The 57,671-nt window shown below is 55.8% G+C and carries 47 protein-coding genes (1 of these 47 running past the window's edge); 25 read left to right on the top strand and 22 right to left on the bottom strand.

The window, feature by feature from the left end:
• The 4 genes from VFU50_09620 to VFU50_09605 form a co-directional block, all read right to left on the bottom strand.
• A protein-coding gene (locus VFU50_09620) for a glycosyltransferase family 2 protein (GenBank protein HEU5233107.1) crosses the window boundary here: on the bottom strand, positions 1 to 1,033 show its 5' portion. 29 nt of this gene lie to the left of the window's left edge; 1,033 of the gene's 1,062 nt are visible here — the first part of the coding sequence; it begins with the start codon at positions 1,031 to 1,033; its stop codon lies beyond the left edge, outside the window.
• A 258-nt stretch (positions 1,034 to 1,291) separates the two neighbouring features.
• The gene (locus VFU50_09615) at positions 1,292 to 1,618 is read right to left on the bottom strand and encodes a hypothetical protein (protein ID HEU5233106.1); all 327 of its coding nucleotides are present in this window, start codon (positions 1,616 to 1,618) and stop codon (positions 1,292 to 1,294) included.
• Between the two features lie 182 nt (positions 1,619 to 1,800).
• Entirely contained in the window at positions 1,801 to 2,667 is an 867-nt protein-coding gene (locus tag VFU50_09610; protein ID HEU5233105.1) for a hypothetical protein, read from the bottom strand.
• On the bottom strand, positions 2,664 to 5,570 hold the full coding sequence (locus tag VFU50_09605) for a hypothetical protein (GenBank protein ID HEU5233104.1): 2,907 nt from the start codon (positions 5,568 to 5,570) through the stop codon (positions 2,664 to 2,666). Before VFU50_09605 ends, VFU50_09610 begins: the two co-directional genes overlap by 4 nt.
• 277 nt (positions 5,571 to 5,847) lie before the next feature.
• Between VFU50_09605 and VFU50_09600 the strand changes: the two genes are divergently transcribed.
• Both VFU50_09600 and VFU50_09595 read left to right on the top strand, forming a co-directional pair.
• Entirely contained in the window at positions 5,848 to 10,032 is a 4,185-nt protein-coding gene (locus tag VFU50_09600; protein HEU5233103.1) for a tetratricopeptide repeat protein, read from the top strand.
• A 50-nt stretch (positions 10,033 to 10,082) separates the two neighbouring features.
• Positions 10,083 to 11,330 carry a glycosyltransferase gene (locus VFU50_09595; protein HEU5233102.1) on the top strand — a complete coding sequence of 416 codons (1,248 nt, stop codon included), beginning with the start codon at positions 10,083 to 10,085 and terminating at the stop codon, positions 11,328 to 11,330.
• 121 nt (positions 11,331 to 11,451) lie between these two features.
• Here the strand turns inward: VFU50_09595 and VFU50_09590 are convergent, their stop codons facing one another.
• Positions 11,452 to 12,630, bottom strand: a complete 1,179-nt coding sequence (locus VFU50_09590; GenBank protein HEU5233101.1) for a hypothetical protein — start codon at positions 12,628 to 12,630, stop codon at positions 11,452 to 11,454.
• Between the two features lie 487 nt (positions 12,631 to 13,117).
• Here VFU50_09590 and VFU50_09585 point away from each other — a divergent pair, with 487 nt between their 5' ends.
• From VFU50_09585 to VFU50_09550, 8 genes are all read left to right on the top strand, one after another.
• Positions 13,118 to 13,807, top strand: coding sequence for a PilZ domain-containing protein (locus tag VFU50_09585; protein ID HEU5233100.1), 690 nt, complete (start codon positions 13,118 to 13,120; stop codon positions 13,805 to 13,807).
• 506 nt (positions 13,808 to 14,313) lie between these two features.
• A complete protein-coding gene (locus VFU50_09580) occupies positions 14,314 to 15,432 on the top strand; it encodes a hypothetical protein (protein ID HEU5233099.1) in 1,119 nt (372 codons plus the stop codon).
• A complete protein-coding gene (locus VFU50_09575) occupies positions 15,429 to 16,274 on the top strand; it encodes a methyltransferase domain-containing protein (protein HEU5233098.1) in 846 nt (281 codons plus the stop codon). The genes VFU50_09580 and VFU50_09575 overlap by 4 nt, the downstream gene beginning before the upstream one ends.
• Positions 16,275 to 16,287: 13 nt before the next feature.
• The gene (locus VFU50_09570) at positions 16,288 to 18,339 is read left to right on the top strand and encodes a TonB-dependent receptor (protein HEU5233097.1); all 2,052 of its coding nucleotides are present in this window, start codon (positions 16,288 to 16,290) and stop codon (positions 18,337 to 18,339) included.
• Between the two features lie 64 nt (positions 18,340 to 18,403).
• Positions 18,404 to 18,973, top strand: a complete 570-nt coding sequence (locus VFU50_09565) for a YfiR family protein (GenBank protein ID HEU5233096.1) — start codon at positions 18,404 to 18,406, stop codon at positions 18,971 to 18,973.
• Positions 18,970 to 21,003 carry an ATP-binding protein gene (locus VFU50_09560; GenBank protein HEU5233095.1) on the top strand — a complete coding sequence of 678 codons (2,034 nt, stop codon included), beginning with the start codon at positions 18,970 to 18,972 and terminating at the stop codon, positions 21,001 to 21,003. Before VFU50_09565 ends, VFU50_09560 begins: the two co-directional genes overlap by 4 nt.
• Positions 21,004 to 21,013: 10 nt before the next feature.
• Positions 21,014 to 21,391: a response regulator gene (locus VFU50_09555; GenBank protein ID HEU5233094.1), complete on the top strand. Its 378-nt coding sequence runs from the start codon at positions 21,014 to 21,016 to the stop codon at positions 21,389 to 21,391.
• A complete protein-coding gene (locus VFU50_09550; GenBank protein HEU5233093.1) occupies positions 21,388 to 23,502 on the top strand; it encodes an EAL domain-containing protein in 2,115 nt (704 codons plus the stop codon). Before VFU50_09555 ends, VFU50_09550 begins: the two co-directional genes overlap by 4 nt.
• A 146-nt stretch (positions 23,503 to 23,648) precedes the next feature.
• Here the strand turns inward: VFU50_09550 and VFU50_09545 are convergent, their stop codons facing one another.
• The 3 genes from VFU50_09545 to VFU50_09535 form a co-directional block, all read right to left on the bottom strand.
• Positions 23,649 to 24,224 carry a hypothetical protein gene (locus VFU50_09545; protein ID HEU5233092.1) on the bottom strand — a complete coding sequence of 192 codons (576 nt, stop codon included), beginning with the start codon at positions 24,222 to 24,224 and terminating at the stop codon, positions 23,649 to 23,651.
• A gap of 399 nt (positions 24,225 to 24,623) precedes the next feature.
• The gene (locus VFU50_09540; GenBank protein HEU5233091.1) at positions 24,624 to 27,224 is read right to left on the bottom strand and encodes an ABC transporter permease; all 2,601 of its coding nucleotides are present in this window, start codon (positions 27,222 to 27,224) and stop codon (positions 24,624 to 24,626) included.
• 3 nt (positions 27,225 to 27,227) lie between these two features.
• Positions 27,228 to 27,572, bottom strand: a complete 345-nt coding sequence (locus VFU50_09535) for a PadR family transcriptional regulator (GenBank protein HEU5233090.1) — start codon at positions 27,570 to 27,572, stop codon at positions 27,228 to 27,230.
• A 200-nt stretch (positions 27,573 to 27,772) separates the two neighbouring features.
• On the opposite strand from VFU50_09535, the gene VFU50_09530 reads away from it, so the two are divergent.
• Positions 27,773 to 28,327, top strand: a complete 555-nt coding sequence (locus tag VFU50_09530; GenBank protein HEU5233089.1) for a dihydrofolate reductase family protein — start codon at positions 27,773 to 27,775, stop codon at positions 28,325 to 28,327.
• 129 nt (positions 28,328 to 28,456) lie between these two features.
• Here the strand turns inward: VFU50_09530 and VFU50_09525 are convergent, their stop codons facing one another.
• Positions 28,457 to 29,572, bottom strand: coding sequence for a hypothetical protein (locus VFU50_09525; protein ID HEU5233088.1), 1,116 nt, complete (start codon positions 29,570 to 29,572; stop codon positions 28,457 to 28,459).
• 391 nt (positions 29,573 to 29,963) lie between these two features.
• On the opposite strand from VFU50_09525, the gene VFU50_09520 reads away from it, so the two are divergent.
• The 5 genes from VFU50_09520 (at position 29,964) to VFU50_09500 (ending at position 37,455) form a co-directional block, all read left to right on the top strand.
• Entirely contained in the window at positions 29,964 to 31,169 is a 1,206-nt protein-coding gene (locus VFU50_09520) for a tetratricopeptide repeat protein (protein ID HEU5233087.1), read from the top strand.
• Positions 31,170 to 31,449: 280 nt separating this feature from the next.
• The gene (locus tag VFU50_09515) at positions 31,450 to 34,281 is read left to right on the top strand and encodes an ATP-binding protein (protein ID HEU5233086.1); all 2,832 of its coding nucleotides are present in this window, start codon (positions 31,450 to 31,452) and stop codon (positions 34,279 to 34,281) included.
• A gap of 34 nt (positions 34,282 to 34,315) precedes the next feature.
• A complete protein-coding gene (locus VFU50_09510) occupies positions 34,316 to 35,719 on the top strand; it encodes a sigma-54 dependent transcriptional regulator (protein ID HEU5233085.1) in 1,404 nt (467 codons plus the stop codon).
• Positions 35,720 to 35,826: 107 nt separating this feature from the next.
• Positions 35,827 to 36,606: an ABC transporter permease gene (locus VFU50_09505; protein ID HEU5233084.1), complete on the top strand. Its 780-nt coding sequence runs from the start codon at positions 35,827 to 35,829 to the stop codon at positions 36,604 to 36,606.
• Between the two features lie 18 nt (positions 36,607 to 36,624).
• On the top strand, positions 36,625 to 37,455 hold the full coding sequence (locus tag VFU50_09500; GenBank protein ID HEU5233083.1) for an ATP-binding cassette domain-containing protein: 831 nt from the start codon (positions 36,625 to 36,627) through the stop codon (positions 37,453 to 37,455).
• Positions 37,456 to 37,535: 80 nt separating this feature from the next.
• Here VFU50_09500 and VFU50_09495 read toward each other — a convergent pair whose 3' ends face one another.
• A complete protein-coding gene (locus VFU50_09495) occupies positions 37,536 to 38,063 on the bottom strand; it encodes a GNAT family N-acetyltransferase (protein ID HEU5233082.1) in 528 nt (175 codons plus the stop codon).
• A 156-nt stretch (positions 38,064 to 38,219) separates the two neighbouring features.
• On the opposite strand from VFU50_09495, the gene VFU50_09490 reads away from it, so the two are divergent.
• Positions 38,220 to 39,830: an OmpA family protein gene (locus VFU50_09490; protein HEU5233081.1), complete on the top strand. Its 1,611-nt coding sequence runs from the start codon at positions 38,220 to 38,222 to the stop codon at positions 39,828 to 39,830.
• Positions 39,831 to 39,958: 128 nt separating this feature from the next.
• On the opposite strand, the gene VFU50_09485 is transcribed toward VFU50_09490, so the two are convergent.
• Positions 39,959 to 40,222 carry a hypothetical protein gene (locus tag VFU50_09485; protein HEU5233080.1) on the bottom strand — a complete coding sequence of 88 codons (264 nt, stop codon included), beginning with the start codon at positions 40,220 to 40,222 and terminating at the stop codon, positions 39,959 to 39,961.
• A 204-nt stretch (positions 40,223 to 40,426) separates the two neighbouring features.
• Here VFU50_09485 and VFU50_09480 point away from each other — a divergent pair, with 204 nt between their 5' ends.
• A complete protein-coding gene (locus tag VFU50_09480; protein ID HEU5233079.1) occupies positions 40,427 to 42,832 on the top strand; it encodes an ABC transporter permease in 2,406 nt (801 codons plus the stop codon).
• Between the two features lie 13 nt (positions 42,833 to 42,845).
• Here VFU50_09480 and VFU50_09475 read toward each other — a convergent pair whose 3' ends face one another.
• The 11 genes from VFU50_09475 to VFU50_09425 all read right to left on the bottom strand — a co-directional run bounded on the left by VFU50_09475 (position 42,846) and on the right by VFU50_09425 (position 50,655).
• Positions 42,846 to 43,211, bottom strand: a complete 366-nt coding sequence (locus VFU50_09475; GenBank protein HEU5233078.1) for a DUF1634 domain-containing protein — start codon at positions 43,209 to 43,211, stop codon at positions 42,846 to 42,848.
• 5 nt (positions 43,212 to 43,216) lie between these two features.
• The gene (locus tag VFU50_09470) at positions 43,217 to 44,056 is read right to left on the bottom strand and encodes a sulfite exporter TauE/SafE family protein (GenBank protein ID HEU5233077.1); all 840 of its coding nucleotides are present in this window, start codon (positions 44,054 to 44,056) and stop codon (positions 43,217 to 43,219) included.
• Between the two features lie 713 nt (positions 44,057 to 44,769).
• Positions 44,770 to 45,003, bottom strand: coding sequence for a hypothetical protein (locus VFU50_09465; GenBank protein ID HEU5233076.1), 234 nt, complete (start codon positions 45,001 to 45,003; stop codon positions 44,770 to 44,772).
• Between the two features lie 9 nt (positions 45,004 to 45,012).
• Positions 45,013 to 45,813, bottom strand: coding sequence for an SAM-dependent chlorinase/fluorinase (locus VFU50_09460; protein ID HEU5233075.1), 801 nt, complete (start codon positions 45,811 to 45,813; stop codon positions 45,013 to 45,015).
• Positions 45,814 to 45,947: 134 nt separating this feature from the next.
• Positions 45,948 to 46,499: a regulatory protein RecX gene (locus VFU50_09455; protein HEU5233074.1), complete on the bottom strand. Its 552-nt coding sequence runs from the start codon at positions 46,497 to 46,499 to the stop codon at positions 45,948 to 45,950.
• 228 nt (positions 46,500 to 46,727) lie between these two features.
• Positions 46,728 to 47,195: a hypothetical protein gene (locus VFU50_09450; protein ID HEU5233073.1), complete on the bottom strand. Its 468-nt coding sequence runs from the start codon at positions 47,193 to 47,195 to the stop codon at positions 46,728 to 46,730.
• A 94-nt stretch (positions 47,196 to 47,289) separates the two neighbouring features.
• Positions 47,290 to 47,595, bottom strand: a complete 306-nt coding sequence (locus VFU50_09445; protein HEU5233072.1) for an addiction module antidote protein — start codon at positions 47,593 to 47,595, stop codon at positions 47,290 to 47,292.
• Complete coding sequence (locus VFU50_09440; protein ID HEU5233071.1) at positions 47,592 to 47,921, bottom strand: type II toxin-antitoxin system RelE/ParE family toxin; 330 nt, start codon at positions 47,919 to 47,921, stop codon at positions 47,592 to 47,594. The genes VFU50_09445 and VFU50_09440 overlap by 4 nt, the downstream gene beginning before the upstream one ends.
• A gap of 108 nt (positions 47,922 to 48,029) precedes the next feature.
• On the bottom strand, positions 48,030 to 48,827 hold the full coding sequence (locus VFU50_09435; GenBank protein ID HEU5233070.1) for a hypothetical protein: 798 nt from the start codon (positions 48,825 to 48,827) through the stop codon (positions 48,030 to 48,032).
• Between the two features lie 287 nt (positions 48,828 to 49,114).
• Entirely contained in the window at positions 49,115 to 49,825 is a 711-nt protein-coding gene (locus VFU50_09430; GenBank protein HEU5233069.1) for an energy transducer TonB, read from the bottom strand.
• A 134-nt stretch (positions 49,826 to 49,959) separates the two neighbouring features.
• Positions 49,960 to 50,655 carry an OmpH family outer membrane protein gene (locus VFU50_09425; protein HEU5233068.1) on the bottom strand — a complete coding sequence of 232 codons (696 nt, stop codon included), beginning with the start codon at positions 50,653 to 50,655 and terminating at the stop codon, positions 49,960 to 49,962.
• Between the two features lie 510 nt (positions 50,656 to 51,165).
• On the opposite strand from VFU50_09425, the gene VFU50_09420 reads away from it, so the two are divergent.
• The 7 genes from VFU50_09420 to VFU50_09390 all read left to right on the top strand — a co-directional run.
• Positions 51,166 to 51,645: an ATP synthase F0 subunit B gene (locus VFU50_09420; GenBank protein HEU5233067.1), complete on the top strand. Its 480-nt coding sequence runs from the start codon at positions 51,166 to 51,168 to the stop codon at positions 51,643 to 51,645.
• Positions 51,642 to 52,478, top strand: coding sequence for a hypothetical protein (locus VFU50_09415; GenBank protein ID HEU5233066.1), 837 nt, complete (start codon positions 51,642 to 51,644; stop codon positions 52,476 to 52,478). The genes VFU50_09420 and VFU50_09415 overlap by 4 nt, the downstream gene beginning before the upstream one ends.
• Before the next feature lie 2 nt (positions 52,479 to 52,480).
• A complete protein-coding gene (atpH, locus tag VFU50_09410) occupies positions 52,481 to 53,020 on the top strand; it encodes an ATP synthase F1 subunit delta (protein HEU5233065.1) in 540 nt (179 codons plus the stop codon).
• A 122-nt stretch (positions 53,021 to 53,142) separates the two neighbouring features.
• Positions 53,143 to 54,687: a F0F1 ATP synthase subunit alpha gene (gene atpA / locus VFU50_09405; protein HEU5233064.1), complete on the top strand. Its 1,545-nt coding sequence runs from the start codon at positions 53,143 to 53,145 to the stop codon at positions 54,685 to 54,687.
• 92 nt (positions 54,688 to 54,779) lie between these two features.
• Positions 54,780 to 55,823: an ATP synthase F1 subunit gamma gene (gene atpG, locus VFU50_09400; GenBank protein HEU5233063.1), complete on the top strand. Its 1,044-nt coding sequence runs from the start codon at positions 54,780 to 54,782 to the stop codon at positions 55,821 to 55,823.
• Positions 55,824 to 55,833: 10 nt separating this feature from the next.
• A complete protein-coding gene (gene atpD, locus VFU50_09395) occupies positions 55,834 to 57,282 on the top strand; it encodes a F0F1 ATP synthase subunit beta (protein HEU5233062.1) in 1,449 nt (482 codons plus the stop codon).
• A 3-nt stretch (positions 57,283 to 57,285) separates the two neighbouring features.
• Positions 57,286 to 57,671, top strand: a 386-nt coding sequence (locus VFU50_09390) for a F0F1 ATP synthase subunit epsilon (GenBank protein HEU5233061.1), incomplete at its 3' end; no start/stop codon positions are given.

Here is a 57,671-nt window from a genome sequence, read left to right as displayed (position 1 = left end):
TCGCAGCCGGAGCAGCGGCGCTCGGTTGTGTCGCGGTCTCCGGCATAACAGATTTCTGGACAGCTATTGGAGCGTATTCCCGCACAAGATAGGGAGTGTCGGCCGATGAGCTGCGCAAAATGTTGTTGATTACAAAAAGAGGCCGCGCTCGAACTTCGTCATAGATTCTGCCAATGTATTCCCCTACGAAGCCAGTGCAGGTGAGTTGGAGACCTGCCACAAACATGAAGACCGTCAAAACGATTGCATACTCAAACCACGATTGCGTTCGCATGGTGGATGAGAAGCATGCGAGTAGCAGGGCAGCGCCAACACCGCTGGCAAGCACGAGCAGGAGAGTTCCACTGATCAACGCTAACTGCAGAGGCTTACAGCTGAAGCTGTAAATAGCATCGAAGGCGTACCGAAGCAGTTTTTTCCATGTGTATTTCGCAACTCCAGCGTGTCGGGCGAGGCGATCGTAATAAATCGTCTCAGTTCGGAAGCCCACGAACGTCTTCAGTCCGGGCAGGTAACGATTGCGCTCCGGCATGGAAAGGATCTGGTCGGCTACCTTGCGATCAATCAGGCCGAAAATGCCTGAGTTCATCGGAATTGGGCAATCTGCGATTTTGCCAAGCAGCTTGTAGAACAGCGGATACAAGAACTGTTTGATTCCAGCCTCTCGTCGTGATCTCCGCTCAGCGAGTACAACCTGCGCGCCGGCGTACCAGCACTCGATCATGCGAGGAATGACTGAGGGATGGTCTTGCAAGTCTCCGTCCATGGTAACAATCGCATCACCTCTGGCGACCTGCAGACCCGCCGATAGTGCTCCCTGATGCCCCCAATTTCGGGAGAGATCTACGATCACAACATGAGGATCGAGAGTTTGCTGTTGGCGCAGCAAAAACAGAGAATTATCTTCGCTGCCGTCATTCACATATACGACTTCCCACTCTTGGCCAATGGAATTCATGGCCTCCTGCATGGCCTGGTGAAGCGCAACAATGGTCTCTTGCTCGTTGTAGATAGGAACGACAACAGAGATCATGAAATCCCTTCCTCCCAATTGTTCCTCTAAGCGCGCAGCATTCCACATACCTGAATGCTTACCACCTGTCCCGCCGGATTGCGCCTTCCAGCAGCACAGGGGATGATGTTGTGGATGCTGGAGGAACTCGCGAATGTTGCCATATGAGTAATCGCTGGGCGCAGAAAAGTGTTACCAGTTTGCAACGTTTTCGCGGCTAAGGTGGTATTTCAGGTGTCGGCAGGCAGATGTTTGTGAGCGAAACCAGGGCGCTGACAATCAGGAAAGTGGAACTTCCTGCAATACGCGCACTACCCAGCGATCTTGGGCAGGAGTCATCAGAATCAAGTAGCGTTTGTTGATTTTCCCGGTGTGAATTACCCGGCTTGAACGCAGGACCTTCATCTCGAGCTGCACGTTGTCATACAAAAGAAGGGCGGCGCCGTCGGAGGGATAAAAGACTGCTTGCAGCTTGTGGGATATGTCTCTGTAACGGATCTGAATCCCGGTCTGCGACTCGTCATCGACCAATCGCCGGAATTTGTCATGGGCAACGCCCACCCAGTATTGGTCAAGCAGCTTTGGATCTCTCTCTTCGAGAGCCATGGATAAAACTTGCCATGCCTTCACATAATCTCTAGGGATCGACTGCTGTAAGGTGGGCTCCAATTGTCGCGGCCCGGCGCCGCTTATCGAGAGCTCCACACTTGGCGCACAAACAGCAGGAGCCCCGGCGCAAACGATGCTTACTAGTAGAAGAACTTTTGTGCGCGCGTGGCGAAAACAAATCACGGTGCGGCCCTCAATCGAATTTCTTTCCCCAGTGCTACACCGGAAGCGGCTGAGATTCGAACCTCGCCGCTGGCGGGTAAGTCGACCTGCGCGATTCCTTTTTTCACACTCACGTCGACGGTGGTGCGGCCTTGCTTATCCCATCCAGTAAATGTGACGACAGTGCCGTCGGGAACGAGGTTGCCTGAACAGTCTTTCACCGGGGCAGTCTGGACCCTGATCCTCCCGCTGTTGAGCGGCTCGGCGTGGATTTGCAACGTGCACGGCTCATCGGCGACGACTCTCACGACGCGAGTGGTTCGCACCCCTCCGGTGGCCGCCTCAAACCTGAGGAGTCCTTCCTTTGCGGGAGAATCCAGACTGACAGAGGCAACACCGCTACGGCTTGATGCTTGACGGTCAATCGTTCCTGCTTGAGCTCCTGACAGCTTGAAATCTACGACCAAAGACTGCGAGATTAGATTGTCATAACTATCAAATGCATACACGGCTCCCGTGATACCGGATTTCTGGGCAACAGGAGCGCGCGAAGGATGTGTGACAAAGCTCAGATGGGCAGGCGGACCGGGTGAGACGAAAAACTTTTTCGCGATTTCTCCAGCGCCGCTTGTCAGTATTAACGTGTACTCGCCTGCATCGGCGAGGTCATCGCCGGCAAGCTCGAAGGTTCTTCCCAGAACGATCGATTTTGAGACGAGATGGCTGGGTGCGACGAGGAGAGCGGTCGCGTCGCCACTTCCAGAGGTTTCGATTGAAATCTTGTCGCCGGCGACAGCTCGTTGAGGAACAATCATGTCCGCCGCCAAAGCCCAGTTGGCAGTTCCGACAATGCAGGCGAGAAGGGCGGTTCTTAGCTTTCTCATTGGAACCGCCTGCTGATGAAGTAGTTTGCAATGATGCGATAGTTCGAAAGGTCTCTCGGCGCATCACTTCGCAGTGGGATGCTGACGGGCATTGGAACCTGCGGCAACAAAGCGTGGGGAACATATGCATCGCTTACCCAAAACAGCTTTCCATTGTCATCGTAGGTTGTGAGTATTAGATGTGGCACGTTGATGATGCGGCCACCTTCGTTCACGAGATCTCCCGTCAACACAGGTTGTCCGGTCGAGTTGGTCGTGATCCGCTGATTCGTGACTCCAATCGTCGGGTCTGCGCTGGTGGAGATCAGCAGCGAGCCAGTCCGCATACGAATGTTTTTCACTTGCTGCAGCGAAACTCCAGGAAAGTCAATGCGGAATGGTGAGACCGCTTTGGGAAGGAGGACATGATTGATCTTATCGAAACTGCTCTCCTCACCAAGAAGCTTGTCGTTATCTCCGAACAGCTTTGCCTCCACTGAGACGAATGACGGAACAGTATCTTCATTTTCGATCTCGCCCATCACCACTGCAGATCCTTCATATTCGGCGGTGTTCATCGCAATCACGCGCACGCGGGGTGCATCGGCCTCCTGCGTGCCCCAATCGTCTCGGGGACCTCTACGAATCACCTCCCATTGCAAGTTGGTAATCGGGATTACTTGTGGCGGTGCGCTCTTAGCCGGGTTTGGCTGCCACTTAACGCGCCACTGACCATCATTGCGCACCAGCTTCAGATCGCGAAGCTCGTGAAACGGTCCTACTGGAGTGGACCAGGTTAAAGAGGCGCGAACTGCCGCATCGTTATCACTCTGATGGAGAACTTCGGTGTCTGCCGATTGCAATGTTGCCCAGTTCAACAGATCGTTGTTATCGCCGCTCAGATCAGTGGCGAACTGCTGCTCGGTAACCTCTGACTTGTTGGCGACGAAGTTATACGCGGCTTCGTAGTTTCGAGCTTGTACAGCGGTTATCAGCTGATGCGTAACTGAGTCGGGCGAATTCTCGTTCCCAGATCCGGAATGTACAAGGCCGGATGCCAGCGCTCCGAACGTAAACACCACAAAAAGTGCTCCGAACACGGGGGATAATCTGGCGCGGCGCCGCGCGCCAGCGTAGGTATCTTCTTCGAGCGTGAATACGACGGGGGTCTTAGCGCGCTCAGGCAGCATGACGATCAAAATGATGGCGAGAAAGCTGCACCCTACCGGCAGAGTGCCCCATAAGATTCCCTGCAGGCTTGTAGGAATCGCCTTCGGATCGATGATCACCGGCTTTGCCGGGGGCACATCATCCTTCGACCAAAGCGTTATCAATCCATTGTCGTATTCTTCGGTCGGGCGCCAGCCGGCGAATGACAACAACGGCTCATACCAGCGATCGCGCACGAAGATAAAGCGCAGCCCATATCTATCTGCATGTTTAAGTATCGCCAGCAGTGAGTTCATGCCGGCGGTTCCGAAATATTTCGCGCTGTTAAGTTGCGCTCCTCCGTAGCTTGTTAATTCCGGCAGCAGACGCGCCGAGTTGTAATCTCCGTCCACTGTTTCTGCTTTCGCGTAGGTGTTGACGCGTGACATCTCCTGTCCAAATCCGAGGGTGATGTACCGGAACTCGCTATGGTTTTCGCGATTGAGAAAGTCAATCACCGGCTGCACATCGAAAGCTGTTCCGGCCGCGATCGGATGGAACGTTGTCCAGGCCACCGCCATGGCGCAGGTCGCCGCAGCTGCAGAGAACAGCGCAATCATCGCCTTACGTCTGTACTTATCGATGAGCGCCTCCGCCGCCAGCCCGGCGAAGGGAAGCGCCATTACGCAGCCCCAAAGCGTGAATCGCTCATACGTGAGAATTTCGAACAGTCTGCCGAGCACTAATTTGGGCAATGGAGTCGTGCCGCCAAGACTGAGAATTAAAGTAAGCCAGAAACCAACGAACAGTGGACGCAGCCGGCGCCGTGTTGATCCGTAATAAAAGGTCCACGGGAGGGCGAGGATCAGCGCGCCATAAGGGATGATGAAGTAATTAATTCCCCATTCGGGATTGAGCAAGTAGTTCAACCGGCTCTGGTGGAAGATCGGCACCTGCTTGACGGGATTGTGCAGGACTGCGGCGAAAAACGGATACAGCACAATGCCGATCAGGATCATGGCGAGTACGGCGAAGACGACGGCACGCACGATCACCACTCTTGCCGATGCCCTTTGCCCCGGGGCCGCATCAGTCTGACCGTCGACAACAGCCAACCAGATCACGGGAATCGCAAACAAAGGCGAGCCCAAAACTAGTGTTATGTGGTGCGCCGCAGCCGCAGCTGCGCCCACTGTGAGTCCCTTCAGCAGTGATGGGACGCTGCCACGCCGAATCCAAAAATACAGGTAGGGAATTGCATTCAGATACAGCGCCGCAGAAGCGGTAGTTGAAAGTTGTCCCGCCTGATACACGAGAAACGAGAGGGAACCGAGAAAGACGCTGCCTAAAGCAGCAAAGCTGGCTGCCCGCTCGTTTACCCAAAGCTTCGAATAGCGATAAACACCGACCGGAACTAGCAAAATGATGACGAACTGCACTGCCAGGTACGCGAGATTTAAGCCGAGGACATGCGAGAACAGTGCGATCCACTGGTGCGGCAGCGGAGGATACATCGTCTGTGAGAATCCCGCATACCAATGTGTGTTCCAAGGATCGAACCAGTGCCGGGCATAATGGGCTGCGAAAAAGATGTGGTAATTCGCGTCATACGACCGAAGCGGCAGCTCCATCAGAATTAACGGGAGATGGACGGCCACAGCCGCAAGAAGAATAAACGCGAGCGGAATTGGCTTGGCGTGGCTACTGAGAGTCGCCGGGTCTTCAACGTAGGCATGAGAACGACTCTCACGAGGAATTTGAATGGAGTGGGCCACGAATTTTCGATTCCCGAACTGCTGGCCTGAGTTGTCTTGCAATGCGCCATCAAGTTTCACTGCAAAAACACACGAACTCCTTCAAACCCATCGAAGGAAAGAAGATGTGACGCTATCGTGACACCAGCCGGTGTCTTGGAAATCGGCTTTCTCACCCCCACAAATCCAGCAGTTCAGACGACCAGCTTGGCGAAATCGGCATCTTTGATTGTGAGACTGAGTGTCTCTCGCGTGCACAACGCTTGCAGCATCCATGATTTTAAGATTTTGTTGTCGCTTGCTTCTGCTCCCCGGCACGCTGATGCTGCTGGTTTCGTTCGCGCATGCGCAGACGGTCGAAATTGACGGACAACGAGTAGAACTGAGCCCGAAAGCTCCCAAGGCATCTGTGCCCCGCTCCGCGTCTCGTTCTAGCGGCGCGAATTCGACTGCCAATACGGTTTTCGGATGGGGATCGAATATCGGCGTAGCCCGAGAGACTCGCGCGGCGGGTCAAGCGCTCAAATCGGGAAATTTTTCCGAAGCACTTTTTTTTGCGCAGCAGGCGGCGAATTCTTCTTCGCGTGATCCCAACTCCTGGTTCCTGTTGGGATATGCAGCGCGGCTTGCCGAACGCACGCAGCTTTCCATTGACGCCTACAATCACGGCCTTCAGCTTCAACCTGGATCTATCGACGGACTTTCCGGTTTGGCGCAGACCTATATCAAAGCCGGCAATACCGAGGAAGCCAAGAGGCTGCTTGTGCGGATTCTAGCTGCCGCTCCCAAGCGGGAGAACGAGCTATTGATGGCCGGCGAATTGTTCCTGCAGTCCGGGGATGGCGAGCAAGCACTTTCTTTTCTGCGGCGCGCGGAGTCAATGCATCAGTCGCCGCGTACCGAAATTCTGACTGCTACCGCATTCATGCGTCTGAAAAAGCCTGATGGCGCGCGCGCCATGCTCGAGCGAGCGAAATCGCATGCGGCGGGCTCACCGGAGGTCGCTCGCGCGTTTGCCGCATACTATCGTGAAGCCAGGAACTATCCCGCTGCCATACAGGCGCTCTCCGCAATTCCAAATAAGAGTGCTGACCTGATCGCCGAACTTGCGTGGACGTACCAACTAAGCGGTGACAACCTAAAATCCGCGCAAACGTACTCTCTCGCTGCCGACGCCGACCCGAAGAACGTTCATTATCAACTGGAAACGGCATCAGCCTGGCTTGCTCTAGACAAAATTGAGACGGCGACTCGTTACTTGGACCGCGTAGCCCGGCTCAATCCCAATCACTACCGCCTCCACGCCATTCGCGCCGAGATTGCGAGAACCCAGGGACGGGATATGGAAGCCATGCACGAGTATGAGCTTGCTCTCGCCAATCTTCCCGAATCGGTGCCGGAAGGCCCCTTATATCCGCTGGAACTGCGGATGAGTCTCGCCAATTTGTACGAGAGCGCGAAGGACGACCCCTCCCGCAAACAGCAAATGGACCTGGCATGGAATTCCATTTTGAAATTGGACATCCAGGGAGCTGATCGCCCCGAGTTTCTGCGGCTGCGTGCGGCCATACAGGCTGGTCGCGGCGAGGCTGCCGGCGCCGAACACGATTACAAGGAGGCACTCGTACTCGCTCCCAAAAATTCCCAAATCCTGCTGGGCTATGCAGCGCTCCTCTGGCGGATTGATCGCAAGACGGATGCTCGGCAAATGTTCGCGGCAGTCCTAAAAGTGGACGGCAAAAACAGATACGCCATGATGTCTCTGGGCTATCTTGCCCGAGATTTCCGAGAGAATCGTGAGGCCGAGCGGTACTTCAATCGAGTGGCATCGCTGTATCCCAAAGATTACGAGCCTTACCTAGCGCTCGGCGATCTCTACGTAGCGGAACGAAAGTATGAAGCTGCAGAGAGCAATTACGAAACCGCGTACAAATTGTCGCCCGGCATGGCGCTCATCGTGGCTGGAGGAGCTAACAACGGAATCGAGTGGCACAGATTGGATCTCGCAGGCGCTTGGCTTAACCGAGCGGTCGGAGCCATGAACGACGAACCCCACGTGATGCGCGAACGTGAGCGCTATCTGACGTGGACGGGCAAGTACGAAGAATCGGCGGCCATCGGCCGCAAAGTGATTCAGTTCCTGCCTAACGATCGCGATGCTGCAGTCTATCTCGGGTATGACCTTTATAACCTCGGGCGTTATGACGAACTGCTGCAGCTCACTTCGAAATACGAAGTCATATTGCCAAAGGAAGCTAATTTCCCTTTGCTTTCAGGGTACGTGAAAAAACACCGCGAACTGCTTCCTCAAGCCATCGACGATTTCACGCGTGCGATGCAGCGCGATCCCCAAATGGTAGAAGCCTATGTGAACCGCGGCTATGTGCTCAACGACATGCAGAATGCCGAACAGGCAGCAGAGGACTTCAATCGTGCGCTGAAGTTATCGCCGAATGATGGCGTAGCCCATTTGGGCATTGCGTTTTCCTATCTCGAGCTGCGACGTCCCAAACTGACACTCGATCACGCCGAAAAAGCGCGCCAGCTAATGGGAGATTCTGCTCCCACACACCTGGCGATGGCGGGGGCTTATCGCCAGCAGCAGCTTTTCGGCAGAGCCGCTGACGAATATCGGGCGGCGCTGAAGCTCGCTCCCACAGATCAGACCCTTCACCTCGCACTCGCCGATGTCCTTTTCCACGAGCATCGTTACAACGACGCGGCGGATGAATACAAGGAAGCGCTGGCTGCGTCCCCTGAGGATCCATTCCTGTACGCGCAGCTTGCCAATACCTACGCGCACCTGCGAAACCGCGAGCTGACGTACCAGTATGTGTCCGCCGCGGAACAGGAAGGTGCGGAAGACTCGTCTGTATTGCAAGCAACAGCCGGAGCTCTACTCTCGCTGGGCGATCGCGATGCTGCTCTCGAGCGCTTTCAACACGCTCTTGATTTACCCGATGCTGATCGCTTCTCGATCCGATTGGGGCTCGCTGAACTCTTCGTGATAGACGGGCGCTTCGAGGAAGCACGCCAGCAACTCGGTCTCGGTTTAGCCGAAGCTCGGATTGGCGACACACAGCCGATCACAGCCGAGCAGTTCGCTCAAGCCGCGAGTCTGCTGCTAAGCATGCATGATTTCGATACTTCGCGCCGCCTCTATAAAGCGGCCGAAAATGCCGGCGCCGACGCTCGCGTCATAGCCGTGGGTGTGGCGAACACGTATCTCGCCGAAGGACTCACACAAAAAGCAAAATCACAGTTGCTGGCGCTCGGCAATCCCGCAGACCTGCAAGAAAACTATGACTATCAGCTGGCCATGGCGAATGTCTTCCGCCAGGAAGGGAACAGCGCGATGGCGCTCTCCGCGATGAGCCGAGCTTCAGCTCTGGTGGCCGATGACGAAACGGTTCGCCGCGATGAATTGGATGTGGCCGCACAAGCGGGACTGCCGGTAAAGGGAGGATTCAACGTAATATCCGATTCGTCATTCTCGCCGATCTTCGAGGATGCAACCATCTATCAGCTTGACGCTCGGATGTTCGGCGTCTCCAATCCCAGTCAGCTCCCAACGCCGCGTTACTCGTACGAGAGTCGCAGTACCGCATACTTTCGCGCGCAACCTGAGGCATTCCCACTGATCACGGGCATTGTCGAAGAGCGAAACGCACGCGGCGAGGTTTCTTTCCCGAGCGCCAACACGATTCTGAATCGCGACACCTACGACACCACCTTCAACTCGACCTTGAATCCAGTGCTGCACATCGGGTCGACAAAACTGCATCTTAGCGCCGGGTTGCAGTTCACCGTTCGCCGGGACAAAGCCTCTCCTACTGAATTAAATCAGGATCTCTTTCGTCAGTTCGTCTATCTGACGACGAGCCCAATTTCCAATTGGCTGGAAGTCAGCGGCGATCTGATTCATGAAGCTGGCCCGTTTACTCTCCAGCCCGATAGTTCCAAGGACGATGCCGCGCATCTGCGCTTCCGTGTTGGCCGGCCATGGGGAAAAACTGCTCTGATTACCGGTTACGGCATACGCGACCTGCAACTTCATCCAAGTATCCGCGAATACTTCTCGACCAATGCATATGGCGGAATTGAACACACATTCAGTAGGAACTGGAAAGCAACCGGCCTCGCGGAACTCATCAGGTCCTGGCGAGTGCAAGACACAACTTACGCAATCGCGCAGGCGGTGCGACCATCGCTGGAAGTGGAATATCGGCGTAACAGCCGTTGGAGTTTTGACGGCTCCTTTGCTATGACGCGCGGGTTTGGAATGCATAACTACGACAATGTCGAAGGCGGATTTCTTCTTTCATATACCAAACCATGGCGTGGGAGAGATGCAGTATTACCGGATACGACAGTGGATTATCCGCTGCGCTTCTCAATCGGAGTTCGCACCCAGAGTTTTTATGACTTTGGAGCAGGAGCGCACAACACGATTGTGCCCGTATTTCGAATCAGTTTGTTTTAGCGCGGCACTAATGTGGAATTAGGAAAATACCAACCGAACCTGGGGACTCGATGAAAATCTGTTACGTGAGCACCTTTCCTCCAAGCGAGAGAATGCTGAATGAATATGCGTTTCACATCGTCAGAACGGTTAAAGACGATGCTTCGAACAGCATCACAGTTCTGGCCGACGAGCAGCAAGGCCCAGTTCGGGAACTTGACGGATTCAATGTAGTCCGCACCTGGCAGTTCAACAGCCTTTCCAACCCGTTTCGAATTCTTGCCAAGGTTCGCGAGCTCAAGCCGGACGTAGTCTGGTTCAATCTTTTGTTTGCAACGTTTGGGAATCAACTAAATCCAGCCGCGGCATTTTCGGGTTTGCTCGCGCCAGCGCTCGTACGTACCGCTGGATATCAGACTCACATCACTTTGCATCACCTGATGGACCACGTAAACCTCGAGGACGCGGGTGTGCGCAACCAATTTCTCTATCGACTCGCCGGGTGGGCGGCAACTAAGGCGCTGCTTCAGGCAGATTCCGTGACCGTTCTTTTGCCAGGTTATCGGAGAACCTTAGTCGAGAAGTACAAAGCTAAAAATGCTTATTTCAGTCCACATGGCATCTTCTGCTCGCGTCCCGAGCCACCTACTATGGAACGACGCGGCAATCCGGAACACCGCCTTCTCGCACTCGGACACTGGGGTACCTACAAGCGCCTTGAGATGCTAATGGACACCTTTCCTCAGATTGCCGCTAAAATTCCCAATGCAAAACTGATCGTAGCGGGCTGCGATCATCCCATCACTCCGGGATACATCGAATCCATCGCGCAGAAGTATCGACATGATTCCCGCATCGAGTTTGCTGGATACATTCCTGAAGAGCAGATTCCAGAGCTATTCCGGACTACCTCTCTGTTGCTGATGCCGTATTCTTCCTCGACCGGATCGAGCGGAGTTGCTCATCAGGCAGCCGAGTACGGGGTGCCGATTGTCTGCGCTGATCTACCCGAGTTCCGTGAGATGGGGGAACAAGAGGGACTGGCAATTCAGTTCTACGATGCAAACAACAGCTCTTCTTTTGTTGATAGCGTCGTCGACCTGCTCAATTCGCGCTCGCGTCTAGAAGAAATGTCCCGCAGAAATTATCACGCGGCAGAGCGCATGACGTTACCCTTCATTGTCCAAGGCTATCTTGAGCTCTTCAGGAACAGCATGCGAAAGAACAGTCGAACACGCGGGTTCGCGGAACCTGCCGTAGTCCGATCCCCAGGCGTCGCTCCTTCTGAGTCAGACACCACGGCGCAGGCATTCGATTAGCGGTTCAAGAATCGATCTGCGCCTCTCTCCGCAAAGATTCCGATGCGAAACAGGATGTGCCCTCCCAACGGAGGGCACGGTTCCGCTAAAGTTGGTTGTCAACGCGCATCTCCCCCGGCCTTCAAGGCCGATAAGAGACTGCGTTGGAGATCTGATTGCGCAACGATGGTTTGCCAACTGCTTTCACGTAGAACGTGTATGCAGCATGCTGAAACTTAAATCGAGACAAATCCAGCGTGCGCGTCCCGGCAGGAACATCGCCTAGGCTGCTGAGATTGGTACCGTCTTGGGAAACAAAAATGGTGTAGTGGTCTATTGTGTTTTCCTGGCCGTTGATGCTCCAGGCGAGCGTCGAGCCGCTGACCTGTGCCGAAACGCTGAGACAGTTGTCGATCCCAGTCTCGATCGCGGTCCCTTCTTCGTAATCGTTCCACGTGACAACCTGCATGTAAGGAAGGGGCTGGGAGGATGAATAGTACTTATTCGCCATGGCGAAGGTATTCAGCCACTCTTGGCCGCACTGCTGATCAAGAAAACGATTTTGCCCCCACGCAGCAAGGGAGTCGTTGAAGCCTTTGCTTACGAAACCGTAGGTGGGCTTATTTAGCGCCAGAGCATTGGAATAGAAGTAGTCCTCATACGCTGGCGGCTGATCCGGACCCCATGCATAAGCGCCGCTGGATCCTGTTGCGCTAAAGCCGCTCACATTGCGAAAGATGAAAGCAGGTCCACCCTGCACGCCGGCAAGCACCGCGTTCCAATCTATGGGAAATGTCTCAAGACCAAAAGGAAACACGACGGGCTTTCCGTTCAGGCGCATATAGTTGGGCGAGGTAAAGTACGTGCTCGCCGCATAATTGAGGTCGGCGATGAGTTTGGCTGTAGGATCGGCTACGCCGGTGTACGCCCCCGAATCCGGCATCAGCGCGAACTGAAAACCGGGATGCTGCTCCACCTCTTTCATCAGTCCTTGCGTAGGTTGATCGAGGGATGCTGCTGAGTACCAATCGACAATCACCCCGTCGATACCGCGACTCACCATATCAGTCACCTGGCGCTGAAGTTCGTTTGGATCGCCAGATGAGTAGCCGACATTGATGTGACTCGCATTTCCCCACCACGGCACCCAATTTGCGTAAATCTTCGTGGCCGAACCTGCATACAACAACGAGCGTATTGGCGCCTTGGAAACATTGCCGGCAGCGATATTGCCGTTGGTAGTGCCGACAAATGTGTCGGCTGTGCTCGTGTTGTTCCCAGTTTCAACAGCAAGCGTGGTGGTGGGGGTTGGGAGGCCCACTGTCGGAGTAGTCGAAGAGCCAGAACTGCTGGAATCGGTGGTCGATGATGTTGTATTTGGGGAGGAAAGCGCGTTAGAAGCCGCTCCCGACCCACAGCCGGTGAGCCAGATACCCAGGACGAAAATAGCTGCTGCCTTCCCGATTACCCATAAACGCAAATCAAGACTCCTGGCCGGAAGTGCCGACCGAGGGTCACAGTATTAGTTCCAATGGGTTACATCGATTGACTGAACACCCTACTACCATCGGAAATAACCCCGTACGGGGAAATAGGGGATTCGCCTGCCAAGGATGTGAAGCACATAAGCTGAACGACGGGATAAGGGCTGCTTTTTTGATCGGTCAACGATCCTGAGCTGATTTGCAGATTCGCTCAGGATTACTCCCGTAACCTCCGCCTGAGTTCGAATGTAATTTTCGAGCTGATGAATTACACGCGTACCGGATTCTCGATGTACCTTTTGGATAGCAAAGCAGGCGCGCATTATGCAGGCCACAGCCCTACTCGTATCCGACGACCTGATTCTGCGCAGCGAGATAAAGCCAGTGCTGTACGAGGCCAGTATTGCCTGTCAGTGTTGTGAGATTACGAGCTTTGATCGTGTAATTTCACGCGGCAAGGTTGAATGTATTTTGCTCGACATCTGTGATCCGGCGAAGTTTTCGGATGTGATAACGAAGCTGAGAGCTGAAAAATTCAATCGCTATGCCATCGTTCTGGCGCTTGCTGACGATGCGCACCGAGCGGCTCTGTCCAAGATTTCAGGTGTGAACTTCTTCATTTCCAAGTCTGCGCAGCTCTTGCCCGAATTGAGGCAAGCGCTTAATTCGGCGCGCGCACTGATCATGCATGAAAAGCGCCGTTATTGTCGTCATCCAGTCGATCTAGTTGCGGAAGTGTTCTGCAACGGACAAGCTGCGCGCGTCAAAATGATTGACCTGAGTGCTCGAGGAGCGTGCCTTGACTGCAATGGTATCCCGGTGAACAAGACGTTGCAGCTTGCGTTTGTTCTCCCCGGAATGAGCCAGAGACTCGAAATCGGTGCGACCGTGGCATGGACAAAAGGTACGACAGTTGGAGCTGAATTTACGAGTGTAACCGGCGACTCCGACAGAGCTCTGAAGGCGTGGTTGCGAGAGAGAGAAGCTGAATCTCCGGCTCTTTCTTGGCGTTAACACCTGCCCTCGACAGGGCAGCCCTGTTGTATTCCTCCCAGGAGCGATTCCGAGCCCCAAGGCACGGCTCGGGAAAATTCCGCTTTTTAATTGAATCTGCACGTTGTTAGTGGCAAGTCCTTGTGATCTCACCGCATTCCCTCCGCGTTACCTCCGGAAGCGGAGAAGTTACCCGGCGCCAAATGAAACGAGTACTCGGGTAATGCGCAGGCACCCATAAACGTAAGCGTCTTCGCAGAGACCTCGACCAGGCCGCCCTCGAACGCTACGGTACGTGACTCGCTCAATAAATATGGGGCGTCTGCGGACAATTTCTTACCTTCGTAACTTGTTTGCCATGAGTGACTTTGAGACGATGACCCGACGGTAAATGCATCCGTGTTGCCGATGAGACTCGGAGCCCTCCCCTCGATTCGGCTGCCCTGGTTGGTGTCAACGCCTAGGCTGCCTGCGTCGGAAATGAACGGATTGGCTCAGCGGCGCGGAGAGTTGGGGAGACTTCGAGGATGGCCACAGCAGTACCAGATCAACTCGTAGATGCAAGTTCGCACATTTCCGACGTCTATGCTGGCTATGGCGTTCAGATGAACGCCCTGTCAGTAGAGGAACTGTTTGAACTGTATGAGCGCTCAGGATTTCTATATCCGGAGAAAGCAGCACGTCTCCGCCCCCACATTGCAAAGATAAAAGATAACTGGCGTCGCATGCTGGCCTCTGAGGATGCTCTCGTCTCGGTTCTCACGGCTGGTGATTCGTACCATGGCACGGCGTCGCTCACGGTGTGGCGAACTGCGCAGCGCGGTTCGACGCTGCAGCATTTGGTCAGTGAAAACAATCCTTTCGCTTCGCGCGCGGTGATGCTCGCCTCCGGTGCCGCAAGCATGGCGAACCGGAACGAAGATTCTGGACAGAACTGGTTTCGTCCGCAAAATCGATTTCCCGCTCGGGTATTTGGATCGGTGGTCGAGGCGGTGGGTCCGGCTCGCTCCTCCGTACAGCGACTCAGCTACTTTGCCTTATCGCGCACCCTCTCATATGTCCCGAACCCGGACGTCTATGTCGCCGCCTACGAAGGGCAGCAGAAGGCAACTTTGTGCGCACTCGCCGCGGCCGTCCGTGGACAAATCTATGTCGTTGCTGAGGGCTTGGCCGGAGACGTGGAGTTTGCCGGTATCAATCAACTCTATCGTCGCGTCGGTCTTCGCAGGACAAGACACGTTTGGCTCGCATATCGAACTCGTACTCAGGAAGTTCTTGGGGCAGTCATCGCCTATCGTGGACCGTTGGGAGTGAATTTCAGTTACCTTGAGAATCGCTGCGATCTTCTGATCAGTCATAAAGTTTCCCAGACTGAGACTACTGCTGTTGCACGTGCGCTGCTGCGCGCCGCTGTTGGTGCGTATCAGGACTTCGAACTCGAAGAAATCCCGTTGATCGCCGACGATCACTCGGCCCAGGCATGCCGTCAGTTAGGAGCAGAGTTCCTGCGCCATTACTGCCAGGGAATTTGGCTAAAGGATGGGTGCTCGGCCTTTTATCACCATATCGACGGTTTCTACTCGCGCTTGCTGCAGCGAGCGGAAAAACAGAGCGTGCGAGAAGCGCTTGTGGGAAGTCGCCAATGACGAATACCGCATACGCAGTTGACTACATCATGGATGATCCACGCGAGGCGATGCGCCTCGAGATGAAAGTGGATCCAGTTGCATGGGTGGATAAGTATGTAGCCGATCGTGTTGCTCCCGGTTCTGAAGTCCTTTCAGTAGGCTGTGGCCCGGGATTAATGCTTGGTGAAATTTCCAAGCTCGATCGCTCGATTCGTGGAACAGGAATTGATATCAGTGCTAGTCGCGTGCAGGCCGCGAAGCAGAAGAATGCCGGCAACCGACAACTGAAGTTCGTGTGCGGTGATGCTCATGAAATGCAGTTTGCTCGGAACAGTTTCGATTTTGTCTATTCCCGCATGCTTTTTCAGTACTTACAAAAGAAAGAGCAGGCAATGGATGAGATCGTTCGTGTCTGCCGGCCAGGCGGCACTGTTTTACTGCAGGATCTCGACGGGCAGCTCTTGTGGAATTATCCCGAAGAACCCGCTCTCCAGAGTGCTCTTGAGCAAGTGCTCGGAACCCTTGGCAAGACTGGCTTTGACCCATTCGTAGGTAGAAAACTCTTTCGTCTGGCGCAACGCGCAGGTCTCGAAAATCTGAAAGTCCAGGTGGAGTGCTATCACCTGATTGCCGGCGAACCTTCTCCTGCAATTCTGGAACAGTGGAAGCTAAAACTGGATATCGCTCTACCCCAAATCACTCATGTCCTGGGAAGCGAACGCAAAGCCCGGGAACAGGTTGACAGATTCATCGAGTACCTTTCGCGACCTGACACTCTCACTTATTCCAATGTGTTTACCGTGACCGGAGAGAAACCATTTTTAGAGTCGTACCCGCAAAAGGCCCCAATTAAAGCATGAAGGGACAGTAACTATGTCATCCGCCAACCCCCAAACCGTTCGATTCATGAGACAGGTGCTTGCACTTGTGCTGCTGTTTACGACCAGCACGTTTGCGGCGCCGCAGCAGAGCGATCTTCCTGACGTCACCGCCATGAGCATGGAAGATCTCATGAATATGCAGGTCACCTCAGTCTCCAAGAGGAGCCAGAAACTAGCCGACGCGGCAGCCGCTGTGTTCGTAATCACACAAGACGACATCCGTCGCTCCGGCGCGACCAGCATACCCGAAGCATTGCGAATGGTGCCTGGAATTCAGGTGGCCCGCATCGACGAAAACAAGTGGGCAATCGCCTCGCGCGGATTCAACGGACGCTTCGACAACAAGCTGTTGGTGCTCATTGATGGCCGCAGTGTCTATACGCCTCTCTTCTCGGGGGTGTATTGGAACGTTCAAGACGTGATGCTCGAGGATGTTGATCGCATCGAAGTCATCCGCGGCCCCGGAGCGACACTGTGGGGCGCGAACGCGGTTGATGGCGTGATAAACATCATTACGAAGTCGGCACAGTCGACGCAGTCGGCCGTAGTGACTGCGGGCGGCGGAACAGAAGAACGGGGAGCAACAAACGTTCGTTACGGTGGAAAGCTCAACAAAGATACTTACTATCGAGCTTACGGCAAGTACTTCAATATTGGCCCTTCAAATTATCCGGGTACAGATATTACTGCTAACGACAATTGGGACGCCTGGCGCGGCGGCTTCCGAACTGACTGGTCGCCGTCCGGACCCGACTCGTTGACCCTGCAAGGGGATGTCCATCGCAGCAAATTTGGCGAAACTCTGACTATCCCGGCCCTGACAGCTCCGTTTAGCGACACTTTCCCGAATCAAGGCAGCTTCAGCGGCGGAAACATTCTGGGACGCTGGAACCACTCGTTCGCGACCTCGACGATGTCATTACAGATGTATTACGACCATACCAAGCTCATCGACGATTCTCTGTTCTCTGATCGGCAGAATATCTTCGATATCGATTTCCAGCATTCGTTCCACCCTGGTTCGAACCACGAAGTGGTGTGGGGACTTGGTTACCGCGCGATCAACGACAACAACGATTCGAGCTTTACAGTTGCAATAGAACCGAACCAACTTACACTCAACCAATTCAGTGCTTTTGCTCAAGATGAAATCAGCTTTGCCGACCGGCGTCTGCGTTTGACGCTAGGCAGCAAACTGGAACATAACCAATTCACCGGGTTTGAAGTCGAACCGAATGCGCGCCTGTTGTGGAACCTGACCAAGACGCAATCGGTATGGACTGCGGTATCACGAGCGGTTCGCACACCCGCAATCACAGAAGAGGGTCTGCAATTGAACTCTCAGGTGATTCCGCCGGGCGGTCCCGGCAATCCGGCTCCCTTGCCTGCGGTCGTCGCCATATTGGGAAATCATGATTTCAAATCAGAAGACCTGCTGGCATACGAGCTGGGATATCGCATGCAGGTTTCGAGCAACTTCTCAGCGGATGTTGCCACTTTCTACAATCAATATTCCCATTTGAGAACCGCAGAGCCGGGTCAGCCTACGATTGAAGGCAATCCAATTCCGACCGATGTTCTGGTTCCGTTCTACGCAGCCAACAACATGGGCGGCGGCACTTACGGCGGAGAAATCTTCGGCGATTGGCGAGTAGTGCCTAAATGGCGGCTTCTTGGCTCTTACAGCTATCTGCAGATGAGCCTTAGAAAGAATTCGAACAGCCTTGATCCTCTTCCCGATAACCCGGCAGGATCGAGCCCGCATAATCAAGTGTACTTGCGGTCTTCATTGGACCTTGGTAGGCATTTTGAGCACGATTTCATCGTGCGTCACGTCGGTAGTCTGCCGGGTTTGAGTATTCCCAGCTACAACTCGCTCGATATGCACCTGAGCTGGAAGGCGGGATCTGGCGTGGAGCTCTCTATTGGTAGCCAGAATCTGCTCAACAATCGCCATCTGGAGTTCCTGCCGGACTTCATTAACACGGCTCCCACAGAAGTGAAGCGCACCGTATACGGGCAAATTACGTGGAGAGTCGACTAACGCAGTAAGCAGTCTGTTATTCATTTTCGGCGATAGAGTTTCGCCAATGCGGAATAGAGCGATCATGACAGTGCGGCGATTGATCATTTTTATGGTGGTGATGATGCTGGGCCAGGTCTCATGTGCCTGGGCACAGGACAGCGAAGCATCATCGGAGTATCTGATCAAAGCCGGCTACATTTATAACTTCGCCAAGCTCGTTGAATGGCCTGCGACTGCGTTCGCTCAGCCCGATTCTCCTATCGTGATAGGGATCGTCGGCAATGATCCCTTTGGTCCGATCATTGACAAAGTCCTCGAAGGGAAGAAGGTCAACGGGCATCCATTCCTGATCAAGAGATTGAAACCCACAGCTGACGTTAAGGAGTGCCACATTCTCTTTATCGGCTCGTCGCTCGGCTCTCACGTAGCCGACACGATCCGGTTAACGAGAGGGACTCCCATACTTACGATCAGCGAAATTCCCGGTTTTGCCGATCGCGGCGGGATCATCAATCTGACTCTGGAGCAGAACAAAGTCCGCTTCGAAGTAAACGTAGATGCGGCAAAGGAAGCCGATCTCAATATCAGCTCCAGACTACTCGTATTGGCGAAAGTTATTCAGCAACCGGGTGATGGAAGGAAGACGGAATGAAACTCCAGAACCTCTCCATCAAGCGGAAGTTGATGTTGATCACGATGCTGACCAGCAGCGTCGCTCTTCTGCTTTCTTCAGCGAGTTTCCTTACTTACGATCTAATCTCCTTCCGCCATCTGCTTACTCAGGATTTAGAAACGCAGGCGCAAATTATTGGTTATAACAGCGCCGCCGCGATGGCCTTCAAGGATGAACCTGTAGCCACTGCGACCCTGGCCGCGTTGAAGGCCAAGGAGGACATCGTTGCTGCAGTGTTGTATACGCCCGACGGGAAGATCTTTGCGCAGTACATTCCCAGCGGCAAAGCTGCACCGGCCGTTGTCCCGCCGATTCTGTCTCTTGCAGGCTACCACTTCGAGGGCGGGTACTTTGACGTGCTTCACGATGTGAGCCTAAACGGAGAGCACGTCGGCACACTCTTGTTGCGATCTGATATGCGCGAGTGGTCAAGGCGTGCCAAACGTTATGCTCTGATCTTCTTCATCTTCGTTTTCGCATCGGGTTTGTTTGCGTTGCTCCTCTCCTCGAAGCTGCAGCGAATGATTTCTCTGCCAATCCTGCAACTCGAAGACACGATAAGGATCGTTTCCGCGAACAAGAACTATGAAATACGTGCGGAGAACCCATATGGCGACGAAATCGGCAGGTTAATGGACGGTTTCAACAATATGCTCGCCGAAATTCAGCAGCGCGACACGGCCTTGCTGAATGCCAATGATCAGTTGCATGCCAGAACCGAAGAGCTCGAAAGGGAAGTTGCTCAACGACAGCAGGCACAAGAAGAGCTTCTCAAAGCTAAGCACGCGGCTGAAGAGGCGAGTCGAGCGAAGAGCGCTTTCCTGGCAAATATGAGCCATGAGCTGCGTACGCCGTTAAACGCGATCATCGGCTACAGCGAAATGCTGGAAGAGGAAACGCGCGAATCGGGCAACACCGAAGCAATTCAGGATCTGCAGAAGATTCAGACAGCCGGCAAGCACTTGCTTTCATTGATCAACGACGTCCTTGATCTGTCGAAGATCGAAGCGGGAAAGATGACATTGCACCTGGAAATCTTCGATGTACCGCCGATGATTCGCCAGATCGTTACGACGCTCGAGCCGGCGGCCGCTAAGAATTCCAACAAGATTAACGTCCGCATCGCGGATGGCGTGGACTCGATGCGAGCGGATGTAACCAAGGTTCGCCAGATCCTGGTCAATCTGGTAAGTAATGCGTGTAAGTTTACCGAATCGGGAACAATATCAGTGAATGTTGAACCTGTCACGGCCGAAGGTCAGAACTGGATTCGTTTCGAGGTTCGCGACACCGGAATTGGTATTACGCCGAAGCAGCGGAAACAACTTTTCCAGGAGTTCGCTCAAGCCGACACGTCGATCTCCCGCAAGTACGGCGGAACGGGTCTTGGCCTTGCGATCAGCCACCGTTTCGCGCAGATGATGAACGGGCACATTGATGTGGAGAGTGAGCCCGGCAAAGGCTCAACCTTCACGGTCCTGCTGCCAGTTGAGGTCAAGACGGAGGGACAAGAAAGCCCATTGTCGGAAACGACCCTGGAGCCGGCAAAACCACAGCGGACTGGCGCGAGCAATCAAGACACGATTCTCGTGATCGACGACGACGCGACATGTCGCGACTTGATGTCTCGCTCTTTAAGCAAGCTTGGGCTGAACGTAATGGTGACCGGCAGCGGTGAAGAGGGAATCGAACTGGCCAGGCGGATGCGGCCGTTTGCCATCACGCTCGACGTCCTCCTTCCCGACCGTGATGGATGGTCAGTGCTTCACGAGCTTAAGACAGATCCGGAGCTCTCCAGCATTCCTGTCATTATGTTGACCATCATCGACAACGAATCTTTAGCGCTTAGCATGGGCGCTTCGAACTACTTAGTAAAACCGCTTGATCGTGAGCGACTCGCGGTACTCATCGAAAAATATCGCGCGGGTCGTTCTTCCAAGTCTCCCAACAGAAATTCAAGTAACCGCACAATGGAAAAGCGCGAAGAATTCGCGCCCACCAAGGCGTGAGAGGGTAGTTATGCCAAAAATCCTGCTGGTTGAAGACAACGAAATGAACCGCGATATGTTATCGCGCCGCCTGCAGAGAAAAGGCTATGCAGTAGTGATGGCCCACGATGGCGAGCAGGGGCTTGAGTTGGCGAGCTCGGAAAGTCCCGACTTGATCCTCATGGATATCAGCCTTCCCAAAATGGATGGCTGGCAGGTAACAAAGTTCCTGAAGAGCAACCCGGAGACTAAAGGGATACCGGTAATCGCACTCACCGCGCATGCGCTCTCCACAGACCGGCAGAAGGCATTTGAAATCGGCTGCGATGATTACGACACCAAGCCGGTGGAATTCGGACGTCTGAGCGAAAAGATCGAGCACTTGCTCGTAGAGAAGAGTGTGTCATGAAAACCGAGCAGAGCAGATTACTCATCGTCGACGACAACGAAATGAACCGCGACATGCTGGCTCGCCGGCTCGCGCGTAAAGGCTATGTCATCGACGTAGCCGAGCATGCGCGAAACCTCATCGAGCGGGTGAAAAAAGACGCTGTCGATCTCGTCTTGCTCGATATCGAGATGCCGGAGATCAGCGGACTCGACGCCCTCAAGACTCTCCGCGCCGCGTATTCGTCCATCGAGCTCCCCATCATCATGGTCACCGCAAAAGACCAAAGCGAGGACGTTGTGCGGGCACTCGATCTTGGGGCCAATGACTACGTAACTAAACCCATCGATTTTCCCGTCGCTTTGGCCCGTATTGGAACACAGCTATCGCACAAGCGCGCGCAAGAAGCTTTGAGAGAGAGCGAGCAGCGCTATGCGCTCGCCGCCCAGGGCGCCAATGACGGCCTCTGGGACTGGAACCTGGTTGCCAATAACGTCTACTACTCCGCGCGTTGGAAGTCGATGCTCGGATATCAGGAGCATGAAATCGGCGAGAGCCCCGAAGAATGGCTCGGACGCATTCACGACGCCGATCGCGACCGCGTCGCTGAGGAAATCGCCGCGCACCAAAAGCGTTCTACCCCGCATTTTGAAAGCGAGCATCGCATGCTCCATCGCGACGGAACCTTCCGCTGGGTGCTGAGCCGCGGCCTGGCCGTGCACGACGTGGCCGGCAAGGCGCTGCGCATGGCGGGATCACTGACCGACATCACCGAAGCGAAAGTTTCCGATCCGCTAACTGGTCTTCCTAATCGTCTCCTGTTTATCGATCGCCTCGGACGAGCGATCAAGCACATCAAACGCCGCAAAGACTCGATCTTCGCCGTGCTGTTTTTTGATCTCGATGGATTCAAGATGATCAACGACAGCCTTGGCCACCTCGCAGGCGATCAGTTGCTGGTCGGCGTCTCCACTCGCCTGGAAAAGTCTCTGCGCTCAAGCGACACCGTCGCGCGCTTCGGACAAGGCTTCACCATGGCCCGACTTGGCGGCGACGAATTTACGGTCCTGCTCGAGGATCTCAAAGATCCCAACGACGCGAAGAAGGCCGCCGACCGGCTCATGAAGGCGCTCACATCTCCTTTCACCATTGGAGGAAAAGAGGTCTTCACTTCGGTCAGTATCGGCATCGCGTTGAGCAATTCGTCCTACGAGGAGCCGGAAGAAATCCTCCGCGACGCCGACACTGCAATGTATCGCGCGAAGTCGCTGGGCAAAGCGAGATACGAAGTCTTCGATGCCGACATGCGTGCCAGCGTGATGGCGCGTCTGCAGCTCGAAACCGATCTGCGCCGCGCGATCGACCGACAAGAGTTCGAGAACTACTATCAACCCATCGTCTCGCTCGCTTCAGGCGAGATCGTCGGCTTCGAGGCCTTACTACGTTGGCAGCATCCCACGCGCGGCTTGGTTGGACCCTATGAGTTCATCTCCGTCGCCGAGGAAACGGGCCTCATCCGCGATCTCGGTTGGTGGAATCTGCGCGAAGCCTGCCGGCAAATGGCCGAATGGAGAAAGCAGTTTGAAAGTTATTCGCAACTGACCATCAGCGTGAATCTCTCGGCAAAACAGTTTGTCCAGCGCAATCTTGTGGAAGAGATTCGCTTGCTGCTCGAGGAGTTCCGCATTCCCGCGCAGACATTAAAGCTTGAGATTACTGAGAGCACGGTCATGGGAGATCCTGCAGCCGCAGTGAAAATGCTGGAAGAAATTAAATCTCTCGGAATCAGCCTGGCCATCGACGATTTCGGCACCGGATACTCCTCGCTCAGCTATCTCCATCGCTTCCCGCTGGACACGCTGAAGATCGATCGTTCCTTCATCAGCGGCATGGACTGGGAAGGAAATGAGGGCATGGAGATCGCCCGCACCATCCTGCCAATGGCGAACAATCTGCGCCTCGACGTCATCGCCGAAGGAGTGGAGACCGCCGAGCAGCTCGAGAGCCTGAGAAAGCTCCGCTGCAAATATGGGCAGGGCTACTACTTTTCCAAACCCCTCAGCGCCCACGGCGCCGCCGCCCTGCTCGCAGAGCATCCTGTATGGGACGGAGCCATGGCAGCCAAGCGGTAGCCCCGATTATCCCGGCGACCTTCAATAATGGGATGGAACGCTCCTCATCGATTCAATGGAATGGAACGCTCCTCATCGATTCCCAAAAAGGAACGTTCCATCTCCCAGTTGTTCAGCTACGTTGGTCTTTGATTGGTTTGCGCTCTCTATAATCCCAGTCCGGCCAGGATCTGGTTCAAGTCGTTGGCGATGGTTTGCAACGCACCTCCGCCGTTGAGCAGACCGGTCACATCGCAGAGCAGATTGCCGAGCAGGTTGCCGGGTCCGGATTGCGCAACGATGTTCAAATTGACGGGATTGGGAATGTCCACGACGAGCCCAAGCAGATCGAGATGGAGCGGCGCTAGCGTGAGCGAGAGAATTGGACAAGTGCCGGTTGGATCGACCGCCGCGACAACATTGTTCAGCACCGTGGTCTGAGACTGTCCGGAGCTATTGGTGAGCGTTGCTATCAAATTGCCGATGGCCACCAACTGCGGTTGGCCCTGGGCATTGTTCTGCACGGCAAACTGGTTGATGTTAAACGTACCCGCCATAGTTCCACTGCCCAGGGCACTGAGCGAGCTGAGCGCTCCCGAAGTGGGAGCAGTGAACGTTCCGGTCACAGGTACTGGGAGAGATGTTTGTCCGTGAGGATTTCCATTGCCGCCCGCTTGCGCGAAGATCATTCCTGTACTCAGCAACAATGTTGTGAGCACGGCCATTAAACTGCGTCTCTTCATTGCTTTACTACACCTCTGTATTTGATTTTGTTTATAAGCACACTTGTCTTATCGCGCTCGAAGCGACGCATCCACTCACACGATGTAACAGTTTGCTTTGCGAATGGGATGCCGCTGTATCGCTGGTGTTATGCACGAGTCGTGAACAAAAGGCAGCGCGGCCGGATACCTGAATGGGCACAAGTTTCTGACCGGCAGAGGATTAGTCGCGTATTTCAGCTTTTAAAAAAATTCACCTAACGTTGATGCCATTGAAAATGAAGGCGAGCAGAAAGCCCACCGAAGGTGAGAAGCTGCAAACTAAGGGAACGTGAGCTGCTAAACTGCGCTGAACACGGAGGCTACGAAGGACGCGCCGAGGACGAACAGTAATCGCCCAAAAGAAACTACCACGCCTGGTCACTCCCCACGCAGCGCCTCCACCGGATTTACCCGCATTGCCCTTCTCGCGGGAACGTAACTTGCCCAAAGTGAAACAACAATCAGAACGGCAATGACCGCGGCGAACGTCAGCGCGTCTGTGGGACTGGTGGCAAAAAGCAACGATGACAGCGCGCGCGTCGCAGCCAGCGCGCCGGCCACTCCGATCAGAATGCCCAGCACGCTGAGGCCTGCTCCCTGACGCAGAATCATGCCGAGCACCTGCGCCGGTCGAGCGCCAAGCGCTATGCGGACGCCGATCTCGCGCGTGCGTTGCGTCACTGAGTAAGCAATCACGCCGTAAGTCCCGATACTTGCCAGTACCAGCGCAATCACAGCAAACAACGAAAGCAATGCCGTGCGAAAGCGCGGTTGCGCCACTGCGTTGCCCATCACTGTGGCGAGCGTTTCACGGTAGGTCACCACAACATCAGGATCCACGGAATGAATTGCGCGTTCGATCTCCTCGCCCAATGCAGACGCCTCGCGCGAAGAGCGCACGATCAGGAACATCGGCAATCCTGGTCCCTGCGCTACTGCCGCGTACCACACCGGCGCCGGCTCGCTTGCCATGCCGGCGTACTTCACGTCGCCGACAACTCCCACGATCCGGTACCACGGCTGCTTCGGATTCGGCTCGCTGGGCGCAATCTCCTGCCCGATCGGATCCTCGCCGGGGAAGTAGCGTCGCGCGAGTTCCTGACTGATCACCGCAACGTTCGGGCGGTCGTTCGCGTCCGAATTCTCGAAATACCTGCCGCGGATCAGCGGAATTCCGAGCGCGCTGAAATACTGCGGAGAGACGTTCGGAATCGGCGACGACGGAAACGCCTCGTGATTGTAGGGCTTGCCTTTGATGTTGAACGTGTCGTCATTCGACCAGTAATTCGGAGGACGCGAATCAGCCCATGCCGCCGTCTCGACACCTGGAACTTTTCGTACTCGTTCCATCAGGCGATCGAGGATCGCAAGTTGTGCCTTCGCATCTTTGTAGCGAGTGGCACTCGGCGAGACGAGCATCGTGAGCACCTCATCAGGCGGAGTCTCGATACCCGTATCGACTCGCTGCAGGCGCTCGAAGCTGCGCAGTAACAGACCCCCGACGATCAGCAGCACGAACGACAAGGCAATCTCAGCGACGACCAATGCCGCCCTCGTTCGACCTTTGCCGCTGCCAGCGCGGACATCGTCTTTCAACGCGCGCACCGGTTCAGTCCGCGCGCTCTCAAGGGCCGGTCCAACTCCAAAGAGGATCGCGGTCAGAATTGCCATCAGGATGGCGAACGCCAGCACCGGCGCATTCAATCGGACAGCGTCGATGCGCGGCAGGTTCCCCGGATTCAACACGCGCAGCAATCGCACCGCATACCACGCCAACCCAGTTCCGACGACGCAGCCCGCAAGTGAAAGCGCAAGGTTTTCCGTGAGCAATTGCCGAACCAGCCGGCTGCGACTCGCTCCCATGCTCACGCGCACCGCCATTTCACGCGCGCGCGCCGTCGAGCGAGCCAGCAGCAGGTTGGCGACATTCACACTCGCGATCAGCAGCACCGCAACCACGGCTGCAAACATCACCAGCAGCGGCAGGCGCACATCTCCCACCAGCTCCTCGCGGATGGGAACGACGGGCATCGTCAGATTTCGGTATTCCCCGTTCCCGGCAAGCTCAATCGTGCGACCAATTTTGTTCGCCTCGGCTTGCGCCTGCTTCCAGGTAACTCCAGGCCGAAGCCGCGCCAGGCCGGTCAAAAAGAATGGGAAGCGGCCCTTCGGCGGCGTCAGATGCAGATTCGTCCAGATCTCGGCATCTTCGCGCGGGAAGCGAAAGCTCTCCGGCATTACTCCGATGACCGTGGCCTTCTGACCGTTGATCTCGATCACCTTGCCGACAGCATCAGCGCTCGCGCCGAACCGGGTACGCCATAAGCGTTCACCCAGGACAACGACTTCGGGCGCCGAAGCCGAATCTTCGCCATTCACGATCGTTCGACCGATCAATGGCGGCACGCGCATGATGGGAAAAAATCCAGCGGTGACGCTCACGCCGCGCGCCTGCTCGGGCGGGCCGATGCCGGTGATGTCATACAGACCGTTGGCGTAAGCCGCGACCTGCTCAAACGCGTGGTTCTGCGCGCTCCAGTCGGAAAAATCCGCCTGGCACATGTGGCCGTGCGGCGCGTTCTGCGGCGAAAAATGCATGAATACTTTCGCTACGCGATTAGCTCCGGGATAGGGAAGCGGCTGCAAAAGCACACCATCAACGACGCTAAAAATCGCAGTGTTTGCCCCGATCCCGATGGCGAGCGTAAGCACTGCAACCGCGGTAAAGCCCGGTGACCGGCGCAGCATCCGAAATGCATAGCGCAGGTCTTGCGCGAGCTGTTCCAGCCACACGCAACCCCATTGCTCGCGTGTTGTCTCACGCACGAGTAGTTCGTTCCCGAACTCGCGTCTCACCGCCGCCTCCGCCTCCGCTCTCGATTGCCCGCGTTCCATGCGCTCCTGCACCGCCATCTCGAAATGGCTGCGCAGTTCCTCCGTGAGGTCGTCATCCTGTCGGTGCCAATTCGGGAAACGCATGGTTCACTCCTGCGGGCTGAGAATGCCGGCGATGGCGGACGCCAGTCTCTCCCACCGAGATCGTTCGTGTGCGAGCTGCCTTTTGCCGGCCGCGGTCAGACGATATTGCTTCACGCGCTGCTTGTTCTCTGACGTCTTCCACTCGGAAGAGATCCACCCGCTGCGCTCAAGTCTGTGAAGGGCTGGATACAGCGATCCGGTTTCCACATCGAACAACTCGCCGGACCTGAATCGAATCGCCTGGCTGATTCCGTATCCGTGCTGGGGACCCCACTGCAGGGTCTGCAGAATGAGAAGATCCAGAGTCCCTTGCAGTATCTCAATGCGACTTTGATATCGCGTCTTCATCGGAGTTCAAGCTGGCCGAGGACGGGTCTGGTTGTCTCCAACGGTGCTGAAAGACGTAGATATCCTACTCCCATGGATGTAGAGCGTCTACTACCGTTTATGAAGGGCAGACGACCCGAGCGCTAGAAGGACTCAGCGGGAACCCGGTAGCTAGAAGCCGAAAAGCCGACAGCCCGTTTCTTCTTTGCTACTCTCCCCTAATGCGACCTCTTCGTTACTCCATCAACGTCACACTGGACGGCTGCTGCGACCATCGTGAAATTTCTCCGGACGAAGACTTGCATCGGCACGCCGTCGAGAACCTCAACCAGGCCGATGCCCTCCTCTTTGGCCGGGTGACTTACGAAATGATGGAAGCAGCATTTCGTCCGCCGGCGTCGCCGGGAGCGAGGCCTGATTGGATGGAACCCTTCGCCCGCAGGATCAACGCAGCAAAAAAGTATGTCGTGTCAAGCACCTTGACTAAGGACCGCGTCGATTGGAACGCGGAGCTCCTACGCGGCGATCTAGGGCAAGCCGTTCAGCAACTCAAGCAGGAGTCAGGGAAGGGACTATTGGTGGGAGGCGTGAAGCTCCCATTCGCCTTGGCGGAGATGGGATTGATCGACGAATACGAGTTCGTGGTGCAGCCCAGGCTAGTGGGCCACGGTCCGACGTTGTTCGGAGGCCTATCAAAGCGTTTCGATTTAAAGCTCGTGAGCCAACGGGAATTCGGCTCAGGCGCAGTGGCACTGCGGTATGAGCCAAGAAGATAGCTATCGAATTACTCCCCAGAAGAAGTCAGGGGCTTTCCAGGGAACGCGTCGAGAGGAATTCCAGCCGGAAATTACAACGCTCTTTGGATTGTCGATCCAACACCTACGCCTAAATGCGCGAGTGCAGGATCATTGCTGATCGTCATCCGGACTCGGCTTCTTCATGCTGGAGTTCCCATTCTGGGGTTGCCCTGAGTTCGGACTAGCCAGCGCCTGATCCGGGCCGGCGTTGACCTGAATGTTCTGCGCCGTGTACGTCTCGCCCTCAAATCTCGCAACCACCGTGACTGTGCTTCCGACCAGCAGATTCTGAGGTATGCGCATCGATGGATCGAAATGGATCACATAGATCTTGCCGTCCGCGCGATTCTCGATGTCGAGCTCTCCGGTGCGAATATCGAGATGCGTCACGCGCCCGAAGTAGGTGAATGAGGTTCCCGGCTCGGCGATGACAGAAACCTCATCGGCGATTGCGCCATGCGAACGCGGCGAGAACTTCACAGCAATGAGCGCGCCCGGGCGGAGTGAGCTCTGGGTACCCGGCATATCCCCGCTCTTGATTCGTGTTTCCGGTGTGATACGGAATCTCACGCTCGTTCCCGCAAGCGTGTCCTGCACGATCATGTCGCCTTTCCTCCGATCGAAGCTCATGATTTGTCCGCTGGCATCGGCCGGGCTGCTGCTGGACTGCACGTGGACGTTCTTCGCGAAGACCTTGCCTTCGAAAAGTTGCGTATCGAGGTAAACGCGATCGCCTTTCTTTACGGCCATTTGCGTGGTCTCTTTGCCATCGCGATAGAAGTGGGTTCGCTGATCGAACTTCACGTTCATAGTGTTTGCGTCATAGACGCGAACACTCATTCGATCACGAATCTGGTCGATGCTCTTCACCGTGCCGCCGATTAGCGAAAGTTTGCTAGGCTCGAGCGGTTTGGGCGCGAGGATATCGGACACGTCGCTGGGATCAACCAATCCGCCTCCGCCCAGCGTTTTGGTGACGGGCATCGGAGAGCTCGAAACCAGAGAATCTCCGGAGCTGACCGTGGGCAGAGCGGTTCCTGCGTCGGGCGAAGGACGTGGAGCGCCGCGCACGGCGCCCGCTCCATTCGGAGTCGTGCCGACGGTCTGCACCGTCGATTGATCCATGTGCGTGCCTGGAGCCGGGGATGCCGAAGTTCCGGACGGTTGTTGAGCAAAAGCAATCGTTGAGACTAGAAGAAAGTTAAAGAATGAGAAACGCAGCATCGCCTCTCCGAGAAAATGAGGCAGAGCCCGGGCAGCAGCTCTGTTCCTTCATGAACTTGGATGCAACAGAACCGCCGGCGGTAGCCGGTGGGGCAGCTGCAAAGTTTGCGGCTGCGCATGAAAAGGTGATCTAGGTTCTCGTATAGCTCCGAAGTGGCTCTTCGGTGCCTTCGAGGATCTAGAGGATCCAAAAGATTCCCTTCAGCATCGGTAGCGTTAGAGCAACAACGTTGGCCTTTGCTCTACGCGAGGCTTGGAAAGCCCCGCGCCTCCGACCGATGGTCGGGGCGTCCACCGATGAGGTATCAGCGTGCAACCCAAACTCCAGTGCTGCTACTCACATAACTGACTGCTCCGGCAGAGCTGCGCTTATCTGCTGGACGCGGAGGTTATGACCCTGGTGAAAACTGCTCTATTGCGACTGCTGCTCTCATCGCTACTCCTCACGTCTCTGCTGTTTGCGGAAGAGAAATCTTTCCGTATCAGTATTCCCAAACACACGAAGCCTACCCCCGTTCAGGCGCTGAATCGCGACGGCGTAAAGGCGGTGGAGAAGCACGATTATGAGCGTGCGAAGAAGCTCTTCTACAAGGCATATTTAATCGACCCCAACGATCCCTTCACACTCAACAATCTTGGCTACATGTCCGAGCTCGAAGGAGATGTCGATCGCGCACAGCGTTTTTATCAGCTTTCGCAGGAGCAGAATTCACAGGCTACAGTCGATCAATCTAGCAACGACGATCTCAAGGGCAAAACCGTCGCGGCCGTTGCCGGTCATGCGCAGACCGGAGACGTACAACTCAACGTGCTGAGCGTCGAAGCCATCAGCCTTCTCAATAAAGATCGAGTCGCTGAAGCGGACGAGGCCTTGCAGAAGGCGCTCCGCCTGAATCCCCGCGATCCTTTCACGCTGAACAATATGGGATACGTGAAAGAAAAAGAGGGAGAGCTGGAATCGGCCGTTAACTACTACCGCGCCGCGGCAGATTCGAACTCGGACGAGCCAGTAGTTGTCACAGTAAACAAGTCGTGGCGAGGGCGTGCTATCAGCAAAGTCGCGGCTTCCAATGCCAGGAAAGTTCAGTCGGCGCTGAAGAAGGAAGACTCGACCGAGGCAAAGGTCGCTCGCCTGAATCAGCGTGGCGTCTCTGCCCTGAATTCCAATGATCGGAAGAAAGCCCGCGAATACTTCGAGCAGGCTTTCAAACTCGATCCCAACGACGCCTTCGCACTGAACAACATGGGATACGTTGCCGAACTAAACGGGGACCGCGAGTCTGCCGACTACTACTACGCAAAAGCGAAGGCAGCAGACAATCACGAGAAGCATGTAACACTGGCGAGCCGTCCGGAAGATGAAGGTAAGAAATTGGTCGAAGTCGCCAATAAGAACGACAACAAGGCAGAAGCCAGCATTGCCGCCGAGCAGGACTTACTGCGCCGTTCCGGTAAGAGTCCGGCCCTTATCGAGCGTGAGACGGGTCGTCCGGTTGTGGTCACCCCGACAGATCAGAACCTCGAGAACGATCAGAACAACCAGCAAAATCCGCCTGAACCGCAGCTAAAGCACAGAGGAGATCAAAGTCCCAGATAGACTCCATAAACGAGTGCCCAATCTCACAGGTACGAAATTCCCCTTAAACGTCTCGGGCAAGCAGGTACTCGCGTGTTGGTTACGGTAGCCTACGCTTTTTCATAGACTGGTTCCACAAAACATACGGCTACTTACGGTTGCCGGAATATAATGAATGGAAGTCTCTAAGCCCCTAGGACTTACATTCCCTGCCCGAGGCCACCGGTTGGCACCAGAGTTGCTAGTTCACGAGATAGAAGCAAGCAATCGTGTAGTCCGCCTGCGCTTGCCGGACCAGCACATGACCAGGGAATCTCAACTGCGTGCCGCAGCCGTTGTGCTGGCTCTCTGCACGGTCGCGTGCGTCGTCTTCGGTGCAATCAACTTCCAGAAAGAGCGCGAGTACCTGATTCCTGACGACGGTATATGGTGGCTGGAAACCAGCGGACATCTCTACGCACAGCGTGTGAACCCACAAGGGCCGGGCGAGCGTGCGGGCATCAAGCCTGGCGATCAGCTCTCCGACATCAACGGGCAGCCGGTGCGCAATGCCGCATCCCGCGTACGCAATCTGTTCCAAACTGGAACTTATTCCAAAGCCACATATGGCGTAATCCGCAATGGTGTGCGCCTCGAAGCGCCGGTCATTCTCGTCCCCGCAGATAAGTCGCTGAACATCGGCCTGCGGCTGATTGCACTGATTTATCTCGGCATTGGCCTTTATGTTCTGCTCAGGCGCTGGTCGGCTCCGAAATCCACGCACTTTTTTGTCTTCTGCCTGAGTTCGTTCGTTCTTTACGCCTTCCACTACACCGGCAAGCTGAACGCGTTTGATTGGATTGTTTATTGGTCGAGCGTTGTCGCCAGCATGCTGCAACCAACGCTCTTCCTGCACTTCGCGCTCACGTTTCCTGAGCCCAAGAGCTGGCTAAAGCGGCATCGCTGGCTTATCCCAATGCTGTACCTCCCAGGACTACTGGTAGTTGGTGCCTACGTAATCGCCAACACTACACTGGCGCCGACTGAGCGGCTGCGCTGGAATCTGGATCGGCTTGACATCATCTGCCTTTCGAGCCTGTTCGTGCTCTCGGCCGCCGTGCTGGTAGATACCTACCGACGCATCACCACGCCTCTGCTGCGCCAGCAGATGAAGTGGGTGACGCGCGGAACCATTCTGGCCATCGCTCCTTACACGCTGTTCTCCGTGATTCCTTACCTGATGGGAATGGAGCCGAGCGCACTCACGAAGATTTCGGTTCTTTCGCTGGTATTCCTGCCGCTGACGTTTGGTTACGCCATCATTCGCTACCGTTTGATGGACGTAGATCTTATTTTCAAACGCGGCATGTCGTACACGTTGGCTACGGCGATCATCACGCTGCTGAATCTTTTGATCATCGGAGCCGTTGCCGAAAAGGTTCACTCCTCGCTGCCCAACGCCGGCGAGTGGGGATTGATCGTCGCCGTCGTAATCACTGCGTTACTGTTTGATCCGATCAAGCGCGGTATCCAACACCGTCTCGATCGGCTCTTCTACCGCAAGCAATACGACTATCGCCGCACGCTCGTCGAGTTCGCGCGTGACTTGAATTCTGAGACCGATCTGCGCGCCATGCTCTCTGCTGTGGTGGATCGTCTTGCACATACGTTGCGAGTGGATCGCGTTGCTGTTTTCCTCGCGAGTGAAAATGCGGAAGATCTGGAAAAATTCTTCTTAGCAAAGTCGTTCGGAATCGGCTCAGCAGGCGATCTGGATTTAGATTTCCTCGGCCGCTTGTCCGATCAGCGCTCGCCAGCGCATTTATTCTTCGAGAATACGCACAACGTTCTCAATGCCAGCCCGGCAGCGCAAGCAGCCATAGCGAAACTAGAGCTGAACTACTACATTCCCTGTCGCGTGCAGAATCGCACGATCGCGATTCTGGGTATGGGCAAGACCGTCGACAGCGACTATCTCTCCAGCGAAGATGTCGAGTTGCTCGAAACGCTCTCCGGTTACATCGGCATCGCCATCCAGAATGCCCGGCTCTACGCCTCCCTGCAACAGAGAGCGGCTGCCTATGAACGCTTGAAAGAATTCAACGAAAACATCGTCGAATCAATCAGTGTTGGTGTGCTGGCGGTCGATCTCGCTGACCGCGTTGAGTCCTGGAACTCGCAGATGGAAGTCATGTATGCCACACCGCGAGCACAGGCTCTCGGACGCTCATTGAGCAATCTCTTTCCCGCTGAGTTCGTGCAGGAGTATTACCGCATCCGCCAATCGCCCGGCATTCACAACTTCTACAAGTTCCGCCTGGAGACGCCTGCCGGCGAGACTCGTGTCGCTAACATCGCCATTGCACCCCTCGTAACGCGGCAATTCGAAGTTGTCGGGCGAATCATCATCGTGGATGACATCACCGAGCGGCTCGATCTTGAGTCCCAACTCTCGCAGGCGGAAAAAATGTCCTCGATTGGCTTGCTTGCCGCTGGAGTCGCGCATGAGGTCAACACGCCGCTCGCTGTGATCTCCTCTTACACGCAAATGCTCGCCAAGCATCTGCAAGGTGACGAGAAGCGCTCGGCGATTCTTGAGAAGATCACGCAGCAGACCTTTCGCGCGTCAGAGATAGTCAACAGCCTGCTGAACTTCTCGCGCACAAGCGGCAGCGAGTTCCAGATTCTCGATCTCAACAAAGTCATACAGGATACGCTCACTCTGCTCGAACACCAGTTCAAGACCAGCCGAGTGCGCGTCGAAAGTGAACTCTACAGTCAGCTACCCAGCATCATGGGCAACAGCGGCAAGCTGCAGCAAGTCTTCCTGAATCTGTTTCTCAACGCCAAAGACGCTATGCCGAATGGAGGCACGCTGCGAGTAAGCACTTCAAACGGAGATGGCGTGCGCGTTATGGTGTCTGACACCGGCAGCGGCATCGCTCCCGAGCATCTGAACCGCATCTACGATCCATTCTTCACTACGAAGACGAAAGCCGGTGAAGGACAGCGACGCGGAACCGGGCTCGGCCTCTCCGTGACCTACGGAATCATTCAAGAGCATGCCGGCAAGATTCAGGTCAACAGCCGCCAGGGCCAAGGCACGACGTTCGCCCTCGAATTTCCTATGATGAGAAAGGCAGTCAATGTCTGAAGCCGCCGTCTCCGCAGTCCTAGCGCGCCGACATATGCATCAGGTGGAATCCGCCAACGGATCAATTCTGATCGTCGACGATGAAGCTGCGATCCGCGAATCGCTCGAAACCCTGCTTGCGATCGAAGGCTACAATGTCGAAGCCGCCCGCAGCGCCGAAGAAGGTTTGGCCATGCTCGCCGCTTCTCCGCGCGATCTCGTTTTGCTCGACTTTGCTCTTCCTGACCGAAATGGGATTGAGGTGCTCGAAGAAATCCGCGACCGCGATCCCGGCCTGCCGGTCATCATGATCACCGCCTATGGCACGGTCGAGAACGCCGTAAAGGCGATCCAGGCGGGAGCGACCAACTTCATCCAGAAGCCTTGGGATAACGAGAAGCTCCTCGCAGATGTGCGCGCATCGATCTCGCGTCTGCGCATCGAGGAAGAGAACCGTCAGCTCAAGCGTGCTCTCAAACAGCGCTACAGCTTCGAGAACATCATTGGCAAGAGCGAAGCGATGCTCAAGGTTTTCGACCTCGTGGCACAGGTGGCTCCGAGTCGCTCTACTGTGCTCGTTCAGGGTGAAAGTGGTACCGGAAAGGAACTGATCGCGAAAGCCATTCACGCGAACTCCCCGCGTAAAGATGGTCCATTCGTTCCGGTGAACACAGGCTCGATGCCTACCGAGCTTCTCGAATCGACGCTCTTCGGCCACGTGAAAGGCGCCTTCACCAGCGCAATCGCTTCCAAAAAGGGACTATTCGAGATTGCGAATAAAGGCACGCTCTTCCTCGATGAAATAGGAACCATGGGCCTCGATACGCAGGCCAAGATTCTGCGTGTGCTGCAGGACCGGAAGTTCATGCATCTTGGCGGCGTGCAGGAAGTACAAGTCGATGTCCGCATCATCGCCGCCACTAATGTCGATCTCAAACAACTTGTGAAGGAAGGGAAGTTCCGCGAGGATCTCTACTATCGCCTGAACGTCATCAGCGTGAATCTGCCGCCGCTACGCAACCGCATGGAAGACGTTCCGCTGCTGGTCAATCATTTTCTCAGTCGCTTCTCCGAAGAGAACGGCTTGCCGACACGCCATTTCACGGCGGAAGCGATGCGTCCGCTCCTGAACTACTCCTGGCCTGGGAATGTACGCGAGTTGGAAAACGTGATCGAGCGTGCCGTCGTTCTCTCGTCAGGAACCAACATCGGAATCGATCTGTTGCCTGAATCGATCCTCGGTGACAACTCCATGCCCGTCTTAACCCCGGACTCCAGCAACGCCTCTCTCTTTGACATCATGGAGGACTGCGAGAGGCGTGTGATCGTCACCATGCTCGAAAAGTGCGGTTGGAACCAAACCGAAGCCGCCGAGCGCTTCCGCATTCCGCTTTCAACTTTGAATCAGAAAATCAAACGATTGAATATCGAAGTGAGAAAACGGGGAAGAGAAGCTTAAAGAGGGAACAGGTTACAGGAGACAGGGAACAGGGGAAAAGCAAGTCTGATCGACGAACCCTGTCCCCTGTTCCCTTTTGCCTTTCTCCCCTGTAACCTGTTCCTTCCATGTTCCGAAATTCGCCTGAGCAGGCCATTAAGGAAAGAGTTCTGGCCGTGCAGGAGTATTCGCTCCTGGCCGGAGAGGCTGTTGCCAATCTCGCGCGGCGTCCACGCTACCTGAGCGACATGCTTCTGCAGGCCGACTTCATCGGCTTCGGTTCTCTTCCCATTGTGGGACTCACGGGACTTTCAATCGGCGCGGTGCTCGCGCTTCAGACCTCTACTACTCTTCAGCAGTTCGGATCTGTATCGCTCACCGGCCAACTTGTCTCGTTCTCAATGATCAAGGAGATCGGGCCCGTGCTCACGAGCCTGATGCTCGCGGGGCGGGCGGCCACCGGAATGGCGAGCGAGTTGGGATCGATGAAGGTGACCGAGCAGATCGATGCGATGCGCGCGCTCGGCACCGATCCCATCAAGAAGCTGGTGACGCCTCGGGTGGTCTCGACCGTGATCATGCTGTTTTTCCTCACGATCCTCTCTGACTTGATGGGATTGTTCGGCGGCTTCATTGTCGCGGTCGGTCGCCTGGGATTGTCCACTCAGCAATACTGGACGAGTACGTATCAGCAGCTGCAATTTGCCGATGTCTTCCAAGGGCTCCTCAAGCCTTTTTTCTTCGGCTTCATCATCGCCACCGTCGGGTGCTACTACGGAGTCTCGACAAAAGGCGGTACACAGGGTGTCGGACGGTCGACCACTCAAGCAATGGTCGCCTCGTCAGTCTTGATCCTGATTGTGGACTTCTTTCTCACCCAGCTACTCATTGGGATCTTCGGCCGATGACCAAAGGTGCGCGCTGAGATGGGAGCGGTTACGGTAACGACTAACGGTCATCCGCCGTCGACCGAAGTCGTTCTGGACTTCAACGACGTCGAAGTTGGCTTCGATCGGCATTTGGTTTTACGCGGCATCTCGTTTCAACTCCATCGCGGCGAAACCAAGGTTGTCTTTGGTGTTGCTGGATCAGGCAAAAGTGTTCTGCTGAAGCTCGCCCTCGGTCTTCTCAAGCCTGATGCCGGCACGATTACCGTATTGGGAGAGGAAATCACTTCGATGCCGGAGCAGCAACTGTTTGGACTCCGGCGCAAGATTGGAATGGTGTTCCAGGAAAGCGCGTTGTTCGATTCACTTACAGTAGAAGAGAACGTCGCCTTTCGTTTAATGGAAGAGCATCTGCCTCGCGAAGAAGTCCGCGAGCGTGTGAAAGAAGCCCTGCGCTTCGTGGAACTCGAACATACCATCGACAAATTTCCCGCGCAGCTTTCCGGCGGCATGCGTCGGCGCGTTGCCATCGCGCGCGCCATCATCACGCAGCCGGAAATCATTTTTTACGATTCTCCTACTGGTGGCCTCGATCCGATCACCTCGACAACGATCGTCGAGCTCCTGGTGAAGCAGCGCGACGTGTATCAGACCTCAGCCTTGATGGTCACGCACCGCTTGCAAGACGGTTTTACCATGGCCACGCACCGCTTCGACCGGGAAAAAGGGCAGATGGTGAAGGTGAAGAACTCTGACGTGAACACCAGCACATCGTTTCTGATTTTGCGAGATGGCAAAGTGATCTTCGACGGCACCGGACGGGAACTCGCCGAAAGCACTGACGAATACATCAAGGAATATATTTCCTGATTCGGAACACGCCCGCTGGTTCTCGCATTTCCTGCACCCCCGATCTTTCGAAGAACAGGTTTCGCCGTGCGGCAGAAAGCCTACTCTAGACCGACAATGTCGCTGCGCCGTTCCATGAGGATTGTGTCGCGCCAGCGTCCGTCCATGCGTCCGATTCGTTTTCTTTTGCCGACGCTGGTGAAGCCACAGGCTTTGTGCATCGCAAGGCTGGCGATGTTTTCCGGGAATATGCCGGCTTGGAGTGTCCAGATGCCCGATTGTTCTGAGGCTTCCACAAGCGCGCGCAGGAGGCGCTGCCCAATCTTCTGGCCGCGAGCCTCCGCGGCCACATATACGCTTACTTCTGCGACTCCTGCGTAGACTTGCCGACGGGAGACCGGGCTTAATGCCGCCCAGCCCAGCACCTGGTCTTCGCCACGCGCAACCAGACGCGGGCTACGCAGGTGCGCTGCATCCCATTCGGGCCAATTTGGGGCAGATGTCTCGAAGGTTGCGTCTCCCGTGGCTATACCTTCTTCGTAGATACGGCGAACGGAGGGCCAGTCGTGTTCCGTCAGTGTATCGACGGATATCATCTTCACCTTTGAACTTTGAGCTGCTTCAGGCATTGGAAACTGCTTTTTTCTAGAGTAACGCTGCGGCCTCGGTACACGGTGGGACTAGCACTCCGGTGATGTTCTCTGCTGTAACTCTTGTGCATACCATGGGTTAGGCGAATTGGCGCCCTCCCCCGTTCCACCACAACTTTCCTTCGGAGAGGGTTTATGAAACCACTCATCAGTTTTGGATTGGCGCTTGGTCTGGCGATCACCGCGGCCGGACAGAATCCGAGCGCTGCATCGTCCGCTCCCAAATCGGGAACGGCCTCGGTTTCGCATCAGATTAAGGCGATCAATTATCGCAATGGCTCCTCGTCGAAGATTGACATGCAGGGAACTCAGCTCATGTCCACAGCGATGGGCGAAGCTAAAGTTCAGAGCCGCACGGGTCGCGTCGAAGTTGACCTCAAAATGTATGGGCTCGAGCCGGCAAACAAGTTCGGCATGGAGTATTTGACGTACGTGCTGTGGGCGATCAGTCCGCAGGGTCGCGCGGTGAATATGGGCGAGCTCGTGCTCGATCACGATCAGGCGAAGCTGAAAGCTACGACCGAGCTTCAGACTTTTGGACTCGTCGTTACTGCCGAGCCCTACTTTGCCGTAACGCAGCCGGGCAGCTTGGTTGTTGCAGAGAACGTACTACGCACCGACACCGCAGGCTTAGCGCAGCAGATCCAGTTTAGCTACGAGTTGCTTGGACGGGATGCCTACTCCTCGACCAACGCTCGTATCAACGATGCCATTTTCGGAATCGATTCGAAGACGCCGCTTGAGCTCTTTGAGGCGCGTAATGCGGTAAGAATCGCGCACAATTCGAATGCCGACAAGTACGCTCCCAGTGCGTTGGCCAGCGCTGAGAAGTCGCTGCAGCAGGCGGAGAACGCTTATCGCACGAAGCAGAAGTCGCAGGTTGCGACGTTCGCTCGCGATGCGGCGCAGACGGCCGAAGACGCGCGCGTGATGTCGCTCAAGAAGCAGGAAGAAGAGCGTTTGGCACGCGAAGCGGCTGACCGTGAGGCGCAGGCCAAGGCACAAGCTCAGGCGGAGGCGCTGCGTCGTCAGCAGGCGGAGCAGGATCGTGCGGAAGCCGAGCGCATGCGCAAGGAAGCTGAGCAAGCCGCGCAGCAGGCCGAGCAGGCGAAGGCCGAGGCTGAAGCTGCACGTCAGGCGGCCCTGCAGCAGCAACAACAAGCGGAGGCTGCGCGCCAGGCAGCGGTAGCGCAACAGCAGCAACTCGCGGCCGAAGCGGACAAAGCTCGCGCAGCAGCAGCCGAAGCCGACCGTCTGCGTCAGCAAGCGGAAAAGGACAAAGCCGACTTGCGCGCGAAGCTCCTGCAACAGCTCAATTCGGTGCTGGAGACGCACGATACGGCTCGCGGCTTAATCGCCAACATGGGCGACGTCCTGTTCGAGACCGGCAAGTATGAGCTGAAGCCAGAAGCGCGCGAGCGTCTGGCCAGGGTCTCGGGAATTCTGCTGGCATACTCGAGTTTGAAGGTCGCGATTGAAGGCCACACCGATTCGACGGGAAGCGATGAGTTCAACCAGCGGCTCTCAGAACAGCGTGCAGAAGCAGTCCGGGACTACTTGGTCACTCAAGGCGTCGCTGCGAGCGGGATAACCGCGCGCGGCTTTGGCAGCATGCAACCTGTGGCTTCGAACGACACGGCGGAAGGACGCCAGCACAACCGTCGCGTTGAGCTGGTGCTCTCGGGTGACGCCATCGGGACGACCAGTGATGTAGCCACCGCCACAACTCCCGCGGCGCAGCAATAACCGAAACCCGTACTTCATTAAAGAGGAGCGCTGTATGCGCTCCTCTTTCTGGTTTCAATCCTCCTCGCAAAACTTTCCTGTCACATCTCACTCAAAAAAATAACAGCGTAATTAACACCGTAAAATTTTCAAAAACCGTGGATGCGGACGACGATAAATGCGCGCAACCCTCGCGAGTCGAAGCAGTTACGGGAATCGGCTTTTTCTGTGATGCTCTTCGGAGCAGCGAAAGAAATGGCGATAACAGCGTAATAACAGCGTAAGAGCAGTTCCGAAATGGAACTGTCCTGCGGCATGTTAGAAAAATCTTGATTTTCAGTTGTGATTCGTGATAGCACCGAACTATGTTCGGTGCGCAGGCGAGCGGCTGAGGACACGGCGCCGAAGACCATCCCTCAACCTCAATCGCCGGTGACGCGCCTGACAACTGGACAATGTTCGTTTTCGAACAGGCTCGCCGGTTTTGGTCAGCTTGGACTCTTCCGACTTTGCGCGAAAACCCGCCAACAGCTTGTCTTTGCAATGCTCTACAGCCTGGAACGACCGGGTAGTCATGGAATTATGACTGCTCATTGAACGATGGACTTGCAGACTTTATGAACCTCCGCCTCGCGGTTCGCTCGTTGTGGAAGAGCCCGGTATTTCCGATGATTTCGATTACCGTCCTCGCTTTGGGCATCGGCGCCAACACGGCGATCTTCAGCGTCGTCAATGCCGTGATGTTGCGTCCGCTCCCATATCAGAATCCGGAGCGCATCGTTTCTGTGGGAACGCTCTGGCCACGCACCGGCCGCATCGGACAGGTTTCGCTGCCCGACTTCCTCGACTGGCAAGCTCAGAGCCACAGCTTCGAGACGCTCTCCTACTACGCTCCGTACCCGCACAGCATTTTTGCGAACAATGTTGCTGCCCAAATTAATGGCTCGATCGCCGACACGCATTTCTTTAGCGTCTTCGGCGTGCAGCCTAAACTTGGCCGCCTGTACAACGACTCCGACAAGAAAAGCGGCGAGCTGGTGGCGGTGGTTAGTGATTCGTTTTATCGCCGCGTGTTCCAAGGCAATCCGGATATCATCGGCAAAACAATCAAGTCGGGTGAGCTTGAGCTAACGATCGTCGGCGTAATGCCTCCTGGCTTCGATTTTCCCGAGCGCAGCGAAATATGGATTCCGGACTACGACTCCATAGTTGAGCCACGAATGCAGGAACGCACTGCGCATAACTTTAGGGCTGTCGGTCTTCTCAAATCAGGCGTGAGTCTCGAGCAGGCGCAGGCGGAGATGACGACCATCGGTGCGCGGCTCACAAAGCAATATCCCAAGGACGACAAGCTGACCAGCGTCGCAGTCACTTCTCTGCAAGATCTACTGGTTGCGCAGGTTCGTCTGACCCTCTACCTTCTGCTGTCAGCCGTGGGAGTTGTACTGCTGATTGCCTGCGCCAATGTCGCGAACTTAATGTTGGCCAAAGTCACCGTGCGACGCCAGGAGATTGCCATTCGCACTGCTTTGGGAGCGAGCCATGGAGCCATCGTTCGCCAACTTCTTAGCGAAGCGTCGGTTCTGGCAGTGGTGGCCGGAGGTTTAGGGCTGTTGTTGGGATATTGGGCCGCAAGAGCTTTGGCACATGTGACTCCCGCTGCGCTAATTGCTAACACACAGATCGCGCTGGACTGGCGGGTTGCGTTGTTCACGCTGGCCATATCGCTGCTCTGCACCTTCGTATTTGGCCTCGCGCCCGCCTTTCAGGCTAGCGGCGGCGACCTGCGTAGCGCGCTGTATGGCGGCAAAACTTATTCGATTGCGGGCAGTGGCGCCGGAAAGCTACGTTCCGGAATCATGGTTGCAGAGATCGCCCTTTCGATGGCTCTGCTGGTTGCAGCGGGCATTCTCATCCGCAGCTTGATTGCGCTGAACGCCGTCGATCCTGGATACAGCGTGAACCACCTCACGATGATGCATCCCATGTATCCGGCCAACAATGAAACGGATTCCCAACACGCCGCCGCGTTTTACTCCACGCTGCTGGAGAACGCAGCCACAATGCCGGGAATCAAAGAGATTGCAGCAGCAACGGCATTGCCTTCTCAACCCACTGATAGTAACGGCGGCTTCTACATTGCGGGCCATCCCGATCCTCCGCCGGGGGACTACATCACGCAATCAGCTTTATTCATGACTGTCAGCCCCAATTACTTTCACGTTGTGGGGATCCCAATTCGGGAAGGACGCGACTTCAACGCGCACGACATCCCTGGCGCTCCGCTCACGTGTATCATCAGCGAACCGCTGGCGCGCAAGTTCTTTCCGGGGGAGGACCCAATCGGCCAGCAAATCCGTTTCGGCTATGACCTCGTCACATACAAGAACTATTTGACAGTCGTGGGCGTAGTCGAAGGCGTACGGCAGGAAAACTTGCAGGACCCGCCGACTGCGCAGATCTACGTTCCTTACAAGCAGCATCCCGGACGCGCCGCCGACATGTACCTCATCTTTGCGGACGGCGGGGGCGGGGCAGCAGCCCTGCGCGCCGAGGCGCACCGCTTGAACCCGGAAGTGCCGCTGGAACTCAAGTCGATGACAGACGTTGCCGGCGAGGCGTTTGCTCCGTCGCGCTTCCGCAGCGGGCTGCTGGCGTCATTTGCCGGATTGGCACTGATCCTCGCCTTAGCTGGGCTGTATGGCGTCATGTCGTATACAGTCGAGCAGCGACGCAGCGAAATCGGCGTGCGCATGGCTTTGGGCGCAAAAAAAGCCAACATCATGCAGCTCATCTTGGGACAGGGACTTTGGCTAGTGCTGCCAGGCATCGTGCTGGGAGCTTTGCTGGCATTTGCGGCAGGCAGATTGTTCGCGAGCCTCGTTTACGGCGTGAGTTCAGGGGACCCGCTCACATTTTTCAGCGTCGCTGCCTTGCTGGCCATCATAGCCTCGCTGGCGATGTATATCCCCGCTCGCCGCGCCGCGGGAGTTGAGCCCATGTCGGCGCTGAGAAGCGAATAGAGAATCGGTCTGCTTACGCGGCATGCATCATGCTATAGGCCAGAATCGCAAGCACAATCAGGCTCACCATGACGTAAAGCCGATCGCGTTCGAGATAAAAGCCGATCACGGCGAGAGCGACGCGGGCGACTGGCGTGGCAATCAACAGCACCAGGCCGAGCTGCATAATCCCATCGCTTCGCAGGTGAAAGGCGGAGATGCAGATTCCCGGCAGGTTTCGCAGTTCGGGAAGTTCACTGCGGAAAGTCTGATAGTTCACGATCTCATGGCCGTGCTGCGCCAGGTAGAGTGCTCCCCCAATCGCAACCACGACCGCTGAAACCAGCACGCCAAGTCGCAGCAGATTGCCAATGAATATCTCCAGCCGCTCATCGGTCATGCCGACTAAACCTTCCCTGTAGCTCCGTTGAAAATCATTTCGATCGCCAACAGAAAAATGATCACGCCAAAGGTCACGCGCAACGCTCGAACCGGAGCCTTCACCAACACCTTGCTTCCAAGGAATGCTCCGGCAAGTACTCCAAGAACGACCGGCATCGAAAGCCGAGGATCGATGTAACCGCGTCCCAGATAAACGCCCGCACTTGCCGCCGCCGTGACGCCGATCATGAAATTACTTGTTGTGGTGGAAACTTTGAATGGAATGCGCATGGCTCGATCCATGGCAATGACTTTTACTGCGCCGGAACCGATGCCAAGCAGTCCCGAAAGCGCGCCCGCGCCAAACATCAGACTGAAGCCGGCGGGAACATTGCGCACCCCGTAAGCCTGTCGCTGCTCGCCCACGGGATAATCTCCTGCCAGCTTTAGTTTGGCCGCCAGAGAATCGGACTGAACGAGCGCAGAGGTATCCTGCTTTTTCCCGAAAAGAGACTGGTAAGCCGCATGCAGAAGCACTAAGCCAAAGACGATTGCAATTGCATGTGTGCTGACACGCGTAGCTAAAAACGCACCGAGGATTGCGCCGAGAGTGGTTGCGATTTCCAGCAGCATTCCGATGCGAATATTGGAGTAGCCCTCTTTGACATACGCAGCCGCTGCCCCGGAAGAAGTTGCGATTACGCATACCAGCGAAGCGCCGATGGCGTACTTGATATCAACATGAAATAGCAGAGCGAGGGCAGGAACCAGGACGACTCCGCCGCCCAGTCCAGTGAGTGCGCCAAGAAAACCGGCGAGCATGCCGGTGGCCCACACAATAATCGTGAAGAGCAGGGCTGTCATCCGTGGCGGAACCGCTAGAGCAAACTGGCTAGTCTAACGCGATCCCGCAACTGAGTGCCTGATGGCGCATCGAATGCGTTGTCCGCCCATGCGTAAGTCCCGTCTGCGGCAGCAGATGGGTCACTGGTACACACGCCCTCCGCTACCCCCGAATGGGTGAGTAACAGTCGTATCGCATCCGGATATGTAGCTTGTCGCACTGGGCTCTACCGAAATATTTGAGGCTTCGCGATCCTCAATTACGGGAAGAAGAGCACGAGAATGCCAGGCCCAACGGGCCGAAAGAAGCGCAGCCCAGGGGCGTAAGCCCTGGGTAAAGATTGCAAACGAATTGAGCCCTGTAAGGGCGACAGCCGAGTAATTTCACAAGCAAGAATGTGCCGCGTGCTGGAAACAGCGTGAGTTGCGATCTTAGCAATTGCGGCAATCCTGTCCCGAAATGGGCATTATAGGCCGCGTCTCAATGGGTGCCGCCCTTTCAGGGCTCGAATCCGTCTTCTCCGGTTCCCCAGGGCTTACGCCGCTGGGCTGCGCTTCTTTCGGCCCTTCAGGCCTGTATTCTCGTCGCGGGCTGTTCGCGCTGTCATGCGGAACGTTATAGTCGCGCGAGACGAAGCCCCGCTATCCTCCATGCTGATCGCGTGCGACGCAGCCATCCGCTACCGCGGACGGTACCGACGCACAAGCCGCCGACATATCCTGAGTTTTGATGGCTACGGATTCTTAGGCTTGGGACGTGCGTAATCTTCCATGGTTGCAGTCCACTGCAGGAAGCGTACAAGCTCGTGGCGGGTGCGCCAGAGAAATGTCCAGAATTCGAGGAAGCCGATCTTGTCCATCTTGATGCCGGTGTAGGTCTCGATTCGCCAACGCAGATATGGGCTCCGCCACGGTGCGAGCCGATGTCCGCGTGTCGCAATCCAGATCAAGTGCAGAACTCGTTTCATGCTTCGTTGCTAGGCCAGGACAACGGAGACATCGCTGCCCTTATCAGCACCTGCAAGTCGATTCGCGGCGGCACGATTCGCAGAAATCTCCAGATAACCCATGCTGCCCAGGATTCCGAAGATCTCCCCCGGCGTAGCCTGGGCGTAGGCGCTTCGGATCTTCGTAACTTCAGCTTTGCCGATTACGATGCGAAACGCCGGTGGAGTGTGTTCGAAGAGCTGCGGAATGTCTTTTGGCGTGATGTTGGTGATCAAATTCCCGAATTTGTCCGTCTTCAGCACCACGCCTTTGAAGCTGTTTTCGCTCACAGACTTCGGTTTAGGAGCGGAGAAGCGGATGTAGTCAGTAATCTCTTCGCCGAATTTCGCGACTTCCACGCCTTTACTAAGCCAGCCCGCGCAGGCGGCAAAGACGTCGCGACCGTGAAAAGTTTGGCTTACCGGCTGCAGGAAGTAATGCTCAGAGGTCACATGACGGACGCTCAGTCGTTCCGAGCGCTCATAGACCAGCGAGAGCACGCCATTGTCAGGAGCGATGAAGATATGTTTCTCGTTTACAGCGAGGATCGGACGCCGCTGCGTTCCCACTCCGGGATCGACCACTACAACGTGCACCGTGTCAGAAGGGAAGTAGGATGCAGCTTGAGCAATGGCCAGCGCGCCGTCGAGCACATCGAATGATTGGACAGAATTGCAGATATCGACGATCTGCGCCTCCGGATTGATGTTGAGAATCACACCCTTCATTGTTCCCACAAAGTGGTCGTTTAACCCGAAGTCGGTGGTCAGGGTGATCAGTCGGTTGGGCAAGCGTTCGTCCTCAGTGTGAGCTTATTTGCCGAACTTAGCTTGCAGGGAAAATGAAGTCAAGGAAGGAGTTGCCAGGCGTGAGTCATCAGTAATCAAAGCCTTCCATTGAGCATGTGAGGCTCTGGCAGTTGCCCTTAATCGATGCTCGATGGTTCCGTTTCGGATTCGAGAGCGGAAAGCACCTCATCGTCGATATCCCAGCGTTTAAGCACCTTGAAGATTATGTTGGTAGAAAAACCCGCGCGTACAAGCATGCGGAAAACGCGCGCAGACTCGCGCTCGTTCCCTGGCTTATGCAGACGCTTGCGATCCAGAAACTGCCGCGCGAGCTTCTCTTCATTTATCTCTTCGTAGGCGCTACTCACCGCGCGCTCGATTACCTCGCTGTGTACACCTTTTGCTTTGAGATCGGCGATCACCCGCCTTCGTCCGAACTTCTCGTTGCTTTGCCGGTATTGGGAATATGCGGCGGCGTAGCGAGAGTCATTTAGATACTTTTGCTCTTTGAGTTTGGCGATCACAGCTTCGACGGCAAGAGTGCCGTCGTCATCATTTGAGGCGCGTGCGCGCAAAAGCCTCTTCAATTCGGCAACCGTGCGCATCTTGCGAGCGAGCGATGCCACAGCATAGTCGTAGAGCTCAACGTCGTTGAGCTTACGCTTTGCTCTTCCGCTGGAGAAAGACATGAATAGAAGCTACTTAATTGTCACTGTCATCCCTCGCGCAGCTAGAACCAACTGAGATCTTCCACAATTTGGTTTTGCTGCGCGGGGGACCTGCTTGTGTTCCAGTCTCTAAGAACAACAGATCCCCCGCGCCGTAAACCCAGATTATCTTCAGCAATGGCAATTCACTGCGGCGCGAGGGATGACAGTTCACTGTTGAACTGAGTTCAAGCGATGACCGAACCCTAGTTACTGCGGGTTCGAAGTATCTCCGCTGTGCTGATGTCCCTCGCCACGCTCGCCGCGACGGCTCATCATCTCCTCAAGCTTCTTCTGCTGGTCGGAATTGAGGATGGGACGAATCTGGCTCATGGTGTTCTCGTGAATCTGTTTCATTTTGGCACGACGGTCCTGCTGCGATCCTGACGTGCTCTCGCGAGCATCCTGCATTTGCTTCATCTGCTCTTCCAGGATCGGTTTGATCTTGGTTTTTTGATCGTCGGTCAGGTTCAGTTCCTTAGACATGTGGTCGAGCATTTCATCGGAATTCATCATCATGCCGCGACCGTGTCCTTCGCCCGCCCCATGACCGTGTCCTGTTCCCGATTGCGCACTCGGTTGCTGGCTGCTCTGCGCATCCTGCGGCGTCGCGGCAAAAGCAGCAGCGCTGAAGATCAGCATTGCTGCGAGCGAGAGAATGAGATTCAGTTTCTTCATAAGAGACTTCCTCCTTGAGTTCAGTCCGGCTGCCTGTGGCCGCTGCGGAGAAATTAGAACACTGTTCTCGATTTTGTGCGAATCATCCGCCCTGCTACGTTGCCAACTCGACGGTAAGCCTCAAGCCGACCGCCCTGGTCACAGCCAGCAGCGTCGAAAGCCGTGGGTTTCCTTCGGGTGACAGCGCACGATACAGGCTCTCTCGTTCGATGCCTGCGGCTTTAGCCACCTTGGCAATGCCTCCCCTTGATTCGGCAATACGTCGTAAAGCAATAAGCAGAACCTTGGGATCGTCGCTCTCTTCCAAAGCCGCCCGAAGATATTCAGCCGCAAATCGCGGATTTGTTGGCAGCTCACGGATGGTAGCTTCATGGTGGGAAATGCTGGGCTTGTGTTTCATCTCTTGGCTGTCCTCCGTTTGTAGTCCTCCAGACACTCACGTGCCCGCACGACGTCACTAGGCTGAGTTCGTTTATCTCCCCCGCATAGAAGCAACACCCTAGTTTTGCCGATGCGTGCAAAATAGACGCGATAACCTGGACCCCAATCAACTCGGAGCTCGTAAAGTCCGTTGCCAAGCGCCTTGCAATCGCGGAAATTACCGACCTCAACTCGGTCGATTCGAATCATTACTCTGGCGCGCGCCTTCTCATCTCGCAATCGATTCAACCATTCTCCAAACAGGTCCTTTTCTTCGGGGTTGATGTATCGGAGAACGTCGATCATCGAGACTATTGTAACTTATAAATCACAAGATGCCAGCGTATTCGAGCCAAGGAACAATAAAAGGCCTCGACCGAAGTCGAGGCCCTGAAGAGTTGAATCGAACAGGAGTTAGAACTTGTATCCGAAGCCCATGGAGATCACCGGGAAAAAGCGGGCGGGCGAAGCCGAATGGTTGATCTTCGCTTGCTCGGAAAGAACGTTGCTCTGGAACGTGGGATCGGTGGTCACGTCGGCGCAGTTCAGTCCAGTCGAGTCGCAAGCGCGTCCGCCGAAGCTCAGCGTCGTTCGCGGCACTCCCTGGTAAACCGCTCCGATGTCGAACGTCATGCCGAAATGGCGTTCGCTGCGGCGCGCCAGATTTCCCCAGCCAAGCAGGAACATTGGCCCGGCCTTGCTGAAGGCCATCTTCCCATTTCCGGAAAGAGGGCTGGTCGGATCGCTGATGTAATCGGTCCCGCCAAGAGTGAACGATTGTCCGCCGGGAACGGTAGCCTTGCCGCTAAGCTGATTCCCGTTGTAAAGCAGCGCTCCCGGGCTGAGGTGGAATCCGCCGCCAAACGGAAAGATGTCATAGAGAGCCTGCACGGAGTTGAGTCCGAGCTTGCCCGAGTAGCTCACGCCGTCCTTATCGAAACCGCGGCTGTAATTGAATGCTGAGAACCCAAAGCGCACGTTCGAGCGCTGCGTAACCGGCACAGCGAAATCAGCACCGAATCCGAGTAGGGACATCTTGAATCCGATGCCCGGACGATGACTTAAGCTGGGACCTTCCGGTCTCTGTGACGCCGCAGCGGTCGAGGCGCTGTTCGAGTCGGGAGCAGGCTGGCCGGAATCGCTCGACGCAAACGCGCCTGAGCACATCGCGAAGCTCGCAACGAGCAACGCCACACCAAATTTGTTTCGCACAGTTTAGCCCTTTAGAGAAGCAGTGAAGATTTGAGAGGCACGCGGGCGAGATCGAGCCAAGAAGCCGCAGTGACCGTCAGTACCGTTGAAAGTACGTCAGTTCAGATTGGGGACATAGATTACCGGCGTAATGAGGGAATCAGCCAAAGAATGAGAACGGGGACGATTTGATCATTTCGTGATTTCGCGATTTCGTGATTTGGTGATTTGAAAAATCGAATCACTAAATCGAGACTTTTCTCTCCGGGTGTGGGCGAGCGCGCGTCGATTTTTTCAAAACCGATTCCCTAATTGAGAACGAAGTTCACCGTGATCTGCGTCTGTACTTCGACCGGCTCGTGATTCAAGATGTAAGGGCGATACTGCCACTGCTCAACTGCTCGCTGCGCTGGACCTATGAGGAGTGGCGGACCACTGATCGGCTGCACGTGTTCTACTCGACCGTTTTTCCCAATTGTGGCCATGAGCACCACCGCACCCTGTTGATGTATCTGCTTGGCAATCATCGGATACTCCGGCAGAACTTTCCGGACTAGTGTCCCAAGCTGCATTTCTGAGACGTGAAGAGGACGAGTCGGCGGTGGAGGCTTGGGAATATTGAAGCCGTCAGTGTTGAGGATGTTGCTAATCGGTAGTCCGCTTCCGCAATTGGTTACGCAGAGAGGCCCCACCGCAGGCACGTCTGCTCTCGAGTTGTTGCGATCATCTCCGCGTGCAACCGTCCTGGGTATCGACGTCGGCTGCAGAATGGTATACGAGGCTGGCGACGAATCCCCTCGACTCAGGCTCGTGGTGTTCGTAGTCACGATCGGTTGTTGCACGCTCATGAGCCTGATGCTAGGCGGCGGAGGAAGTACCTGCAGGCGTTCAATATGAAACAGTGGAGTGGCCAAAATTAGGGCGATGCCCATGCATTGCAGGAGAAGGGAAGTGAGTTTGGCCCAGCCGGCACGATGGCCGATGTGAGGCGACGATTCGAGAAGGCTCTCGGCGAACATTGGCGTCCTCCATCGCTCCCGTTTTGGGACGATACAGAAACTGACACCGCAGCCGCAGCGTTTGCCTCCCGTTTTGGAAAAATAAAAAGGCCGCTCACGATGAGCGGCCTTGCGGAATGTGGAAACTATCTAAGTTATTTCGGTGTCGAGCTGGGAGCCGCAGGCCTGGTGGCAGGGCTTGTTGCTGGACGACGCACGGCGGCGCTCGGAGCCGAAGGCGTTGTCTTGGCTGCCGGCGGCGGCGCGGGTACGCCGGAAGCGGCGTTATAGGCTTCAATCACCGGCTTGGTGATGTCCACCGACTGCGCTGCCCAGAGCACCGGGCTCTGCTGCTGCGAAACGTCGATCACCACGGCATATCCATTCTGTTTTGCGTACGCGTCGAGCGACTGCATCAATTTGGTGCCGATGCGCTGCGCAATATCATTCGACTGCGTCTGGTAATCGTTCTGTGCGTCTTCGAGATCGCGCTGCAGCGTTTTTTGCTTGGTCTCGATCGCCTGCACACGCTTGTTGCGCTCCTCGTCATTCAGAGCGTTGGTCTGGGCTGCGAGCTGCTTCTTGAGGTTGTCGACTTCGTCGCTGAGGCTCTTCAGTTCGATCTGCTTGGGTTCGAATTTCTTCTGCAGTGCATCGAGATCGCGCTGGCCTTCGTTGGTGTTGGCGATCGCCGCCTGAATGTTGATGATGGCGACTTTGGTTGGACCCGCCACGAGGGAATTAGTGGTCGTGCTGGCCGCCGGAGCTGCGTTCGTATCGGCTGCCTGAGCTAAGGCTCCAGCAGAGAGCAGGGCCGCGATGGAGAGAGTTGAAACAATCTTACGTGTCATGTTGCGCTTAAAGACTCCTTGGATTCCGTTCGAGATCAGTTCCGAATGTCGCCTGATGGTTCCGAGCGGGGCGATTGCCACGAAGGCTGGCATCCGGTCTGACCGGCTGACGCTCCCCGGGCCAGACCTCTTGCGAGGTATTTTGGCGGGTACGGATGGCCCACATTATAGGAGCAGTTCGCAATCAAAAGCAATGAATCATGCGACGAAATGACCGCAGCCCGTGGCGGCATCGTGACCGAAACGTCGGGCTCAGGTAAACGCCTTCCGAGGATTACGGCCTCGACCTGAATCGTGAAATCTTTGCTTCCGGAAAGGCCTTAAGAAAGTAAGGTGAACCCCTATGAATCGCGCCCCATCTTCACCCAGCAACTCTGGATTTCCGGGCAGAAGCGGCTATGGAATGTGCACGAAAGTTGTACCTGCAGCAGTTTGACACTCGGAAAAATCGAATGTTAGCTTAGAAGGTTGTCATTCACTTTCTCCGCGGGACAATAAGCACTCAAGTTAATGGACGAGACGCTCAGACAACTAGGCGAACTTGCGTTCGGCGCCATTCCGACCATCATCCTCTTTGTTCTCATATGGATTCTGTATCGCGTGATTGTCCATAACGCGCTCATTGACGCGCTTTCCGAGCGTCGCAGTCAAACCGTGGGCGCAACCGAAAAAGCCCGCAGCGATGTGGCTGCCGCCGATCGCAAAACGGCTGAATACGAGCAGAAACTCCGTGAGGCTCGACTGGCTGTCTTCAAGAGTCAGGAGACCCGGCGCCAGCAGGTGCTGGATGAGAAGACCATGGCAGTTTCCGAAGCTCGTGGCGCCGCGGAGGCGATGATCGCCAGCGCTCGTGCGCAAATCCAGAAAGAGAGCGAGATCGCGAAAGTTCGCATCGAGGCTGAAAGTTCCAATTTGGCTAAGGAGATCATCCGCTCCATCCTGCGTGCCGGATCCGAAGCTAAGCAGCCCGCCGTCGGTGGCCGGGGATGAAACGCACTCTCATCCTCATACTCGCGTTCTTTGCCACTTTGTGCCTAAGTGCAGTTGCGCAGCAGACGGCTGCTCCCGCCTCTAAACCGGCTACGCGCGCGCAAAAGCCCGCGCCAGCGAATCGTCCCGCTGAAGGTTCGAAAACGGGGTCGGCCTTTGCACCGGAATCGGCAAATTCCAATCAGGAACTAACGCACGCATCGAACGAGGCTGCCGGGCGCACTCCGGGTGAATCCGGCGTTGGAAATGAGAGCGGTGCGGCCGAATCCGAGGATCAGGAGCAGGCAGCGTTCAAGTACTCGCCTGCCGTGCAGGGAATTTCTCATATCACCGGACTCCCGCTCGAAGGTGCTTACTGGTTGTGCGTAGTTATTAACTTCGCCATTGTCGCCGTGCTCATCATTCTTGCCCTAAAAGCGAACCTGCCTGCGATGTTTCGCGGACGCACGCAGGAAATCCAAAAAGGGATGGAAGAGGCGCGGCGTTCGAGCGAAGCGGCTCGGCTCAAGCTGCAGGAAATTGAATCGCGTCTTTCACGCATGAGCGTCGAGATTGCTGACATGCAGAAGCACGCCGACGCTGAAGCGAAGGCTGAAGAAGAACGGATTCGCGCATCGATTGCTGAAGAAAAACAGAAAATCCTGGATGCAGCCCAGCACGAAGTTACCCAGGCCACGAACACGGCTCGGCGCGATTTGCAGAAGTATGCGGTCGAACTCGCCGTAGCAATGGCGGAAAAAGGAATTCGCGTCGACAGCAGCGAAGACAAATCGCTCGTCGAGGACTTCACCGAGCAACTCGGCTCGCAGTCGCGCCGAAACGGAAACGGCTAACGATGGCTTCCTTCATCAGCATTTATGGACGTGCGATGGCCGACGTGGTGGTCGATCGCGGACTCGACGCCGCTCGCGTGAGCTCCGAATTGGAATCGATTGGGACCGTGCTCGGCGAGAGCGCCGATCTGCGGACGGTTTGGGATAGTCGGTCCGTTGCTTCCGACCAGAAGCTCGGCTTGCTGGATGCAATTGCGAAGAAGCTCGGCATTTCCCGCGAAGTGCGGAACTTTGTTGCTGTGCTGATCTCGAATCGACGCATTCATGCCTATAGTGAGATCGCAAAGAACACGATCGAACAGATCAACGAACGCCTTGGCATTGCCGACGCTGAGATCGTTAGCGTGCGCGAGCTTGGCACAGAAGAGAGGCGTCGCTTAGAAGACCAGGTAACGAAGGTTACCGGCAAGCGGCTGCGCGTACGTTATGCTCTCGATCCCAAGCTCATGGGCGGGGTGGTTGTGAAAGTCGGCAGCACAATTTATGACGGCTCCGTGCGCGGGCAGTTGCAGAGGATGAGAGAGCAGCTCGTCCATCTATAGCTTGTCAGCAAAGGTTGTCATTCCGAACGAAGTGAGGAATCCCTACTTCTACGAAACGGTTTCGGCTGGGTAGGGATTCCTCGCTACGCTCGGAATGACAAACAGAAGCAAAGACATTCAATATGGCACAGATCAAAGCAGACGAAATTACGAAGCTCATTCGTGAGCAGATTGAAAACTACGAGTCCAAAGTCGCGGTCGACGAAGTCGGCACCGTGATCTCGCTGGGCGATGGTATCGCCCGCATCTACGGCCTCGACAAAGTCATGGCCGGCGAGCTCATCGATTTTGGACACGGGGTCACCGGCATCGCCATGAACCTGGAAGAAGACCAGGTTGGCGCGGTGCTTATGGGCGACTACACCGAAATCAAAGAAGGCGGCGAAGTACGCCGCACCGGCAAGATCATGGCCGTGCCCGTCGGTGACGCCATGATTGGCCGCGTCGTGAATTCGCTCGGGCAGCCCATCGACGACAAAGGTCCGATCAACACCAAACAGACGATCCATATCGAACGCATAGCGCCGGGCGTGATTGACCGCCAGCCGGTGCGCGAACCCATGGCGACCGGAATCAAAGCCATCGATTCCATGATTCCGATCGGCCGCGGGCAGCGCGAGTTGATCATCGGCGACCGCCAAACCGGCAAAACTGCCGTTGCGCTCGACACGATCCTCAACAACAAAACCAACAACCTTATTTGTATCTATTGCGCCATTGGCCAGAAGCGCTCGTCGATCGCTAACGTCGTGAAGACGCTCACCGATTACGGCGCGATGGACTATACGATCGTCGTTGCAGCGTCTGCATCTGAGCCGGCGCCGATGCAATACATCGCTCCCTATGCTGCATGTGCCATCGGAGAGTACTTCCGCGACAACGGACGCCACGCGCTGGTCATCTACGATGATCTTTCGAAGCACGCAGCTTCGTACCGTGAGATTTCACTGCTGCTACGCCGTCCCCCAGGACGCGAAGCCTATCCTGGAGACGTTTTCTATCTGCACTCTCGTCTGCTCGAGCGCGCGGCCAAGCTGTCGGACAAACTCGGCGGCGGCTCGCTCACGGCTCTTCCGATCATTGAGACGCAGGCTGGCGACGTTTCCGCGTATATTCCCACGAATGTCATCTCGATCACCGATGGCCAGATCTTTCTTGAAACCGATCTGTTCAACTCCGGCGTACGTCCGGCAGTCAACGTCGGTATCTCAGTGAGCCGCGTCGGTGGATCGGCGCAGATCAAGGCGATGCGTCAGGTCGCAGGCTCGATGAAGCTCGAATTGGCACAGTACCGCGAGCTCGCGGCCTTCGCGCAATTCGGCTCCGATCTCGACAAAGCCACGCAACAACAGCTCAATCGTGGCCAGCGCTTGACCGAATTGCTCAAGCAGCCGCAGTTTTCGCCTCTGCCGTTCAGCAAGCAGATTCTCGCGATCTTTGCTGGAACCAGTGGTCATCTCGACGACCTGCAGGTCTCAGAGGTGCGGCCCTTCGAAGATGCGCTATACAAGTACGTGGATACGACAAACCCGGGCCTGCTGAACGAGATCATGGAAAAGAAGCAGCTCGACGATCAGCTGAAGTCGGAAATGACGCGGCTGATCAAAGAAACAAAGCAGCAATTTGTAAGCTCGCGCGAACCGGAAAAAGCGAAAGCAATCGCGTAAGGAGTCAGTACCGTCCGCGGTAGCGGATGGGTCACCAACACACACCCACCTGCTACCGCAGGCGGTACTGACGTACAGCTTAGAAGCTAATAATGGCTAACGTTCTCGATTTACGCCGACGCATACGAAGCGTCCAGAACACGAAGCAGATCACGAAGGCCATGAAGATGGTCTCGGCGGCAAAGCTGCGCCGCGCCCAGGAGCGAGCGCTCGCCGCGCGTCCGTATGCGCAGATGCTCGTAAATGTGCTGAAATCCCTGGTCTCGCGGGCGGAGATCTACGATCCAGTCACGGGCGAGCCGCACCATGCGCTGCTCGAACGTCGCGAAGAGAAGAACATTCTTCTAGTTGTCATCAGCGGCGATAAAGGCTTCGCCGGCGCCTTCAACGCCAACGTCGTGAAGACGACAAACCGGTTTCTTGAGGCGAAGGCGGGCAAGAACGTTGACATCATCGCAATCGGACGCAAGGGGCGGGATATGTTTCGCCGCCGCTTTCCTTATGCCCAGGCAGGCAGCGAAGACGGAGAGTATCGCCGTAATGCGCCGGTCGAAATTATCGGTGAGCAAGTCGGTGTTCTGAACAAAGTGGAATTTGGTCAAGCCAGCGGTTTGGCTGCCGAAATCATTAAACGCTATACGCGCAAGGAAGTTGACTCTGTTTATCTCGTTTACAACGAGTTTAAGTCGGTTATTGCTCAGCGCCTGGTGGTCGACCATGTCCTGCCGATGGTGCACATCGGCGAGCAGGACGTCGAACAGGTCGATCAGTTCACGCTGGAAGAACGCCAGAAAGCTGCACACGCTGCCGCCACTGCCGGCGTCAGTGTTCGCGCCGAGGACCCCTCCGCGCAGGATGACCGGATGAAGCAATTTGGCGCCGGCGATTACATCTACGAGCAAACACCAGGGCGTCTGTTCAATGACTTGCTTCCGCGATACGTTGCCGTGCAGATCTACCGCGCGCTGCTCGAATCCGTTGCTGCTGAACATGCTGCGCGCATGACTGCAATGGATTCGGCAACCAACAACGCATCCGACATGATCGACTCGCTGACGCTCACGATGAACCGCGTACGTCAGGCTTCGATCACTAAAGAAATTATCGAAATCGTCAGCGGCGCTGCCGCTCTGTAAAAAGGCTTTTATGGCACAAAATATCGGCAAAGTAATTCAGATTTCCGGTCCCGCAGTGGACGTTCAGTTCGAAGAAGCTACGATGCCGCCGATTTATCAGGCGCTGCGCATCACCAGCGAAGGTTTCAACGTTCCGCAACCCATCAGCATCATCGTGGAAGTGCAGCAGCACCTTGGCGAAGGCCGCGTACGCTGCGTCGCAATGGAAGCCACCGAAGGCATGGTGCGCGGAATGAAGGCAATCGATCTCGGCGGTCCCATTTCGGTACCCGTGGGAAAGGCCACTCTGGGACGCGTAATCAACGTCATTGGACAGCCCGTCGACAAGTTAGGTCCGCTGAATGCAACCGAAACCTGGCCGATTCATCGTCCGGCTCCGACATTCGAAGAGCAATCGACGACGGAAGAAATGTTCGAGACCGGCATCAAGGTCATTGACCTGATCCAGCCTTTCTTGAAAGGCGGCAAGATCGGACTCTTCGGCGGCGCGGGCGTCGGCAAGACTGTTGTCATCATGGAACTCATCAACAACGTAGCCAAGCAGCACGGCGGCTATTCGGTGTTCGCTGGAGTTGGCGAGCGTACGCGCGAGGGAAACGATCTCTGGCTCGAAATGAGCGAGTCCGGCGTTATCAAGCCGGGCGACAGCAATGCCTCGAAAGCCGCGCTGGTTTATGGCCAGATGACTGAGCCGCCAGGAGCGCGTCTGCGCGTAGCGCTTACCGGTCTCACCGTCGCCGAGTACTTCCGCGACAAGGAAGGCGCGGACACGCTGCTCTTCATCGATAACATCTTCCGCTTCACGCAGGCCGGTTCTGAAGTTTCTACGCTGCTGGGACGTATGCCCTCCGCCGTCGGATATCAGCCGAACCTCGCGACCGAAATGGGAGAGTTGCAGGAGCGCATCACTTCCACAAAGAAAGGCTCGGTCACTTCGGTGCAGGCCGTGTATGTGCCTGCCGACGACCTCACCGATCCCGCTCCGGCTACGACCTTCGCTCACCTCGACGCAACCACCGTGCTCTCGCGTCCGCTCAGCGCGCTCGGTATCTATCCGGCAGTCGATCCTTTGGCATCGACCTCACGCATTCTTTCGCCGCGCGCCGTCGGTCAGGAGCACTACGACGTTGCCCAGGGCGTGAAGAAGATCCTGCAGCGCTACAAAGACCTGCAGGACATTATTGCCATTTTGGGAATCGACGAGCTCTCCGAAGACGACAAGATCACGGTCGCTCGCGCGCGCAAAGTGCAGAAATTCCTTTCGCAGCCATTCCACGTCGCCGAGCAGTTTACCGGCTACAAGGGCAAGTACGTGAAAGTGCAGGACACGGTGCGCAGCTTCCGCGAGATCATTGAAGGCAAGCACGACGATGTGCCGGAGCAGGCCTTCTACATGAAGGGCACCATCGACGAAGTGCTCGAAGAAGCACAGAAGATGAAATCTGCAACCGCTGCATAAAAAATGGCAGACACGCTACAAATCGAAATCGTCACCCCTGAGCGTTTGCTTGTGAGCGATCAGGCAACCGAAGTCCAGGTGCCCGGCATGTCGGGCTACTTGGGCGTTCTGCCCGGACACGCTCCTCTGATCACAGAGTTGAAAAGCGGCGAATTCAGCTACCGACGTCCGGATGGAAAGATCGAACGCCTGGCGTTGCACTGGGGATTCGCCGAGGTTCTGCCTGACAAAGTCACGGTTCTTGCCGAGCGCGCTGAGAAAGCTGCCGATATTGATGTCGAAGTAGCAAAACGCCAGCAGCAGATGGCAGAGGAACAACTCAAAGACCCCAACGCAAACCGCGAAGAAGCTCTACGCCTGATCGAGCGCGCAAAGACGCGACTTGAAGT

It is taken from the genome of Terriglobales bacterium (genome assembly GCA_035764005.1).
Taxonomy (GTDB): domain Bacteria; phylum Acidobacteriota; class Terriglobia; order Terriglobales; family Acidobacteriaceae; genus Gp1-AA112.
This window is presented reverse-complemented; position numbering and strand designations above follow the sequence as displayed.

What these genes read in the sequence shown, in the direction of transcription:
- VFU50_09450 (HEU5233073.1), bottom strand. Translation starts at nt 47,195, where the DNA reads ATGAAGAAACTGAATCTCATTCTCTCGCTCGCAGCAATGCTGATCTTC.
- VFU50_09490 (HEU5233081.1), top strand. Translation starts at nt 38,220, where the DNA reads ATGAAACCACTCATCAGTTTTGGATTGGCGCTTGGTCTGGCGATCACC.
- VFU50_09505 (HEU5233084.1), top strand. Translation starts at nt 35,827, where the DNA reads ATGTTCCGAAATTCGCCTGAGCAGGCCATTAAGGAAAGAGTTCTGGCC.
- VFU50_09495 (HEU5233082.1), bottom strand. Translation starts at nt 38,063, where the DNA reads ATGCCTGAAGCAGCTCAAAGTTCAAAGGTGAAGATGATATCCGTCGAT.
- VFU50_09610 (HEU5233105.1), bottom strand. Translation starts at nt 2,667, where the DNA reads ATGAGAAAGCTAAGAACCGCCCTTCTCGCCTGCATTGTCGGAACTGCC.
- VFU50_09425 (HEU5233068.1), bottom strand. Translation starts at nt 50,655, where the DNA reads ATGACACGTAAGATTGTTTCAACTCTCTCCATCGCGGCCCTGCTCTCT.
- VFU50_09420 (HEU5233067.1), top strand. Translation starts at nt 51,166, where the DNA reads ATGGACGAGACGCTCAGACAACTAGGCGAACTTGCGTTCGGCGCCATT.
- VFU50_09480 (HEU5233079.1), top strand. Translation starts at nt 40,427, where the DNA reads ATGAACCTCCGCCTCGCGGTTCGCTCGTTGTGGAAGAGCCCGGTATTT.
- VFU50_09470 (HEU5233077.1), bottom strand. Translation starts at nt 44,056, where the DNA reads ATGACAGCCCTGCTCTTCACGATTATTGTGTGGGCCACCGGCATGCTC.
- VFU50_09575 (HEU5233098.1), top strand. Translation starts at nt 15,429, where the DNA reads ATGACGAATACCGCATACGCAGTTGACTACATCATGGATGATCCACGC.
- VFU50_09500 (HEU5233083.1), top strand. Translation starts at nt 36,625, where the DNA reads ATGGGAGCGGTTACGGTAACGACTAACGGTCATCCGCCGTCGACCGAA.
- VFU50_09440 (HEU5233071.1), bottom strand. Translation starts at nt 47,921, where the DNA reads ATGATCGACGTTCTCCGATACATCAACCCCGAAGAAAAGGACCTGTTT.
- VFU50_09565 (HEU5233096.1), top strand. Translation starts at nt 18,404, where the DNA reads ATGACAGTGCGGCGATTGATCATTTTTATGGTGGTGATGATGCTGGGC.
- VFU50_09455 (HEU5233074.1), bottom strand. Translation starts at nt 46,499, where the DNA reads ATGTCTTTCTCCAGCGGAAGAGCAAAGCGTAAGCTCAACGACGTTGAG.
- VFU50_09520 (HEU5233087.1), top strand. Translation starts at nt 29,964, where the DNA reads ATGACCCTGGTGAAAACTGCTCTATTGCGACTGCTGCTCTCATCGCTA.
- atpD (HEU5233062.1), top strand. Translation starts at nt 55,834, where the DNA reads ATGGCACAAAATATCGGCAAAGTAATTCAGATTTCCGGTCCCGCAGTG.
- VFU50_09555 (HEU5233094.1), top strand. Translation starts at nt 21,014, where the DNA reads ATGCCAAAAATCCTGCTGGTTGAAGACAACGAAATGAACCGCGATATG.
- VFU50_09615 (HEU5233106.1), bottom strand. Translation starts at nt 1,618, where the DNA reads ATGGCTCTCGAAGAGAGAGATCCAAAGCTGCTTGACCAATACTGGGTG.
- VFU50_09415 (HEU5233066.1), top strand. Translation starts at nt 51,642, where the DNA reads ATGAAACGCACTCTCATCCTCATACTCGCGTTCTTTGCCACTTTGTGC.
- atpG (HEU5233063.1), top strand. Translation starts at nt 54,780, where the DNA reads ATGGCTAACGTTCTCGATTTACGCCGACGCATACGAAGCGTCCAGAAC.
- atpH (HEU5233065.1), top strand. Translation starts at nt 52,481, where the DNA reads ATGGCTTCCTTCATCAGCATTTATGGACGTGCGATGGCCGACGTGGTG.
- VFU50_09430 (HEU5233069.1), bottom strand. Translation starts at nt 49,825, where the DNA reads ATGTTCGCCGAGAGCCTTCTCGAATCGTCGCCTCACATCGGCCATCGT.
- VFU50_09515 (HEU5233086.1), top strand. Translation starts at nt 31,450, where the DNA reads ATGACCAGGGAATCTCAACTGCGTGCCGCAGCCGTTGTGCTGGCTCTC.
- VFU50_09525 (HEU5233088.1), bottom strand. Translation starts at nt 29,572, where the DNA reads ATGCTGCGTTTCTCATTCTTTAACTTTCTTCTAGTCTCAACGATTGCT.
- VFU50_09475 (HEU5233078.1), bottom strand. Translation starts at nt 43,211, where the DNA reads ATGACCGATGAGCGGCTGGAGATATTCATTGGCAATCTGCTGCGACTT.
- atpA (HEU5233064.1), top strand. Translation starts at nt 53,143, where the DNA reads ATGGCACAGATCAAAGCAGACGAAATTACGAAGCTCATTCGTGAGCAG.
- VFU50_09530 (HEU5233089.1), top strand. Translation starts at nt 27,773, where the DNA reads ATGCGACCTCTTCGTTACTCCATCAACGTCACACTGGACGGCTGCTGC.
- VFU50_09560 (HEU5233095.1), top strand. Translation starts at nt 18,970, where the DNA reads ATGAAACTCCAGAACCTCTCCATCAAGCGGAAGTTGATGTTGATCACG.
- VFU50_09550 (HEU5233093.1), top strand. Translation starts at nt 21,388, where the DNA reads ATGAAAACCGAGCAGAGCAGATTACTCATCGTCGACGACAACGAAATG.
- VFU50_09535 (HEU5233090.1), bottom strand. Translation starts at nt 27,572, where the DNA reads ATGAAGACGCGATATCAAAGTCGCATTGAGATACTGCAAGGGACTCTG.
- VFU50_09580 (HEU5233099.1), top strand. Translation starts at nt 14,314, where the DNA reads ATGGCCACAGCAGTACCAGATCAACTCGTAGATGCAAGTTCGCACATT.
- VFU50_09570 (HEU5233097.1), top strand. Translation starts at nt 16,288, where the DNA reads ATGTCATCCGCCAACCCCCAAACCGTTCGATTCATGAGACAGGTGCTT.
- VFU50_09510 (HEU5233085.1), top strand. Translation starts at nt 34,316, where the DNA reads ATGCATCAGGTGGAATCCGCCAACGGATCAATTCTGATCGTCGACGAT.
- VFU50_09485 (HEU5233080.1), bottom strand. Translation starts at nt 40,222, where the DNA reads ATGGTCTTCGGCGCCGTGTCCTCAGCCGCTCGCCTGCGCACCGAACAT.
- VFU50_09595 (HEU5233102.1), top strand. Translation starts at nt 10,083, where the DNA reads ATGAAAATCTGTTACGTGAGCACCTTTCCTCCAAGCGAGAGAATGCTG.
- VFU50_09545 (HEU5233092.1), bottom strand. Translation starts at nt 24,224, where the DNA reads ATGAAGAGACGCAGTTTAATGGCCGTGCTCACAACATTGTTGCTGAGT.
- VFU50_09445 (HEU5233072.1), bottom strand. Translation starts at nt 47,595, where the DNA reads ATGAAACACAAGCCCAGCATTTCCCACCATGAAGCTACCATCCGTGAG.
- VFU50_09540 (HEU5233091.1), bottom strand. Translation starts at nt 27,224, where the DNA reads ATGCGTTTCCCGAATTGGCACCGACAGGATGACGACCTCACGGAGGAA.
- VFU50_09585 (HEU5233100.1), top strand. Translation starts at nt 13,118, where the DNA reads ATGCAGGCCACAGCCCTACTCGTATCCGACGACCTGATTCTGCGCAGC.
- VFU50_09465 (HEU5233076.1), bottom strand. Translation starts at nt 45,003, where the DNA reads ATGAAACGAGTTCTGCACTTGATCTGGATTGCGACACGCGGACATCGG.